A 55,059-nucleotide genomic window follows, 5' to 3' on the forward strand; every position below is an offset into this window, starting at 1 on the left:
CCCGGTGCAATACCGGACTCACTTTTATCAAGCTGCCTAATGAAATAACCGTGTCTAACTTTTAGGGGTCACTTCAATTTCGCAAAGCTTTTTTGTTTTACTTTTTAATTTTTACAAGTTGAGAAGCTTCTACACCGTTGTAGCCAGGGAATTCTTTACTAGGGTCTTTATCGAATTTTAATACCCCAACAGATTTTTCATCGCCTTTTACATTTACGTAAGTTGCATCATCAACAATCGCGAACATGTCGGCATATGCACGTCCACTTCCGATAATTGTATTGCCTTCGTATTTTAATTTTGCCCCATCAAGTGTAGAATTTTCTACTTTTTCTTTAGCAAATAATACACCTTGCTCTGCTGTTACAGCTGGTAATTTATTAAGTGGTTTCGTGTCGTCTTTTTCATCAACTTTGCTAAGTAACTCTTTCTTCACCAGTTCTTCACCAGTTTTCTTATCCATAACAAGAACTTTTTTACCCTCTAATGTAGTCATTTTCATTTTATAGAAGTCTTTTTCTTTCACTTCTTTTTTGTTTTTATCTGTAATTTGTTGAACTTGTTCTTCTGATCCGTACAGTACAAAACCGTTTGCTTTCTCTCCTAATAAAGAACAACCTGATAATGCTCCGAATGAAATTGCTGCTGCTAATCCGATGCCTACTAATTTTTTCATGATGATTTCTCCTTTTTATATGTTTTATTGTAAATACAGTTTTTGTATTAGTTCTGAAATGATGAGAAGCTTGTTCGTTGCTTCTGGTATTAGTGTATAAGAAATATTGCAACGTAACTATCGAGTTAGCTTACAGTAACATTACAATAATGTAATTTAGTGAAAGTGCATAAAAATAAGTCAATTCTGAAGAGGGTTAATGAGAATATATTAGGAATACAATGTTTTATATAGAATGTCATATTATATTGGCTGTATTTTGGAAATAACATGTAAGGACATATTAGTTTTGTTATAATAAACACGTAGGCTGTAAAAATGAATATTCTTTACTGTTAAGGGAGATTTTTCAGTTTTCCAAGTAGTGAATTTGAAATATGAGGTAAGTCATAGGAGGAATTAGAATGTCTGTATTTAAACGATTACGAGATTTAACAATGTCGAATGTATATTCATTAATTGAAAAAGCGGAAGATCCAGTTAAGATGACGGATCAATATTTACGTGATATGCAAGCGGATGTACAAGAAGCTGAGAAAAGTGTAGCAGCTCAAATTGCACTTGAGAAGAAATTCAAAATATTATTTGAAGAGCAAGAAGCACTTGTGAAAAAACGTGAAGAGCAAGCTCATATGGCTGTTCAAGCAAGCAATCTTGATCTTGCACGTCGTGCTCTTGAAGAAAAACAAAACGCAGAGCAAAAGATGAATGAGTATAAAGCAAGCTATGAGCAAAACAAAGCTGCTGCCGATAATCTTCGCCTGAAGCTAGAAGAAATGCGTAAGCAATTAACAGAGCTGAAAAATAAACGTGAAACACTTGTAGCACGTGTAAATGCGGCGAAAGCACAAAAGAATATTAATCAGGCGATGTCTGGATTTGATTCAAATTCAGCAAAAGCTGGTTTAAGTCGTATGGAAGAGAAAGCTCTTCAATTAGAGGCTGAAGCAGAAGCAAGTGGCGAAGTTTATAAAAAAGAAAAGTCATTAGATGATGAATTCGCAAGCTTAAACAAAAATTCTGCTGTTGACGATGAATTAGCTCGTATTATGAAGCAGTATGAGAAATAATATAGAATAGACAAAGAAACCGACATGTCTGAAGAGAATTCATGTCGGTTTTCTATTACTTTTTAGAGGAGGTTTTGCAATGACATGGACAAATGTGTTAGCCATGCTTGTATGGACTGGAGCAAGTGCAGTACTTTTATTTGCAATTATGTGGGTTGATTCAATTTTTACTAAATACAATGATTTAAAAGAAATAAAGAATGGGAATACAGCTGTAACAACGCGTTTCGTTATGAAATTATTCGCGCAAGGGTACATTTTATCTCAATCGATAACGAAAACAAATGACTTATGGCAAGCGCTACTTGCATCAGCAGTTTCTTTCGTTATTTTATTAGTGGTAGAAATGTTTATCGAATTTGTGTTAAAGAAAATGTCTGGCTTAGATTTAGAAGAAGGTACGAAAGAAGGCAGTGTTGCGCATGCGATGTTGGCCGGATCATTACATATCGTTGGTGCACTTATTTTAGGTGCTTGTTTATAAAGAGAGAAGGAGGGGGTAAATCATGAGTTTATTTAAACGAATTAAAAATATAATGAAGAGCCCAGAGCCACCGAAACCAGAGAAAAGTTTGTTAACGTTAGCTCCTGGCGATATGATTGAAGTTTCATTAGTTATGTATGAATTAACTGGGAAAACGAGTATGCATTCTCGTAAAGAAATTGTTTTAACGCTGCAAGACGGGAAAGATATTCGTTACTTAAAAATTGAAGACCGTGAAAATACGTATTACAAATTATATACACCAATTGATGGTCGCTTAGATTCGATTGATGAAATTCCGACGACAATTGAAATGGATGATACAGAGTACCATATGGAAGAGCAATATAACGGACGTGTTGTTGTGATGGGAAAAACACCATTCTCTGCTTCAGAAGAACAGCACGTATGGGAATTCCAATCAGATAATCGAAAATTATTACGTATTGAATGGCAAAATGGTCGCACAATGATGTATGAGGGAGAAGCAATTATTCCTGCTGATGTACAAATTATAAGAGCAACGTAAGGGGGCGTAATCATGTCAAACCGATTGTTTACCATGATTAAATCGTTCGTAATCCCTATACTTGCTATCGTTCTATTACTTGTTGTTGCTGGATATGCCTTATCAGGTTGTCAAGGCGGACAGACAAAGTCGATTCAAGACCGTTATCCACTAGAATCTGTCGCAAAAGAAGGTAAACAAGAATCTTACGTGTATAGGGCCGCCAATCGGTCAGTTCCTGAAGTCGCAAAGGAACTCATTAATGAAAGAGAACCGAAGCAAGCATCTAAAGAAGACGAAAATCAAATGTTCCTCGTTTATTCTGATAAGATTTATAACCTGCAAAAGGATAAAGAGAAACCTTCTGATACGTTAATTGAAATAAGTAATAAAGAATTTGTCCGTCAAAATTACCAACCATCCTTCCTGCAAGGATATATTATGGGAAGTATTTTAAACGATATATTCGGTTCACGAAAATCATCATACGGTGATTATCGCGGATATAATGACAGACAAAATCATAAACCGGTTATTCCAGAGAGACCGCCTACGAAAGAAGAAAAGAAAACCCCGCCTCCAATTACGAAGGAAGGGAAAGGATCTATCATTAAGCGAGGCGATAATGTAGATTCGAAACCTTCCGTAGGAGATACAGGAAGTATTACGAAAAAAGGAAGTAGTACGCCTCCGCCTTCTACTGGAAGCAAAGGAAAAATTACAAAAACACCAGGTGGCTCGAGCGGATCAGATGTGAAGCCGAAATCATCTATTAAAACGCCACCAAGGAATACATCTCCTCCGAAAACGAGGGTCGGTGGTTCAGGAAAAATTACGAAGAGAAGATAGGTATAGAGGCCGAAAAGGAGAAGTTGCTTTTCGGTCTTTTTATTATGGAAATTAATTCCTTGTAGCTGGTACAATTAAGTTATAAGGAGGAGATTAGTATGACTATATATAAAAGGTTTAGTTTGATTATGTTCCTCGTCTTATTCCTCAGTTTGTTTATTAGCACAACGATGAAATTTCACTTTGTAGTAGGTATTCTATGGATACTATGTACATGTACTCTTTTTCTATATGTTCCGCTGCGCTTTCAACATGAAGTGCCTGCCTTTCAAAAATATGTAGCATGGATTAAGAGAGGAAGAAGATGGGGAGAGTAAAATTATATCAGCGATTATTAGAATATATCGACCGTAACTCCAAATATATTAGCGATTATTGAAATATATCGACTTACCGACAACGACCGCAACTTCATAATAAGAAGAGGGTGTGCCAAATTGTTGGCACACCCTCTTTATTCATGATGATTAATGAATATCACGTTTCTTAAAGTTACCGCCTTTTACTTCTGCTACGTCATAAACTGTAATAAAGGCGTGTGGATCGATTTCATTAATAAGTTCTTTCATTTTACTTTCTTCTAAACGGTTAATTACACAAGAAATTTCTTTGAATTTCTCTCTTGAATAACCACCGTATACTTCGTTATATGTTGCACTTCGGCCTAAACGATCACGAATTGTTTCTACCATTAATTCAGGCTCTTTCGTAATGATTTTAAATGCTTTCGAACCACTTAAACCAACTTCAACGATATGAATCACTTTCGAAGCAATAAAGTAAGCAATTGCCGAAAGGATAGCTCCTTGAAGACCGAATACTGTTGATACGAAAATAAATACGAACATGTTTAAGAATAAAATAAGGTCACTTGTTCCAAAAGGTAACTTACGAGAAAGCAATACAGCTAGCATATCGATTCCATCTAATGCGCCGCCGTTACGTAATGCTAGTCCCATACCGAAACCGATAATAATACCACCAACAACTGTAACAAGTAGTGTATCGCCTTCAATAATAGCTGGTATTCCGTGCATAACAACAGTACCTACTGCTAATGAAGCAATCCCGATAATGGAATAAATAGCAAAGCTTTTACCGATTTGCTTATATCCTAACCAAACGAAAGGAATGTTAATAACTGCGATTAGAGCTCCTAATGGCAATCCAAATAATCTTGAACTAACGATACTTAAGCCAGTCACACCACCGTCTGATACGTTATTTGGAATTAATACTGCTTCTAATCCGTACGCTGTGATAAATGCCCCAATAATAATCATCAAAGCTTTTGAAGCAATTTTTAGCTTATTGGGCTTGTTTTTGATAATTTTCTCCATGTAATTTCCTCGTTTCAAACTAGTTTCTTATTTGTTACGTCATTCACACCTAACTTCCATTTTAACATTTAATTTGAAAAATTTCTCCTTTAATGGATGTATGCAGGGGATATTATGACCATACTCACTTTAAAATATTTTTGAAGTGAGTATAAGAAATCCCATCCTTTCAAAGGATGGGAGACTATTAAGAAATGATAAAACTAAGTACAGAAAGGAATAAAGAGAACCCTAAAATAGCTCCGCAAAACTTCATATGGCGTTTACGTCCCATCACAACAATTGCGACATATTCACGAATCATTGCATTAGGCCAGTAATAAAATGCAGTTTTTGATCCGATTCCTTGGCTATTAAGCCCTGCTTGTCTTGCATATATACCAGCGCGGAAAAGGTGGAAATTGTTCGTTGTAAAAATACTTCTATACTTACCTTCAGGCTTTAACGAATCCATAATTCCTTTAGAGAACGACATATTTTGATATGTGTTTACAGAGCGATTTTCTTGCACTGTATGTTCAATTGGAATTCCTTTTTCAACAGCGTATTTTTGCATCGCTTCTGCCTCTGGAAGGCCTTCATCTGGACCTTGTCCACCCGAGAAAATGATTGTTGGTGGTGTATTCACAGCGGCTTGTTTCCAGTAAAAGTCAATTGCTTTATTAATACGACTTGCAAGTAAAGGTGGTACTTTATCATTAATTAAGCCGCTACCAAGAACGATGATGAAATCTTGATTACGCCTTGGTCTATTGAATTGATATAGAAAATAAGCGCTTAAGAAGTTAGATAAGTGTATAAAGAAATATAAGGTTATAAGAGAAATTCCACCAAAAATAGGTTGCAAATGCGGTGAGAAGAAACTTGCTGGACTTATGAAAAAGAATAATATACAGAATAAAATACCTAAAGCAGCAATGAGTGTTAAACAGTTAGTGAACCGTCGTCCTTCTCGTTTCATTAAAATTCTCGCATTCAGAAATAGCCCAAACATTAAAGCAACAACACCGAAAGGAATCATAAGAATAAGTGCTAAAATAGGTAAAATTATACTATAGCGTAGGACACCAATACTTGAATTTACAGATATAATCACACAAAACAGAAGGAAAAAACAGAAAAAAACATTAAATAAAAAGCCGTTTATTATTTTTCGTGGATCCTTCAAATAAGAGATAAGAAAAATAATAAATAATATAAGAGGAATAATTCCGAAATACATAAATATAGTACACCTCAATTTGTATAGTAATTTGACATACCTTCTATATTACATGATTTTATAATTGAAAATGAAAGGAAAAATGATTTTGAATTTTCTCAATAAAATGTATGTAAGGTGATATATTAAAAGTAAAATGGTTGAAAAGGCACTCTATGGAGTGTCTTTTCTTTTTTCATGTAATTATGCATATTATATTTATTTTCAAGTGAAGAGGATTAAAATATAAGTGGTAGGCAGACTATATAAAGCAGAATTTCTTACAAACATTTCCCTCTACTTTTTGTATCTAACAATCGTATAACAATAAATAATTCTGTTTTATAGCGTCTGTTTATGAAAGGTGCCCTCTTTGAAGGCACCTTTTTATTGTTTCATGTAGATACTTTTCACTGTTGATATAGTGGAAAGTATCTATACTAAACATTAGCAATCTTCCGTATAAATATTATCAATTTACTATATATTCCAGTGGTGTTAACCTACATATGAAAGGCTTTCTTTTTCAAAATATTACCCCTAATAAATTTTTGAAGAAGTCAACTGTCTCCAAAATTGCCATTCATGCTTAGCAAAAAAGAATCCTTTTGGATTCTTTTTTGTGTTCGACATAATGTGACAAAATATATTTAAATAATTTGTTATATTGTTAAATGGTTATTATAGGAAAGAAAAGGAGACTTAAGTATGGGATTTAAAAAATTAATTTTAACAGGTGCAATTGTTGCAACTACAGCATTTACTTCAATTGGAACAGCGCAGGCAAGTGCAGATTTTAAAGATGTTCCAAACAATCATTGGTCTTATAAAGCGATTATGGATTTAGCAAATAAAAACGTTGTTGCTGGATACGGAAATGGGATTTTTGGATTTGGTGATGATGTAACACGTGAGCAAGTTACAGCTCTTATGTTCCGTCATTTAAAACCGACAGTAAAAGAACAGTATAACAATCCGTATAAAGATGTTACGGATCGTTCAACTATGTTTAAAAAAGAGATTCTTGCTTTAACAGAGATGGGTGTATTCGTTGGAGATAATACAGGAAAATTTAGACCGAAAGATTCATTAACTCGTGAAGAAATGGCACAAATTTTGACAAGGGGATTCCAATTGCAAATAAGAGGCGATCATAATTTCCCGGATGTAGATAGAAATGGATGGGCGAATCCTGCGATTACTGCAATTAAATCAAATTATATTACGGCTGGAACTGGTGATGGTAAATTCGCACCTAAAATGCATGTAAGTCGTGAGCAATACGTTCAGTTCTTATATAATGCAACGTTACCATTTGAAGAAAGACCAGGAGCAAAACAACCACAACCAGAAGTGAAGCCAGAAGTAAAACCAGAAGTGAAACCGGATCCGAAACGTTTTGCTAATTGTAAAGAAGCAAACGATGCTGGATATTATGACATTACAAGAGATAGTCCATATTATGGTAAGCATTTAGATCGTGATGGCGATGGAGTTGCTTGTGAGAAAAAGAAAAAAGGTAAATAAGAAAAAGCACTCAGTTTGAGTGCTTTTTCTTATGGAAACATGCTATTTTTTTAGGCGGTTCTCATAAAATAAAAGTAAGGAAATGAAAGTAGGTGACAAAATGCCGTCAGTTGTGGAAGGCGTTATTATTGAAAACTGTAACGGAACGATTAATTTAGGAGATAAATATAACGTGCAGCCGATTGAAAAAACGAAAGCTTATAATGGATCAGGATCATCGAATACAGGAAAAAAAGTACAAACATTTAGTGGTATTAGTACAGCGGATGTAAGGGATAGCGATGTGTATGATCAAGTCATTCAATCCACGTTATAATTTTTATCCCGTTTTAATGGGCAGTAAGACCCCCACCTCCAAATTCAGCGAAAGCAAAGAAGTTAGGCGGGGGATCAACTGCCCATAAAAGTCCGATTGGTTCAACTAATAATCAGTAGGGGATGAAGAAAACCCCACTGATTAAAGTTTCACTTTATATGCAAAATTGCATAAAGTAACATGTTTGTTGTGTGTTACACTTTAGCTGTGAGCTGTTAATGATTCTTCTTTATTATAGTTGTTAGATTAGAAATATAACATCTTATCGAAAATCATACGTACAAAAAAGACACTTCAAACGAAGTGTCTTTTTTTATTTTAGTGATACCCTTTAGCAGAGTCTTTATGAATTTTGTTTTTAAAGATACTGTAGCTCCAAAGTTGATATCCAATAACAATTGGTACCATAACCATTGCAACGAAGAACATAATTTTTAAGTTTAATTGACTACCAGCTGCGTTATATAGCGTTGTACTATAAGCATCGTTAATACGAGATGGTAACATTCTTGGGAACATACCTGCAAATCCAGTTGTCATAAACATTGCGATTGTTAAGCAAACGAATGTGAATGCAAGACCGATTTTATGTTTGTACACCATAATAAGTGCGAGTACACTCATTAACATTGCAAGTACTGGTAGAATGAATAGTACAGGATATTCTGTGAAGTTTTGGAATAAAGTTGTACGATTTGCAGTTGCTACATAGAAGATAGCTAAAATGATAGCAGCAGCCATTGAAAATGGTCTTGCAATTTTATAAGCACGATCAGATACTTCACCAGTCGTTTTAATCATAACCCAAAGGGCGCCAGATACGACGAATATAGCAGTGAAGAACAGACCACCTAAAATACCATAATGATTTAGTAAGCTTAGTAAATTTCCTTCATAGCCATTTTTTCCGATTTGTAGTCCATAATAAAGGTTAGCGAACGTAACACCGAATAAGAAGGCGATTAGGAAACTACCAATTGTAAATGCCCATTTACAAGTTTTTTGCCAAATTGGTGAATCGTCTTTATGCATAAATTCAAGTCCGGCAGCACGAGCAAACAGTGCGAGTAATACTAAAAATAGTGGTGTATATAGGTAACTAAACATATTTGCATATGTGACTGGGAAGGCAGCAAATGTTGCGCCACCAGCTGTAATTAACCATACTTCATTACCACCCCAGAATGGGCCGATTGCTTCTTGTAATTGATTTCGTTCTTGTCGGTCTTTCGCAACGAAAGGAAAAATCATTCCGTTACCAAGTGCATATCCATCAAGAATGAAGTAAACTGTCCAAATCACGCCCCATAAACCAAACCAGATAATTGCAAGCATGTCATGAGACATGAGCTGCACCTCCCTCAGTAGCAGGTTCTTCTAATGCTGCTGGTCCTTTTTTCGCGAACTTTAGCATTAAGTATACGTCTGCGATTAAAAGTAATGTGTAGAACAAGATTAAACTAATTAATGAGAACCAAATTTGTGGAACAGATATAGGTGATACAGATTCTGCTGTACGCATTAGTTTATAAACTGTCCATGGTTGACGACCTACTTCGGCAACAATCCAACCAGCGTTAATTGCGATATATGGTAGTAAGACAGACCATATTGTAATTTTTAAATAACGTTTTGAGTTTTCTAGTTTTCCTTTTCGGTTTAAGTAGAAACCGTACCAAGTTAATGCCATAAAGAACATACCAAGTGCAACCATTAAGCGGAAGCTATAGTACACGAGGTTAACATTTGGACGTTCATCTTTCGGGATATCTTTTAAACCAACAATTTCTCCATCAAATGAGTTTGTGTAGAAGAAACTTCCTAGTTTCGGAATCGTAAGGAATTCAAAGTTTTTTTCGTTTTTCACATCAGGAATTTGAACAATCGAGAAGCCTTGCCCTTTTCCAGTTTCCCAAACTGCTTCCATCGCAGCTCCTTTTGCTGGTTGATATTTAGCTGCTGATATACCAGACTGATGCCCCATAAACGGTGTAACAGTTGCGGCGAATAAGCCTAACAGTAAACCAAATTTGAATGATTTTTTGAAGAATTCCACTTCGTTTTTACGTAATAAATGATAGGCACTAATGGCCATAACGAAGAAAGCACCAACGATATAACACCCAATTACAGTATGGAAGAACATGTTCCAAGCATATGGATTTGTCACAAGTGCCCAGAAATCATTTAATTCAGCGCGGCCGTTACGTACGACGTAGCCAACAGGATTTTGCATAAAACCGTTTGCTGTAATAATCCAAAGGGCGGAAATATTTGTTCCAAGTGCAACCATCCACATACAGAAGGCACGGAACTTTGGTGAGATTTTGTCTTTACCGAATAACCATATTCCCATGAAAGTAGATTCTAAGAAGAAGGCAACGAGTGCTTCGATTGCGAGAGGTGATCCGAAAATATCTCCCATATATTTGGAGTACTCAGACCAGTTTGTTCCAAATTGGAATTCCATCGTAATCCCAGTTATAATCCCCATTACGAAGTTAATTGTAAATAATTTACCCCAGAAATTTGCCATTTTGCGGTATGTTGGATTCAATGTGCGGGCGTATTGAGTTTCCATACATGCTACTAAAATAACAAGTCCGATTGTCAAAGGTACAAATAAAAAGTGATAAAAAATAGTAATTGCAAATTGAAAACGACTCAGTAACAGAACGTCGGACATAATGAATATTCACTCCTTTTTTACATTATCTACAATCAGTTTATAGTGAAAATACGTTTTAAATAGGAGGGACTTGTTACAAAGGTGTGTGTATATTTTGAAAGAATTATGTCGGTTATCTGAAAATATCTTATTTTCACTATAAAGTAATATCCTTTTTGAGTTTTTTAAATTTTGGTACACTATATAAGTAATGTAAATGAGAGAAAAGAGGGTTCTTTACTATGAAGTCATTAGAAGAGATTTTACAATACAATGAAAAATTCGTTGAAGAAAAAAAATACGAAGAGTACGAAACAGGTAAATTTCCAAACAAAAAGATGGTAATTATCTCTTGTATGGATACTCGTCTTGTTGAATTATTACCGAAAGCGATGAATATGCGTAACGGTGATGTGAAAATTATTAAAGTAGCAGGCGCTGTTATTTCACATCCGTTTGGAAGTATTATGCGTAGTATTTTAGTTGCTGTATATGAACTTGGTGCTGATGAAGTTTGTGTAGTTGGTCACCACGATTGTGGTATGGCAAAAATTCAAGCAAGCAGTACAATTGAGAAGATGAAAGAGCGCGGTATAACAGAAGAGAAATTAGATACACTTCGTTATTCTGGAATCGATTTAGAAAGATTCCTACAAGGATTCTCTAGTGTAGAAGAAAGTGTAGAACATAGCGTATCAATACTTCGCAACCATCCATTACTTCCTGAAGAAGTACCTGTTCACGGTCTTGTTATAGATCCTGACACAGGAAAATTAGATTTAGTTGTGAATGGTTACGACAATTAAGAATTTACTTTGTCATCCTTTTTATCTGGGACAGGATCAAATCCTCCCGGGTGGAAAGGGTGACATTTTAATATACGCTTGCATGTAAGCCAAAACCCTTTCAGAGCACCATGTTTTTGAAATGCTTCTAATCCATAATGAGAGCAAGTTGGGTAAAAGCGGCACGTTGGTGGTGTCATTGGAGAAATGAATTTTTGATAAAAGCGTATAATCCCAATAAAAATCTGTTTCATAATGGTCTCCTCTTCAGCATAGTCTTAAAGTATTATAGCACGACTGTACATAATACTTTACTAATGTTGATTTCCGTTATATCATATTGGATATAACGGAATTAAATTAAAAGCGGGAGAGATGTTGTATGCCATCAGTAGAAAGCTTTGAATTAGATCATACGATTGTAAAGGCGCCTTATGTAAGACATTGCGGAGTTCACAACGTAGGTAGTGACGGTATTGTAAATAAATTCGATATTCGTTTTTGCCAACCGAATAAACAAGCAATGAAACCAGATGTTATTCATACGTTAGAACATTTATTAGCATTTAATTTACGTAAATATATTGATCGTTATCCGCATTTTGATATTATCGATATTTCACCAATGGGCTGCCAAACAGGATATTATCTTGTAGTAAGCGGAACACCAACGGTTCGAGAAATCATTGATTTATTAGAATTAACATTAAAAGATGCGGTTCAAATTACAGAAATTCCAGCTGCAAATGAAACACAGTGTGGCCAAGCGAAGCTTCACGACTTAGAAGGAGCACAACGCTTAATGAACTTCTGGTTAAGCCAAGATAAAGATGAACTTGAGAAAGTATTTGGATAAAAAGAAAAAACTGCCTGTGAAAGGGCAGTTTTTTTGTAACACGATGATAAATGAAATTATATCGACGATTTTTCGAATATATCGAACACAACTTGAAATATATCAACGATTTTTTTAATATATCGATGTTTCGAAACTGGATATCGACTTACCGACAAAAACTGCCAATAGTATGAATCAAATATAAAGAAGAGGCCGTCTAACATATGTGTTGGGCGGCCTCTTTTTTATGAAAGTATACTAGATACCCCAACATATAAAATAAAGGCAGAACCGAGAAAATAAACAAATGCTTTTGCTTTTTGCCGCTCTTTTATTTCATCGATTCCAAAAAGGATAAACATAATACTCAAAAGGATAAAAACGTATGGTAAAAGCGTAGAGAGGTTTGCGAAGAAGCTAAATAGGGCGAGAATAAGAGCGATAGTAGCTATTATAATTCGAATGTTTTTAAACATATAATTCTCCTTTAAAAGAACATTATAAATGGAATAACAAAAACAATCGTAAAAAGACTTAAACCGATGCTAATTAGCTCCAATTTGTTTTTGTTGTTTTTGAATCGTCTCAATTCCTACTAAACTTCCATATAAACTAAAGAGGAACAAAATGATAGGTGAAAAGATTTGAAAGTTCATTGTAAATGTGCTGTATAAACATAAGATCAAAGTAATAAAAACGATGGTTAGCTGTACTTTTCTTATATGCATTTTAACCTCCTAGTAGAAAAATAATTACCGAGAGACAAAAATTATAATAGCAACGATTAAAGTGAATACGCCAGAAAAGAAGGAGAGTGTACTATGTACTTTCTTTTGTTTCTGTTTTTCTTCTGCGCTCATGATGAAGGTCATAACAGATAAGGCGATGAGCATATAAGGCATTGTAACAAGTGCGTTTGTAAACATTCCGGATAAAGCGAGAGCGATGACGATAAGAGCCGATACAATTCGTAATGTTTTTAGCATACAAATCTCCACCTTTTAAATAGATTATTTACCGGAATATTTCTGAGAAGCCAAGCAGTAAAGCACCAGCTCCAGCCATGAAAGCAAGTATGCTGCTAGATTGTTTCTGTTTTTTTATTTCCTCTAAACCTATAGTGAAAGCCATAGCCCCTAAGAAAATGAACATGTAAGGCATAATGTCTCTGTTACCGCTAATAAATCCATAGATTGCTATAGATAAGGCGATAAGTGCAAAAGTAATTCGAACGCCTTTTAACATAAAAGCCCTCCTTCTAGTTTATGTAGGTAATGATGGGAACAATCTAAATGAAAGCACCTGCAACAATACAAATAAATCTAGTTCCTGAATCCTTTTTCCTGATTTGTTCAATGGTAATAAGAAGCAGTAAAACTCCTAATAGAGATTGTGAAAGTGGTAGAAAGTTATGTTGACCTGTCAATAAACTAATACTGAATATGATGTGGGCTAAAATAAGTGGTATATGAAGCGTATTATGAATTCTTCTTGCTGTTTTTTGTATAAGGGTTATCTTCTGGCTTATCAACAGAATGTTTATAAGCGTAGCCTTTATTAATCGTCATGACGGAGAGTACTAGTATGACTAGAACGATTATAATACCGATAATTAATATTTTGAACATGGAATCCCTCCTTTTCTTTATTTTACATAATTTTGTAATTGATGAAAACAATAGAAATTAAAAGGATGAAAGAAGGGTGTTACATGGAGACGAAAAAAACATATTATATATCAATAGGAAACGGTCAAATTTCACAAGTGAAGACGGCGGATACGTATAATTTTGAGATTTCCGCAAGTGATGAGGAAATTACGGAGTTAAGAGAGTACTTTGATCAAGCATATGTAGAGGATTTAGGTTCATTTGTACGTTCTCACGTTCCATTTGTTGAGTATCATCACGATTCGAATAATGACCGATATGATGAACAACTACAAAAAGCATATAAAATGATTTACGATTTAGGTAATCATGAGACGAAAGGATTAGTCGCGCAAATGGGAATAATCAATGGATTGTAATTGGATAATATTATGCAGAAAAGCGAGAATATGCTACAATTTGTGGTAGGAAAAACTTGTAACCATCAATAGGGGAGTAATGGCATGTACAAATTTAAAGATTATTACCACAATACTGTACAATTATCGTTTGAACGTTATCCATTTTCTCCTGAGCCAAAGCATGTTTGGGTTGTATGCCGGTACGGGGATCAATGGTTATTAACGCATCATTTACGTCGCGGTCTTGAATTTCCAGGTGGTAAAGTAGAATTAGGGGAAACACCGGAAGAAGCGGCAGTTCGAGAGGTTCATGAAGAAACCGGCGGCATAGTTTCTGATTTAACTTACTTAGGACAATATAAAGTATCTGGAAAAGACAAAATAATCATTAAAAACATTTATTTTGCAACAATTAGTGCGGTAGAAGAACATACGCATTACGAAGAAACGAAAGGATCTGTTTTATTAACAGACATTCCTGATAACATTAAAACGGATAGAAAATTTAGCTTTATAATGCGTGACGATGTACTGGCGCGCACGATGAAACATATAGAAGAAATCGGCTGTTTTACGAAGTAAAGTGGCCGGTTTCTTTTTTTGTGTGTAAGAATAAATGTAAATATATCTTTACATTATTTTGGGTATATTATACAATTTTGTAAAGATATATTTACATTTTAGGAGGGGGAAGATGGATAAAAGAAAAGAAACGACTGTTACTGTTTCGATGGGGAAATTAAATTTCTATTCATGTTGTATAGCATTTGCTCTGGCGATTGGAGTTAGTTTTTTACATTCACTTCTTTCAGGTGAGTTTCAAATTGAAATTACGTTACCAACCTTGTTTCTTTTTATTATCGCAATGATTGTTCTTGTTTGTATTCATGAAGCGATACATTTAATAGGGTTTCGCTATATCGGTGGTGTTCCGTGGAGTGAACTGAAATGGGGTGTTAATTGGAAATTAGGTGTTGCATATGCTCATTCTAAACAGGCGATTACAGTAAAGCAAATGAAGAAAGTGTTAATGCTGCCGTTTTTACCAACTGGAATTTTGCCAATTGTAATTGGGTTAACTACGAATGTGCAATCCATCTCACTTTTAGGGGTTTTACTAACAGCAGGTTGTATCGGTGACATTGCCCTATATCAAAAAGTTTCAAAGTTTCCAGATGGTGCGCAAGTTAAAGATCATCCGAGTAAACCGCAGTTTACAGTATATGAATAATAAAGGAAGGGGAGGCGTTTTTGAAAAACGGCCTCTTTTTTGTTTGTCAGCTTTTGTCGGTAAGTCGATATATTGTAAAAAATCGCCGATGTAATTTATTTACTATTATTTTGTTTTCATTTCTACCTCTAAAAACGAAAGCACCTCCAACAAATCGTTCACCATGCGTGAATGTTCAAAGTCACCCAAAAACGAATCTCTCTTCCACACACCAAGAATCCCTACTTGTTCAGAACCAAGCACGTCGTTTTCTGGATGATCTCCAACGTAAAGACATTCTATGGCCTTAACATCTAGCTTTTTTAAAGCCCGTTCGAAAATCTCAGGATGTGGTTTTTTAATTCCTTCCGCTTCTGAAACGAGAATTGTATTTGTATACGTATGTATGTTTAGTGCGCGAAGATTATTCATTTGAAAGTCAGTAAAGCCATTTGTAATAATACCAATTTTAATATTTTGTTCTGTTAAACGCTGAAGTAATTCATGCATATTTTGGAAAGGAATACAATGATGTTGAAAGTTTGTAATGTAGTCGTACAGCAGTTGCTCTGGTGTTAAAGTGGTAATGTTGTATTCGCAAAGGAGAGTAGCATATACTTTATCTTTCCACGTATAGCCATTATTATCGAGCTCAAGAAATCGAGAACAATACTCTGATTTTTCTATGTTCATTAAGTGAGAGGCAAAGCGATTATATTGATCATGAATAAACTGTTCTAGAGATTGGCGCCGATCTAATAGTGTTCCATCTAAGTCGAATAAGACTGCTTGAATCATGAGAAACCTCCTTATAGTTTGTATAATTAAGTATCGCACATTTGTTAGAAATTGCTTATGATATTTTTGTAGAATGGAACGACGGAGGTTTATATGAAGAGACTGTATGGTAAGTTAGTAGCGGTTGTCGTCGCAATTGGTTTAGTAGCAGGGTGTGATATTTCTATGAAGAGTGTGAAGGAAAAAGAAGTTTGTAAAACAGAAGAAGAATGCGTGGAAATAGGAGATAAGAAACTTCAAAAAGTATATGAAAAAATAGATGGATTATCTGAGCTTGAAGCAGTAGAAGATTATGATATAGAAGAGCATGAAAGTGCGGATATGAAAGGAGCAGAACAGAAAAAAGAAGAGGATGAAAATTACTTCTTTTTAGTTTCTTATTATATTGATGGTGATGAAATTGTAGATCCTTATTTTGAAAAAATAGAACGGAAACGTTTAAATAAAGTATTCGCTGAAGATAAAGAAGCGAAAGAAGAGGTGCTACAACAGCGTCAAGATAGAGGTTATCATGAAGAATTATGGGATATGTACCGCACGCTCATTCCAGCTAAATATCGCGGGAATATAACCGAATTTGATTTAATAACGGACGGTTATGACGGTGTTGTTGCTCACGTTATGCCTAGTATGGAGAATCCGAAAGATTGGACCCTAAGCTTAGATACACTTGATTCGGCGGTAAATATAGATGAAGTGATGAAAACATTAATTCATGAGACGGCTCACGTGTTGACGCTCGGGCATAAGCAAATACCAGTAGATGAAAACTATGTAAAGGATTTTGAAGAAGATAAAGATATTTCAACGTACCGAAATAACTGTGAAACTCTTTTCTTACAAGAGGGATGTGCGAGGGGAAAATCTTATATTAATCAATTTTATAACTCTTTCTGGAAGGACATTGAGCAGGAGTGGATAGAAAAGAAAGTAGAAGAAAGTGAAGAAACTCAAATTGAATTTTTTAAAGAAAAGCATGAGGAGTTTGTCTCACATTATGGAACGACAAACGTAGCGGAAGATATTGCAGATACGTTTACAGCATTTATTTTGCAAGATTTAAAAAAGGTGAAAGAAGGATCGGAGTTAAAGTATAAAAAAATTGCGTTCTTCTATCAGTTCCCTGAGCTTGTAAAAATGAGAGCGGAAGTGTTGACGGGATTATATGATGTTTCGAAAACGTTAGAACAACAAAGTGGACACTAATGCGAGTTATATATGTTAGCCAAGAAAACGTAAAGAATTTTAGTTCTTTGCGTTTTTCATGTTGATAAAATTGAAAATTCTGTCTTTTTATCAAAAAGAAGAAGGAGCTGAAGCTTTAAAAGAGAATTAGTATAAAAATGTCACAAATTAGACACAATTATAATGCGCATATTGTAGGGACTATAAGTTTACTCTCAAGGAGGTAATGAAACGTATGAAAACGATTCTTGCGGTTGCTGGTCTTATTTGGGTAATGTCTCACGGTTTTCCGATTTTTGAAGGAGAGCAAATTCGTAGTGCATTAAATAAAAAGTATGATGATTATCATGTAATAGATCGAAAAGAAAATGTCGTTACAGTACGTGTGAAAGATTGTTTCCATACAGTTACAGTTGCGGATGGAAACGTTACAAATGAAACAAAGATGTGTGATAAAAGGTAAAGAAAGAAGCTGACTATAGTTTATCGCCCTAAGTCAGCTTCTTTTTCGTTTTCCAATTAGAAGTTTTTCAAATGCCTCAACAAACACATGCATAAGTGTTGCGAGGACGCAGGTGAGTAGTACGCTCAGTAAGACGAGCGTGAAATTAAATACTTGGAATCCGTAGCTAATTAAGTAGCCAAGACCTTGTTTAGAGACGAGAAGTTCGCCGAATATAACACCGACCCATGATAAACCAACGTTCACTTTTAACGTTGAAATAATTGCTGGGAAGGATGCAGGGAGAACGACTTGCTTATAACATTGCCATTTATTTGCGCCAAACGTGTCCATCACTTTTATATAGTTAGAATCGACTTCTTGAAATGCGCTGTAAATAACGAGAATGGTAATGATGATGGAAATGATTACCCCCATTGCAATCGACGAAGAAATATTTGGACCGAAGATTACAATGATAATAGGTCCAAGTGCCACTTTTGGCATGGCGTTTAGGACGACGAGATAGGGGTCGAGCACGCGAGCGAGAAGTGGCATCCATCAAAGAAAAGTAGCGATAATAGCGCCGAGCACTGTTCCAAGAATGAAGCCTACTCCTGTTTCAAGTAATGTCGTCCATATGTGAACCCAAAGCGAACCGTCAATCCATTTACTAAGGAAGAGATCCCAAATGCTTGAAGGAGAGCTAAAGAGTAAAGGATCAATCCACTCTTTTTTGCTAGCTATTTCCCATAGTGAAAAGAAAAGAATGAGCAGTAAAAGCTGCAGTGAGCGTGCTAACCATGCACGCTTACGTTCTTTTTTCTGAAACTGTTCATGTAGTTGCTTTATATTATCCAAGTCGCTCCAGCTCCTTCCATATATCTTGGAAGAGGGATGGGAAGTCATGGTGGTGGCGTGATTCTAACGGTGATAAGGAACGGATGCTTTCTGGGACGATAAATGTTTTTGCAATTTTCCCGGGATTCGCTTGTAGTAAATAAATACGATCACTCATCGCAATTGCTTCTTCAATATCATGTGTTACGAGTAGTGACGTTTTCTTATATTTGCGTAGTAAGTTGAAAACGAGATCTTCTAGTTTCAATTTCGTTTGATAATCGAGTGCTGAGAATGGTTCATCTAGCAATAAAATTTTAGGATCGGTCGCTAACGTTCGAACGAGAGCGGCACGTTGACGCATACCGCCGGACAGTTCACGAGGGTATTGCTCTTCTACATCATGTAGACCGACTTGTTTTAAAAGCTGTAAAGTATGTTCTTTCGTCTGTTCATTGTAAATTTTTCGGGTGTGAAGTCCGAGCATAATATTTTCTTCAATTGTTTTCCAAGGGAACAAGTAATCTTGCTGCAGCATATATCCCATAGATGAAGTTTTCGTTGTAATAGGCTCACCATCTAAAAAGACGATACCTTCAATTGGATCAAGTAGCCCGGCAATAATGGAGAGGAGTGTCGTTTTGCCGCAACCACTTGGACCGAGTATAGAAATAAATTCGCCTTCTTCCACTTGTAAGCTCATATCTTCGAGAATTAGTTTGGCATTCTCTTTCGCGAAAAAGCAGTGAGAAACGTTACGTATTTGTAAAAAACTCATACACTTCGCCTCTATTTCTTAATAACGCTTTCGGCAATTTTTGTATTGACGAGCGCTTCATGTGGAACTTCTTTTTGTAATTCGCCAGCTTCTTTCATTATCGTTTGGAGCTGTTTCCATTCTTCAGCATCTAATAGCGGATTTGTTGCATAAGAGTGTTGTTTTTTATACCGTTCGATTACTTTTACTGTAATGTCTTTTGAAGTGTCTTTAAATAACGGAGAAACGGTGTCAGCAATCTCTTCTGGACTATGTGTATCAACCCATTGCTGCGCTTTATAGAGAGCACGTGTGAATTTTTCAGCAGCATCTTTATCTTTCTTTAAGAAGCTTTCTTTTGCCATGAACGTTGTATACGGAACAGTTCCAGATTCATTTCCGAACGAAGCGACGATCAACCCTTTTCCTTCTTTTTCGAATATACTTGCAGTCGGTTCAAAGAGCTGTACAAATTCCCCAGTACCAGATGCAAAGGCACTTGCAATGTTAGCAAATTCGATGTTTTGAATTAAGTTTGTATCTTTGCGAGGATCAATGCCATTTTTCTTTAAAACGTATTCTCCAACCATTTGCGGCATGCCGCCTTTACGCTGTCCTAAAAACGTAACACCTTTTACGTCATTCCAATTAAAAGAGTCTAATTTTTTACGCGAAACTAAAAATGTTCCGTCTGTTTGTGTAAGTTGTGCGAAGTTAATGATAGGGTCTTTTGCACCTTGTTGATGAACATAAATAGACGTTTCAGAACCGACGAGAGCAATATCAATTCCGCCAGATAATAGGGCGGTCATCGTTTTATCTCCGCCAGCTGTTGTTTGGAGGTCAATATTTAATCCTTCATCTTTAAAAAATCCTTTTTCAATCCCGACATATAAAGGGGCGTAGAAGAGAGAATGGGTAACTTCGCCGATGCGAATGTTTTGCGTTTGTTCTTTCGTACCTTCCTTTTTACTACTGCAAGCAGCAAATGTGAAAATAGATAGTAACATGATGCAAAAAACAGCTATAAATTTTTTCACTATATGACACCTCCTAGAAGTCACTCTACAAGCATGATATGTAGGTAAGTGCCCATATGTGAGTGTAGATAGCAGGAATTTTTTGGGTGATAAAGAAGTACAAATATAAGGGGTGATAAAATGGAGTACGAATATGATGATAGCGTACATTTACATCTTGACTATTTCGGAACAGAATGTGATATGGAATCGATTGCTTATAAGCGGAAGAATGAAGACGTGTGGGATGTGTATTTTAATTTTGGAACATATGGTCTTCAGAAAGATGAGATCGAGACAGGTAGATTTATGGACGAATATGCTGGTCATTACGTTTTTTCTGTACATGCTCGTGATCTTAGTTGGGAATTTGGAAGTGCTCAATTTGAAGAGTGGGTCTTGAAAAATCATATAGTAGAAAAATCGCTGCAAAAATAGGGAGGAATTTTGTGGTCGATTTTCTCATTTTCTTGTTCATTTTCGTAGTCGGTTTTTTTATTATGCAAGTACTCATTTACAGATTTGCAAAGAAAAACATTCAAAAATATACAAAAAGAAAATGGATTCATATGTGGCTAGAGATGAATATGAAAAAGGGCCCGAGATTAGATCTTTTTGATTTTGTAGTTATCTTACTTGTATGTATTATATGGAAAGTATGGATGTATTCTCTTATATAATACATATGCTCATGTCTGTTAGAATGAAGCAGAACCTGTCAGTGTTGATAGGTTCTTTTCTTATGGTAACAATTTTGTGAAGCGTAGTTCATTTATGCTGTTAGAATATAGAGCGAAGAAGGTTTATCCCGTTCAATCCTGAATGGTTCGGACTTATTAAAGTTTCACTGTATTTTTAAGGGGAAATTAAGGATACATGTGTATTATTACAAGCACATAGGGAGACTAGCTGCATACAAATATGGTATTTTGTATATGACAATATGTTTGTTGATGCGAGACGAAGGGGTAAAGGAAAGAGGGAATAAATTGCGCTTTAATGTTTTTACACAGCGACGAAGAAGAGATGAATTTCATTTTAGTTTCTCGGCTCAGCAACCGAGAAAGAATCTATTAATTTCTATCATTCTTAGTGGAATGTGGGCGATCTGTTTAGAAACGCTATTCTTTGTTATGTTAAGGTCTTTCGAATTTGAGAGAACGAAAGATTTTTTTAATGGGGAAATACCGCTAAGTATACTCATTATTGTTTTGTGGAGTGTACTACTATATATCATTCATTTGAATAAAGGCATCAGTCATAAGCTTAGGCCGGCTATTCGAGTGTATGTCGTATTATTTTTAATTGCTCATACAATGAATTGGATGTATATCATAGTGCAGGAGGACATGAACCTTATAGTAGTAAATACATGGGTGTATTTACAATATGGACAGTATATATTAAGCCTGTTATTTATTTATATGGTATACGTTTTTGCATATAATTTGCTTGGAAGAGTTTTCTTAAGTACAACGATAACTAGCTTAGTCTTACTTATTTTTGTGCTGCTGAACCATTTTAAACTCATTTTTAGAGGAGAGCCATTCTACCCGTCTGATTTTACACAGATTGGTCATATGAATTCCGTTATACCGATGGTCATGGAGTATTTTAGTTTTTGGAATATGTTCCTGACAATCGTTGGCATTGTGTTGATTGTATTTGTAGTTACGTATATACGAAAGTATATTCCAGTTATAAAATCACATATGATTATGAGGATTATTTTAATATGTGGCTCTGGGTTTATGTTGTATGGATATAGTAACTATCCTACTACCTTTATGAATGATTTATTTATAAAAGGTGGAGTAGACATCCGTGCATGGAATCAAGCTGCAAATTATAAAGCGAATGGTTTTATTATTGGATTTTTAAGTAACTTAGATACGACAGTTATTAAAGAGCCAGAGGAATATTCAAAAGAAAATATGCAGCAAATTGCAAAGGATATAGAAAAACAATATAGCGGCAAAGTAAAAGCACAAAAAAAAGTAGAGAAGCCGAACATTATATTTATTATGAGTGAAGCATTTTGGGATCCAACAAAATTAACGAATCTTTCATTTAGCGAAGATCCAGTGCCGAATTTACATCATTATACAGAGAATTTTCCAGGTGGACAAACGATAGCTCCTACATTTGGAGGGAATACAGCGAATACAGAATTTGAAGCCTTAACGAGTTATTCGATGAGTCTTTTAATGCCAGGTTCTATACCATATCAACAAGCTGTTCCAAGCCAAAAAGAGATTCCATCGATTGCAAGTGAGTTGAAAAAACAAGGGTATTATGCAAGTGCAATTCATGCGTTTAATCGATCGTTTTATAAACGTGAAGATGTATATAAAACATTGGGATTCGATAATTTTAATGCAGAAGATACGATGAAAAATAAAGAAGTAGTGGGAGACAATATTGGTGATTTATCTATGAGTAAAGAAATCATAGATGAATTAAATAAGAGAAAAGAACCTACATTTATTCATGCGGTGACGATGCAAAATCATTTTCCGTATACGCCAAATATGTTTGGAGAAAATAAAATAGAAATTAGTGGATTAACAGAAGAGGAATCGAAAGCGGAATTAGAAGCATATACAGAAGGTGTAAGACTGTCTGATGAAGCTCTGCAATATTTAATTGAGCAGCTTAACGATTTAGACAGACCTACTTTATTAGTCTTCTTTGGAGATCATTTACCTATGTTAGGAACTAATAAATCTATTTATAAAGAAGCAGGATATATAGAAAATGAAGAGACGGTAAGAGAAAGATTAATTATGTCAGAAACACCATTGTTAATGTATGCAAATTTTGATTTGCCAAATGACAATTTAGGTTTAGTAAGTCCAATTTATTTTTCTAATCTTGTTTTTGATTATGCAGGACTAAATCAATCACCGTTTTATCAATTTTTATCGGAAATGCATAAAGAAATACCGGTTCTTAGAGATGAGTTAAAGGTTAATAAAGATGGGGAAGAGATAACAGATTTAACAAAGAAACAAAAAGAAATGTTAGAGCAATATAAAATGATCCAATATGATTTACTTGCTGGAAAGCAGTATAGTAAAGATATACTTTTTAAATAGAACAAACAAAAAGAACTTGTATAACGATACAAGTTCTTTTTTTTATAGTATTTAACGGGGTAACCAGACAAGCTGGGTTTAGGGAGTATTACCTGTACATTTAGTATAAATGAAAATGTAATCGTTTTATTGATTGATTTGTGAGAAATATGTGAATTTTAATCTTTTCAAAAAATGCGTTCCAATTGAAGCGATTTGGTATAGATTTTTATGAATGCAAAAACTTTATAAGTTCTGCATTTAATTCATCCGCTTGATCAATTGGAGAGCCGTGACCGCTATTTGTAAGAGGATGTAACTGAGAATTTTTAATCCGCTTTTGCGTGAGTTCAGCGCTTTTGTAAGGGATAAGTTGATCGTGAACACCGTGGAATATTTTTGTTGGGACGTTAATTTCACTTAAATCTTTCGTTACATCTTCATTTGCGGCTGCTTGCAATATTTTGATGAGAGCGTAGGAAGCAGACTGCATACCGAGATAAGAAAACCATTCTAACGTAGCAGATCCTAAGTTTCTATTAAAAAATGATAAAGATACATCATTTAAAAATTTTGGCATATTGGCATACATTTGATTAATGAGGGTATCTGCTTGTTCTTTTGGGACACCATAGGGCGATTCTTGATTTTTAACGAAAGAGGGGGAAACAGCATCGACTAATACAAGTTTAGAAATACGATGGCCATTATAGCGGGACATGTACCGAATAGAAAGAGCACCACCTACTGAAAAACCGACTAATGTAGCATTTTCTACTTGAAGTGCTTCGAGAACAATGGCGATATCGTCTGCTAAACGATCGTATGTGTAACCAGTCCATGGTTTATCAGATTGCCCGTTTCCGCGTATATCCATAGCGATGCAGCGGAAACCATGCTGTGGTAACACATTGAGTTGATATTGGTACATTTGATGATTTAAAGGCCAGCCATGAACGAAAAACACGGTTTTACTACCGGGTCCAGGATTAACGTCTTGCACAAAAATATGCACATCTTTCTCGACGGTAACAAACATAAATTATCCCCCTAACCTATTCATATGCTCTATCCCAAAAGCGTTGTTTCGTCATGGCTTTAATAAATTTATTTGCAAGTTGCGTAGGGTTTTGTTCTATTAGGACGCCAGGCTTTCCTTCAATATTTAAAGATTGAATAACGGTAGATCCATTTTGAAAGGCACCAATTGGCTTAAAGTGATTATATGATTCTACGACAAATGAACTCGCTTTATTAAGAAACAGTTCATCAAGGTTTCCTCCAATAAGAAGTAGCCCGTCATAAAGAAGTGAAGATCCCGTTAAGAAAGTGTCATTCACGTCCCAATGTACATTTTGCGTTCCTTGCACAATACCTAATCGCTCGGAAACAATTACTGGCTGCAACCCAACTTGTTTGAATTGATTTAGTATATATTGCGCGTTTTGTCCGTCATATCCATTTGCAACAATGACACCTACTCGTAATGTATTAGGACTAAATGTCGTATTTGCCATACTGAGTGCTGGCGATGATTTCGTAACGCCCGATTCTTGAATATTTGGGACTTTTGCTCCGATCGCTTCAGCGACTAACGTAGCTAATTCAGTACTAATATGCCCAATCATAGTTACGACTTGTTGGCGGACCGATTTACTTTTTACTTTTCCTAATTCAAAGGAGAAGGCTTGCATAATATGAACCTTTTCGACGTTACTCATACTATTCCAAAATAAACGTGCTTGAGAGAAATGATCTTTGAAACTAGCGGCTGTTTCTCTCGTTTTATGCCCTGATACAGTAGAAGGATATGTAACGAACCCACCCTTTGTACCGGGGACAGTGTAAGGAGTGTTATTTGCTAAGGAATTATTATGGTAAGCAATTTTTCCTTTGTCGATTATATATTTAGATGCACCATCTCTTTGATTGTTGTGAAATGGGCATATCGGACGGTTAATCGGTAATTCTTGATAATTTGTACCGACGCGTGCCAATTGAGTGTCTGTATAAGAAAAGAGCCTACCTTGTAAGAGCGGATCATTTGTAAAATCAATACCACGGACGATACTTCCCGGATGAAGCGCGACTTGTTCCGTTTCAGCGAATACATTCTCGACGTTGCGATTTAATGTCATTTTCCCGATGATTTTAACGGGGAAATCTTCTTCAGGCCAAATTTTCGTCGCATCTAATATATCGAAATCGTATTTAAATTCATCCTCTTCTTCTAAAATTTGAATGCCAAGTTCGTACTCAGGATAGTTTCCAGCATTAATATTTTCCCATAAATCACGGCGATGGTAATCTGGATCAGCACCACCTAATTTTTGCGCTTCATCCCAAATTAATGAGTGAATGCCGAGCTTCGGCTTCCAGTGAAATTTTACGAATCGTGACTTTCCATTTTTATTCACTAAGCGAAATGTATGAACGCCAAACCCTTGCATCATTCGAAAACTTCTTGGAATGGCACGATCAGACATAATCCACATCATCATCGCAGCCGATTCTTGGTTATTGGCGATGAAGTCCCAAAATGTATCATGTGCTGTTTGTCCCTGTGGAATCTCATTATGCGGTTCAGGTTTAAGGGCGTGAATAAGATCAGGGAATTTAATGCCATCTTGAATGAAAAAAATAGGAATATTGTTTCCTACTAAATCAAAATTTCCTTCTTCTGTATAAAATTTAACGGCGAACCCTCGTACATCTCGATTTGTTTCATTCGCTCCTTTTGATCCAGCTACTTCAGAGAAGCGAACGAAAAGGGGTGTTTTTTTTGAAGGGTCTTGTAAAAAGTGGGCCATTGTTAGCTCTTCTAAAGATTCATATAGCTCGAATATACCATGTGCACCGTATCCACGTGCGTGAACGACTCTTTCAGGAATTCGTTCACGGTCAAAATGAGCAAGCTTTTCTCGCATTAGGAAATCTTCTAGAAGGGTAGGACCACGATCACCAGCGGTTAAAGTATTTTCATCATTTGAAATGGTAACACCTGTATTTGTCGTCATTTTCTTTCCTTCATTCTCACGCGTGAAGGGTTCCAGTTGTTCTGTTTTTTTATTTTTTTTGCCGTCCACATAAAACACCTCCCATAATATACGTATTATTGTTTATAGCTTTTATGCTTATATAGCCTGAAGATACTTTGCTTTATTGGGATGATTTTCCTCAAATGTTCGATTTATCTTTGTTTGTCTATGAAAATCATTTATTATAATAAATGGTATTCTTCGAGATATTATTTTGAAGGGGTGTTGAAGTGAAAGGAAGTTTTCTATCATATAAAGAAGAAGAAAGGAATGCAAAAATTTTTTTATGGGTGCTATATGTCATTGTTGTTTCATACCAAATTTTCTATGCAATCGTATTAGAAAATAAATCATTAACGGATATGGGGCATAGCATACTATGGCAAGTTATTTGCGGAACTGCAATACTCGGTGTGAATGTATATTTAATAAAAAAAGAGAAAGCGAACCTTGTTAAATATGCATGTGTATTTGCATACATAGGAATAGAAATCGTTAATATACTTTCGTATATGCTTTATAATGAGGCGGCATTTGATGGAGTAAATATAATAGAAATTATTTTCATCTTCTTTGTACCTATATTTTTAACTAAAAAATATTTTGTGTTTGTACTTTCGACAATTGTAGGGAAATATGTTATTTATTTATTCGTATTAAAGGAAGTAAAAGGATTTATGTTCCTCATTATGTATACACTCGTATTAATAGCGGCATACATCATTTTAAATCGATTTATACAATACTTTTCAGCGGTAAAGGAAAGTATTAAGATTGCTAGTGAATCACAAAAATTAGCAGTAATCGGAAAAATGGCAGCGACAGTGGGACATGAAATTAAAAATCCACTTGCTTCATTAAAAGGGTTTACGCAATTACAACGAGAGAAGCATGAGGAGGACCCTATTTACGAACAGATGATTTTTGAAATAGAAAATATGAATAATATGATAAGTGAGTTAATGGAAGTTGCTACATGTAAACCTTCTGTTTATAAGAAACATAATATAGGTGAAATTGCATTACAAGCAGTAAAAATTGTTCGCGAAAAAATGAATGAATCTAGCGTCCAGTTTATTTCTAATGTGGAAGAAAAGACGATAGAAGTTGAATGTGATGAGCGGAAAATAAGAGGAGTCTTTCTATATGTCATAAAAAATGCTCTGGAGGCAATGGAGCAAGGTGGCACATTAGAGTTACGGTTAGAAAACAAAGGACAAGATTATGTAATGCTAAGTGTAATTGATAATGGTTACGGTATTAAGAAAGAAAATTTAGCTCGTGTTAAAGAGGCCTTTTATACAACGAAACAAGATAAAATTGGCCTAGGACTTACTGTAGCGAATCGGCTTGTTACTGAGCAGCATCTTGGTGAATTACATATTTCAAGTGAAAGAGATATTGGAACTAGAATAGATATTATGCTCCCGAAGCAACGTGGAAATAATGAAATCCAAGAGGGAGAAAAGCTAGGAGTTACGATATGAATAAAGACAATATATTTAAAAATGAAGAAATGAAGGCACTGAAAATATTTTTAAGTTTATTTTTCATTATATTTTTTGTATACGATCTTGCCTACGAATTTATTGTACCTTTAATAGGAGGAGAGCAAGAAGGAGTAGGACAATTTGAAGATGGTTTAGGTTTATGGCTTTATTTTCTAATGGTGATTTTGTTTTGTATTGGAGTATACTTCATGAAATGGAAGAATCCATTTGCAGTGAAATATATTATTCTAATTGGATATAACCTATTAGATTTTATCCATAATTTTATGATTTACTACGGTAGTGATGCTGAGTTTGATGGTGGGAATATAGTAGAAGGATTTTTTATTTTATTTGCCCCACTCTTTGTGAACAAAAGGTATTTTTGGTTAGTTACTGGTATACTTGTTGGGAAATACGCTCTTATAGGAATCATTATTCACTCGTCACTCGTTTTAATCCCGATGGCATTATATAGCGTATTTACTATCATATGTTGGATTATGTTTTTAAGGTTTCAATCTTACGTTCGTACGCTTGAGATGATGGATAAAGAAATACAACAAACAGAAAAGCTAGCAACTGTTGGGAAAATGGCTACAGTTATTGGTTACAAAATTAGAAGACCTCTAGCTAATTTAGATAAATTTGTTAATAAGCAAGCAAATAAATATCCTGAGGATAAAATATATAGTGATATTATGAAACAAGAAGTAGAGCGAATTCATACAATCGCTACAGAACTTAGTGGATTTGAGAAATCTAAATCACTAGAATCAGAAGTTCATAATATAGAAGAAATTATCGCTTATGTTATTCGAGTTATGGGAAAGCCTGCTTTAAAGCAAGGAGTGCACATACAAGGTATTTATAGTAAAGACATACCATCGATTACATGCGATGAAAAACGATTAAAGCAAGTATTTTTTAATTTAATTAAAAATGCGATTGAAGCAATGTCAGTTGGCGGAACGATTACGATTAAAGTGACTGTAGAAGATGCAATCATTGTTCAAGTTAAGGATGAAGGTTGCGGTATTCCAAAAGACAAAATTCCGAAGTTAAATGAAGCTTTTTACACAACGAAAGAAACGGGAACAGGTTTAGGTTTAGTAGTTACAGAAAAAATTATTAAAGACCACAACGGTAAAATGAGTTTTGAAAGTGAAGTTGGGGTTGGAACGACTGTGAAGATTGTATTGCCAATGTAATGAAAAAATTTTAAAAAGGGAGATTACTTATTTGAGAGTGATCTCCTTTTTTTGTTAAATAAATTACTGTTAAGAAGGAACTAAATATTAGTGATTAGAAAAATAGAATATACAGCACTGGCAGTAATTCCAGGGTTAATATAAAGAGATATAGCATCCCCTCTTGAAACAGGGTTTCCAGTTGTAATGCTAGTCCAAGTTACAGTAGCCGGACCTACGGCTGGAGTAGGATTAAATACTTGAATTTGTCCTGATCCAGTATCCGTCGGTTTAATGGAAAATACTATAGTTCCGGTAATTTTGTCCGTGGTAGTTAAGGTAATAGTAGTTAAAATGTAACTGGAAGTAGGGGCAGTGAGGTTTGTTGGGACATTCCTGCAAATATCAATCGTATAAACAGCAGCAGGTAAGTTATTTACATTTATAGATGCAGCAAAGCCAACTACACTACCGTCTCCAGCAGTGACATATGGAATAACATTGGAGTCAATGCCAGGAGAACCCGCTATACGTTGAAAACCAGCATTTGTTCCTTGAAAAATAATACTTTTTGCTGAGGCACTACCTGCAGTTCCAGTAGGTCCGGTAATGCCAGTAGGTCCGGTACTACCAGTAGAACCAGTAAATCCAGTAGGCCCGGTAAATCCAGTAGATCCAGTATTCCCCGTAGGCCCAGTACTGCCAGAAGGTCCAGTATTCCCCGTAGGCCCAGTACTGCCAGTAAATCCAGTATTCCCCGTAGGTCCAGTACTGCCAGTAGATCCAGTATTCCCCGTAGGTCCAGTGATGCCGGAAGGTCCGGTACCGCCAGAAGGTCCAGTACTGCCAGTGTTTCCAGTAGGTCCACTTTCTACTAATACGATATAATCTGGAGATACATTCGGAAATCCTTGAGGTGCATCTTTTTTTACAACATAGCCGCTGCTCGTATAAGTGACAACTTGTCCTTTTTTATAGGTGGGGGCGGCTGCTAGACTAAAGGCGGTAGTACTTTGGAAACCAGCTCCGGAAGGCCCGGCAGAGCCAGTAGGTCCAGTACTACCAGTGGGTCCGGTGTTCCCGGAAGGTCCAGTGATGCCGGCAGAGCCAGTGTTTCCAGTAGGTCCGGTGCTACCAGTGGGCCCGGTGTTTCCGTTAGAACTACTATTGCGTCTGCCGTCGCAACTAAAACAATTACGTGGGTACATGTATGTTCTCCTTTCTATATTTTGAAAAACTAGTTTTAAAAATAGAACCACTATATACATATTATGAATTCTATATTTTTGTGTGTTCAATCGTATTGTGTATAGATTTTAAAATAGAGAGGAGAGTTGAATCGTTATAGAGCCAACGTTTCTCTTGTGGGCCGAAAGTAACACCCAAGTCAAAATTAAGCTGCAAATAAATCTTAAAGCGCTTCTTATTTTTTCATAGCAAAATAAGAAGCGGTTAGGAAACAAATAAAGCCTAAAATCCAACCAATAGAAGGAGAATAAGGAAGTATATGTTGTAATAGCATTCCGCTAGAAATAAAAAAGCTACCGAGTAGGCCTAAGAAGATGGGATATCGCAGTAATTTGAACATGAGTGATACAACCTCCTTTATTACATATATTGTATATTAGTCTTAATTTTCTGTATATAAATTTAAGAGAAAATGGTGGTACAATGTATGAAGGATATGAGAAGAGAGGATGAAGATTAACATATGTACGTTACTGTAACAGAAGCAGCATATAAAAAGATTATGGATACGATTCCAAATGAAGCGAAATATATAAAGTTATTTTACGATAATGAAGGTTGCGGTTGTGTAATGAGCGGAATTATCGATTTAGTAGCTGTAGCAGAAAAAGATGAGCGCGATGTGGATATCGAATCTAGCGCAATGAATTTTATCGCAGATCGTACAAAGCTTGTATTTATGGATGATAAGTTAACAGTTGATTGGCATGAAGTTGGAGGAACTTTTCAGCTGAAGAGCCCAAGCCAATTTTATAATCCAAATATGAAGTTACACGTTCGAGTGTAAGAAAGAAAAGATGGTCCAAAATATTTTTGGACCATCTTTTTATTATATAAGGTACTATTATTTTCGTTTTTTATTGATAAGTCGATATATTCGAAAAATCGTCGATATAAGTTTATGTACCAAACAAAGCAAACCTCTCCATACAATACAAAGATTTTTTCACATAATGAAATGTACATGTGATTGAATTTTCTGTATAATCTTATTTGCGGAGGGGATATGCATGAGAAGATGGGGGATTGAGTTATTAATTTTAGCAGTCGTTATTATTTGGGGGATTAATTTTACGATTGCTAAATATGGACTTTTAGAATTTACAGCAATTGAGTTTACTGCACTTCGGATGATATCAGCGGCACCGCTTATGTTACTCCTTACATTTTTTATTGAAAAGTCGGTTTATATGGAACGAAAGGATATACCTAGATTAATCATCGTTAGTGTTGTAGGTATTGTACTGTATCAAACGTTATTTATGGAAACTGTCAAATATACGTCCGCTACAAATGCCTCTTTACTCATTTCTATTTCACCTATTTTTACAACTGTATTTGCTATTTTTTTGAAACAAGAAAAGTTTTCTTCTCGAAAGCTCATCGGTTCTATAATTGCCTTTGGTGGTGCTGCATTAGTTTTATTAGCAGGGCATTCGCTTGCTAGTTCTTTTTATGGTAACGGAATTGGACTTATTACATCAATATGCTGGGGGCTTTATCCTGTTTTAGCAGGTCCATTAATTAAAAAATATTCAGCACTACGTGTTACCGCATGGTCAGCATTAGTTGGCGCGATTCCGCTTTTATTGTTAAGTGGACCACATGTATTTATAATGCCATTTCACATTACACATGGAATGACACTATTCGCTTTACTATATTCCATTTTCTTTGTAACAGTATTTGGTTTAGTGATGTGGTATGTTGGTATTCAAAAAATTGGCGCGTCACATACGATGGTATATATGTATATAACGCCACTTGTAGCTGTTTTATTTGCAGCTATATGGGCAAATGAATATGTATCATTTCAACAAATAATCGGTGGAATTATTATTTTCTTCGGTCTATGGTTTGTGAAATCGGAGAAAGTAAAAATTCATTCTACTGCGGGGGAACCTATATCAAAATAGGAAAACAGATCATCTATGATCTGCTTTCCTATTTTTTTATTTTTGGTAAGAAGACGAGAAATAAGATAGCAGTAATAAGTGGAATTAAGTTTAAAAATGGAATACGGAAGAGTGTGATAAGAATAATACCTGGAAGAAGAACACCGAGGACAGCGTAGAAAATACTATGATTTTTCGTGTACCAATACAATGAAAGTCCAATAAGTGCAGGGATAATGAGGTGAATGAGAGCCATTAAAAAATAAATCATTAGACGCCCCCTTTATTTGTGTACTTATTACATCATATCCGTATGTTCATAGATTGATATCACTTTTTTCATAAATGGACGAAAAATGTTTGGAAAAACGTCACAAATTATGAGAATATGATGTTTGAAATCTTGTATAATATTATTTCCTGAAAACATTAAAAACAACATAAACATACTGTTTATGTTGTTTTTAATTTGAGTGAAATGAATTTTAAGTAGTATGAACTCGAAAGAAATGAGTTATACAGCTTTTGTTGGATAGATAAAAATTACTGAAGAGGAGAACAGCATGATTAGTATGTCATTAAGATCATTTAAAATTCAATCGTATTATTTACTAGGTTTTCTTTTGCTAGGATGGATGTTAACACCGTTTTCAGCTCATTTTCTAGGTGCTGGAATTGGACTTATCGTAAGTATGTATTGTGTTTGGCTTTTAGGGAGACGAATTGAGAAGCTTGGAGATAGTATCGTAAAGAAAACGAAAGCACCGACGCTCGGTATGTTTAATCGTTTTGCAGCTGCCATTTTGGGCGCTGTTATTATGTACGAAATTGAGCACCACATGGTTATGTGGGCATTTGCAGTAGGGATTCTGGGTGGTTATTTCTTAATCGTTGTGAATTTAGGCTACTATAGTATGAAAGATGAGGAAGAATTAACAAAGGGCTAAAAAGATAAAAAGCCTCTTTTTAGATGGAATAGAGGGTCCGGCGAGGGGTAGTTACAATAGGAAGCATAATTTTGCATAAAATACAGGTTTCTGCTTCCTATAAGCTAACATGAAATCACGTATTAGTATGACTCTTATGTTCTTTAAAAAAGGTGGATATAATACAACAAATTATTCCGGTAATTAGAATAATATATTTTATCGTTTCACTTGTATGCTCAAATAAATTAACATTAAGCATCACAAGTCCCCAAAACATTTGGATCGCTCCATAACTGAATAAAATTTTTCCTGTACGAGAAAAATTTTTCAAAGGCCTCATCCTTTCCTGCATATGTAAATTGTATCATAAAAAAATAATAATGAATGATTATAAAATGAATTTTCTGTAAAATTTGGATGTTGGTATGTAATTTTACGAACTAAGTCATAGATGAAGAGATAAGATATAGAAAGAAGCTTACGTTAAAAACGTAAGCTTCTTTTTTATGTAAGTGTGTATAACCGTAAAGCCGCATTGGGTTTTGTCGGTGAGTACGCGGAACTTTACGGTTACACGGCACTTATTCATATGAGTAAAAGGGGTATTCCAACAGAAAGTTTGTACTTAAGCGATTGGACCGCCTAAGTTAATAATATCTTCAGAAACGCTGTCGAACTTTTTGAAGTTCTCTTTGAATTCGCTCGCAAGCTCGATTGCTTTCTCTTTATAAGCAGCTTTATCAGCCCAAGTTTGTTCAGGCATTAACACTTCGTCAGGTACACCTGGTACGTGAAGTGGAACTTCAAGACCGAAGATGTCATGTTTAGCTGTTTCAGTTTTCGCAAGTTCGCCGCTTAATGCAGCTTGAATCATTGCACGAGTGTAACCTAAGTTCATACGTTTACCAATGCCGTATTCGCCACCAGTCCAGCCAGTGTTTACTAAGAATACTTTCGCATCGTGTTTCTCGATTTTTTCACCAAGCATTTCAGCATAGCGAGATGCATCAAGTGGTAAGAATGGTGAACCGAAGCAAGTTGAGAATGTTGCTTGCGGAGATGTAACGCCGCGCTCTGTTCCTGCTAGTTTACTAGTGTAACCACTTAAGAAATGATACATAGCTTGTTCTTTTGATAACTTACTGATTGGAGGCAATACGCCAGATGCATCAGCAGTTAAGAAAATGATTGTATTTGGGTGTCCAGCAACACTTGGCAGTACGATATTGTCAATCGCATGCATAGGGTATGCAGCACGAGTATTTTCTGTTAAAGTAGTATCGTTATAGTCTGCGATACGCGTTTGGTTATTAATGATAACGTTTTCTAAAACAGATCCAAATTTGATTGCATCGAAAATTTGTGGTTCTTTCTCGTGAGAAAGGTTTACACATTTTGCGTAGCAACCGCCTTCAATATTGAATACACCGTTATCAGACCAACCATGCTCATCATCACCGATTAATTTACGGTGTGGATCAGCAGATAATGTTGTTTTACCTGTTCCAGATAAACCGAAGAATAGTGCTACGTCACCTTCTTCACCTACGTTTGCAGAGCAGTGCATAGAAAGAATATCTTGTTCAGGTAGTAAGAAGTTCATAATAGAGAAGATTGATTTTTTCATTTCTCCAGCGTATTCTGTACCACCAATTAGTACGATACGTTTTTCGAATGAAACCATAATGAATGCTTCAGAGTTTGTACCGTCAACAGCTGGATCAGCTTTGAAATTCGGTGCAGAAACAATTGTGAACTCTGATTCATGAGTTGTTAATTCTTCTTCAGTTGGACGAATGAATAATTGATGTACAAATAAATTGTGCCATGCATATTCGTTAATAACTTGAATTGGTAGGCGGTAATTGCGGTCAGCGCCTGCAAATCCATTGAAGATGAATAACTCTTCTTTTTCTTTTAAGTATTCTAAAACTTTAGTGTATAATTTATTAAAATGTTCTTCAGAAATCGGTTGATTCACTGCTCCCCAAGCAATTTTGTCAGCAACCGATGCTTCTTTCACAATAAATTTATCTTTAGGAGAACGTCCTGTATATTTTCCTGTTGAAGCAGAAACGGCACCAGTAGAAGTTAATTTCCCTTCATTTCGCATTAATACTTTTTCCACTAATTGCGGAACACTTAGTTGAATCTGTGCATTGCTTCCGTTCAATAATTCGTGTAAACCAATTTGGACATTCACAGTACTCATATTTATATACCATCCTTTTCATTTAATGAAATATTTCTCGTAATCCCCAACAAGAGTATAACACAATTATATAAATAATGTATACTATTTATTTCTTTTTGTTTGTGTGAATGTATTATTTCCTTATTAATATTTCATTCCAGGCGTATTGAGAAAAACTTTCAGGAAAATGTGAATATTAATTGACAAATGAATATCATTTCTTTAGTATAGGTTGGGACGGATACTCTCTTATCCCGAGCTGGCGGAGGGACAGGCCCGATGAAGCCCAGCAACCTCACTTGTAGTGGTAAATACAGGTGAATAGGTGCTAAAACCTGTGCGAGGCTAACGGTCTCGAACGATAAGAGCAAAGGGCAAAAAGCAGTATGCAAGTAGCAAATTAAACCTTTCCTCTATGTAAAGTAGGAAAGGTTTTTCTGTATGCTTGTGTGGGAGAATAAATGTATGTCGCAGTTTGTGGCAAATTAAGGATGAGTTCCGTACAATATATACAATTACTGTAGGGAGGTTTACCACATGACAAAAAAACGTCATCTGTTCACATCTGAGTCTGTAACTGAAGGACATCCAGATAAAATTTGTGACCAAATTTCTGATTCAATTTTAGATGCGATCTTATCAAAGGACGCAAATGCACGTGTAGCTTGTGAAACAACTGTAACAACTGGTTTAGTATTGGTAGCGGGGGAAATTACGACTTCTACTTACGTAGATATTCCAAAAATCGTTCGTGAAACAATTCAAGGCATTGGTTACACACGCGCAAAATACGGATTCGATGCAGAAACTTGTGCAGTTTTAACATCTATCGATGAGCAATCTGCTGACATCGCTATGGGTGTTGACCAAGCGCTAGAAGCACGCGAAGGTCTAATGACTGACGCTGAGATTGAGGCAATTGGTGCGGGAGACCAAGGTTTAATGTTTGGCTTCGCATGTAATGAAACACAAGAATTAATGCCACTTCCAATCTCGCTTGCTCACAAATTAGCTCGCCGTTTAACTGAAGTACGTAAAGATGACACATTATCATACTTACGTCCGGATGGAAAAACGCAAGTTACAGTTGAGTATGATGAAAATGGTAAACCTGTACGTGTAGATACAATCGTAATTTCTACACAGCATCATCCAGATGTTACATGGGAAGAAATCGATCGCGATTTAAAAGAGCATGTAATTAAAGCTGTAGTTCCAGCAGAATTAATGGATGGAGAAACGAAATTCTTCATTAACCCAACTGGCCGCTTCGTAATTGGTGGACCACAAGGTGATGCTGGTTTAACAGGACGTAAAATCATCGTTGATACTTATGGTGGATACGCTCGCCACGGTGGCGGTGCATTCTCTGGTAAAGATGCAACGAAAGTTGACCGTTCTGCAGCATATGCAGCTCGTTATGTTGCGAAAAACATCGTAGCAGCTGGTCTTGCTGACAAAGCAGAAGTACAACTTGCATACGCAATTGGTGTAGCACAACCAGTATCAATTTCAGTTGATACATTCGGGACTGGTAAAGTATCTGAAGACGTACTAGTAGAACTAGTTCGTAACAACTTCGATCTTCGCCCAGCTGGTATTATTAAAATGCTAGACTTACGTCGCCCAATTTATAAACAAACAGCAGCTTACGGCCACTTCGGACGTACTGATGTAGACCTAACATGGGAACGTACAGACAAAGCTGCAGCTTTAAAAGAGCAAGCTGGTCTATAATATATGAAAAAAAGCTTTGCGCCGTGAGCGCAAAGCTTTTTTTATTTTGTTTTACTTCCAATTTGAATACATGAGCTACAATACACTTCGCCGTATAGCTCAATATACTTTTTCATATTCGTCATACTATTTGCTGGAAAGGGCATATGAATCCATGCTTTTTCATACGTTTGTATTTCTTTTTTACATGATTTACAAAGGATTGGTTTCTTCTGGAACATATGTAATCAACCTTTCATTTGACGTGCTTTACCCGCGCAAAAGGCACTGCATAGTAAAAATAGTGTTGCGAATATAATGCTTACTAATGTAGCGTATGGAATTGCGCCTTTTAGAGAAAAGCCGACAGTAATGGAAGCGACGAATAAGAGGATGAATGTTGTTGTTAGTTTTTTATAAAGTTCCATAATATGTAGACCTCCTTATTTAGAGATAGAACGTTTAAAAATAAAATCTATTATATAGGCAAGTACGAGAGGAATTAATGTGCTAGTCAAATAGTAACGAATACCACCATCAGGCAAAAGTACATACAATTTTAAAAAGTTAATATCGAACCCGTAAGCGATACATTGAAAAAGGGATAATATAATTAGGAATGGTATAATGGGTACGGATCGTTTCATATTTTGAATCATGTAAAGCTCCTTTATATGGATAAACATACTTATATTGTATCATGTTGAATTCTTTGCTTCATACATAATTTTACAATAAAATGAAAGGGAAGATGAAAAATGAGTGTAACTGAACATAAAAAACAAGCTCCAAAAGAAGTGCGTTGTAAGATCGTGACGATTTCCGATACACGTACGGAAGAGACAGATAAGAGCGGACAACTATTACATGAATTGTTAAAAGAAGCGGGACATAAAGTAACTTCTTATGAAATTGTAAAAGATGATAAAGAAAGTATTCAGCAAGCGGTGTTAGCTGGTTATCATAAGGAAGATGTAGATGTTGTATTAACAAATGGCGGTACTGGTATTACGAAACGCGATGTCACAATTGAAGCAGTATCAGCGTTATTACATAAAGAAATTGTCGGATTTGGTGAGCTGTTCCGTATGATTAGTTATTTAGAAGATATCGGAAGCAGCGCAATGTTAAGTAGAGCGATTGGTGGTACAATTGGGCGCAAAGTAGTTTTCTCGATGCCAGGATCGAGCGGAGCAGTTCGCCTTGCGATGAATAAATTAATTTTACCGGAATTAGGTCATATTACATTTGAGCTGCATCGCCAATGAGTAAGTATGCTGGAATTGTATTAGCAGGCGGTATGTCGAGTCGATTCGGTGAGCCGAAAGCGTTAGCAATTTGGAAGGGAACTACTTTTGTTGAGCATATTGTGAAAGTGATGGGAAATACTTTGCAAGACATTGTAGTAATTAGCCATACTGATATAAAAGAGCGAGTAGAGCAACTCGTACAAGTTCCTGTTATAGAAGATATTCCGCATTATAAAGGAAATGGACCGCTTGCCGGCATTGTATCAGGTATGGAATATATAGAAGCAGATTGGTACGCTATTATGCCTTGCGATGCACCAAACGTTTCGCCAGAGTGGTTTACCATTTTACTAGAGCAAACGAGTAATGAATATGATGCGGTTGTACCTATTATTAATGGAAGAAAACAACCGTTACTTGCAGCGTATCATAACCGTGTGAAAGAAAAGATGTATGCTTTGCTTCAGGAAGAAAAAAGAAGTGTGGGCCAGCTTTTATCACAATGTAATGTAAAGTATGTTGCTGGAGAAGATGTACAAGCGCATGCGGATTGGTTTATAAATGTGAATACGAAAGAAGAATATGTGCAGGCTCAAAAAAACCTTTCAAATGAATGAAAGGTTTTTTGGTATACAGAAATTGGGGAACAATTACTGTATAAAGGTATGTGAGTAAGTTGATTTTAAGGGGAATTCTTAAAATCAATATACAGTTAAAATACTGTATAACCATATATTAATTTTTATGGGTTTTTATTACAAGTCTGTTTAGTTATGTTTATTTTTGATATAATGAATATAGAAATAAAACAATGTTTAACCTTATGTATCATTTATGAAACTAAAATTTATAACTGTGTAATAAACTCCCTTCGTCTAGTTGAAGGGAGCTCTTCTGTTTAAGCGAGTAATTCTGATGTGGTGTTCTGAAGGACGGTTTCATATTGGTCAAGTAACCCACGGAAAATCTCATCCCAGCTTTTTGTTTTAGCATAAGATGAAGCCGCTATGCTCATTTGCATAAGTTGCTCTTCATTTCGCAATAAAGAATGGATGGATGATAGAAATGAATCCGCATGTTTGGGCGGGCAAAGAACTCCTGTCTGTCCATCCGTAATAATATTTTTAACCCCGCCACTATTTGCACCGATGACAGGTGTACCGCATGCAAGTGATTCGAGTACGACATTTCCGAACGTTTCAGTAGCGGATGGAAATACCATGATGTTAGAACAAGCATATGCTTCAGCTAAATCCTTACCTTGTAAATATCCAGTAAAAGTGACATTTGTATTCGGAACAGCTTCACGTAAATTTATTGCTAGAGGACCGTCTCCTGCAATGAGCCAATGAATATCGTTTCGAGTATGCGCTGTTTTCGCAATAAGGTGTTGTAACGTATCAATATCTTTTTCAGGGGCAAGCCGTCCAACATAGGAAAGGACATACTTCGCTGTAATATTATATTTTTTTCGGAATAGGTCTGTATTGTAAGATGGATGAAAGAGTGTGCAATCTACACCACGTCCCCATATGGAGAGGGAATGAAAGCCTTTATTTTTTAGTTGGTGTAACGTTTCAAAGGAAGGAACGAAATTTTTTTGCATATGGCTATGAAACCATTTTAAATAGTTCCAAAGCATGTTAGAGAGAAATTCGATTTTGTAATAGCGTAAATAAGCATCGAAATCAGTATGATAAGAACCGACAACTGGGATGTTTAACTTTTTTGCATAATACAATCCACAAAGTCCCATGTTGAAAGGTGTAGCAATGTGAATAATGTCAGGTTTAAAGGAAAGAAGTTCTCGTTTAATGCGCGGAGTAGGAAAAGAAAAGCGGCATTCTGGATATAATATTGTTAACGGGATACTTCTCATCTTGTTCACATTAGCTACGAAATTATCTTCAGCTGTATGCTGAGGGGCGAAAACAGAATAGGCGATCTTTTCTTTCTGAAAGTAACGTGTTAATCGTTCTAATGTTTTCGCAACTCCGTTAACTTGTGGCGTAAAAGTATCGGTAAAAATGGCGACTCTCATCATATCACTCCTTTATGTGAAAAGTGGGATGAATTGATAAAAAGAGATGATGCCAGAGCAAGTGCCGAGGCACATACCGACGAATACATCAGACGGATAGTGAAGCCCTAAATAAATGCGAGAAATGCCAACGCATAATGCTAACGGTAATAGAAAAGCAAATATGCTTGGATTATAGCAAATAAATGGAATAAGGACAGAGAAAACGGCTGTTGTATGACCAGACGGGAAAGAGTGGTCTTTTAATGGATGGACTGGATATTTCGCATCCTGAATTGTTAAATAAGGGCGTTTTCGCGGATACCATCTTTTTAATATTTGTACAGGAATATGGCTAATTGCTAAAGAAATAGCAGTTGCGATTGCAGCTTGATGCAAAGTCCCTTTTGCAAAAATTAAAAAGAAAAGTGTGAGTGCGATTGAGAAAGTAGCACCACCGATATGAGTAATATTGCTGAAAAAGATATTTAATGTTTTTTGATCAAAGTATCGGTTAATTCCTTTGAAAATGTAACATTCTATTTTATACAGTCCACTGACCTTCATGAAAATTCTCCTCCCTCGTTTACATATATATGGAGATATTAGCTTTTATTTTAATAAGATTTTATTGAGGGAGTAATAATGTTTTGTAAAGAAAAAGTTAGTTTTTATCCCGCTTTAATGGGCAGTAAGACCCCCACCTCAAAATTCAGCGAAAGCAAAGAAGTTAGGTGGGGGATCAACTGCCCATAAAAGTCCGATTGGTTCAACTAATAATCAGTGGGGGATGAAGAAAAACCCCACTGATTAAAGTTTCACTTTATATAAAAAGCTGCCACTTTAATGGCAGCTGGAAAAGTTACTTCTGTAATGATTTATAATACTGGCCTTTTTCAACATATTGTGTGCGAATTCGCTCCATGTCTTTACGGTCTTCTTCTGTTAATTCACGAACGACTTTAGCTGGTCGACCGAATGCTAATGTGTTTGGCGGGATTTTCTTTCCTTGTGAAACGAGGCTTCCAGCACCGATAAAGGCTCCTTCACCAATTTCAGCACCATCTAATATAATAGATCCCATTCCAATTAAAGCATCTTTTTTAATATGACAGCTATGTAAAATAACTTGATGCCCAATGGTCACGTCGTCTTCTAAAATAAGAGGATACTGTGGGCTTTGGTGAAGTGTACATTGGTCTTGTACATTTACCCGGTTTCCAATGATTGTTGGTGAAACATCACCGCGTATGACTGTATTAAACCAAATACTTGATTCTTCACCAATGGAAACGTCGCCTGTAATCGTAACATAATCAGCGACAAAAGTACTACTCGCAATTTTCGGATTTTTTTCTTTGTAAGGATATATCATGTAAAGTCTTCCTTTCCTAGAGACTAGTTTCAGTGTATCAAATTATGAGAAAGAGTGAAATGGAGGAGGTCCGTATGTGGAATTATGAAACAGAGGAAGCGAAAGCTGTCGTTGTTATCGTGCACGGCGCAATGGAATATCACGGACGTTATGAAGCCGTTGCGGAAATGTGGAATCATATCGGCTATCACGTCGTGATGGGGGACCTTCCGTCACACGGAACGACTTCAAGAAATAGAGGACATATTGATTCATTTGATGAATACATAGAGGAAGTTAAATTATGGGTGAAAGAGGCAAGAAAGTATAGGTTACCTATTTTTATATTTGGTCATAGTATGGGTGGTCTTATTGTCATTCGTATGATGCAAGAAACGAAGAGAGAAGATGTAGACGGCATTATTTTAAGTTCGCCATGTTTAGGCTTAGTAGCTGGACCTTCAGCACCACTTCAAGCTGCCTCAAAAATATTAAATATTATCGCTCCAAAATTGCAATTTGCAACGAATCTTACAGTGGAAATGTCCACTCGTAATCATGAAGTTAGGGACGCGATGGAGAATGATTCATTGTTCTTGCGCAAAGTATCAGTACGTTGGTATAGTGAATTGATTAAGTCTATCGAAATTGCTCATAAAAAAATAGATGATTTTCCAGATGTTCCGCTCTTGCTAATGCAAGCTTGTGAGGATAAACTTGTAGATAAAATACGTGTCCGCACTTGGTTTGATAATGTTAAAATAAGTGATAAGGCTTTTAAAGAATGGCCGAATTGTTATCACGAGTTATTAAATGAGTATGAGCGTGATGAAATTTTGAATTATATTCAGTCATTTACTGAAATACGCATCAATAACATAATAGAAACAAACAAATAAGTAAATTATTTGTACATCGAATAGAGGAGATGAAGGAAGAAGTGAACGTACCGAGTAATCCCATAACGCTCATGGCGAAAGTATACCGTGATGTGTTTCCGGTAGTACACCATGAGCTAGCGGTGTGGAAAGAGCGTGCCTACCATATTCCGAATGATGAGCTTCATAGTCAGGCAATCGCGAGTATTGAGAATAAAACGTTTCATTGCGAAGGCGGTGGTATTTTAGCACTGTTAGCAAATGAGCACCGAGAGGAATGCATTCGTTTTATCGTAGCGTATCAAACAATCAGCGATTATTTAGATAATTTATGTGACCGCAGTACATCACTTGATCCGAATGATTTTGCTGCACTGCATGAATCTATGTTAATGGCATTATCACCTGAAGTAGAAGGTGGCGGTAATTATTATCGCTATCGTGATGATCAAGACGATGGTGGTTATTTAGATGAACTTGTTGAAACATGCCAAGATGTTTTAAAGAAAACGAAGCACTATGACAAAATTGCTCCTGTTCTTCATGAACTTGCTTGTTATTATTGTGATTTGCAAATTCATAAACACGTGAAGTTAGAAGAAAGAGAACCACGCTTACAAAAATGGTTTGAAGCACATAAAGAAAATTTACCTGAAATGAGCTGGTTTGAATTTTCAGCATGTGCCGGTTCTACACTTGGAATCTTCTGTCTTGTAGCATATGCATTTCATGATGAATTACATGATGAAGATATTGCGAAAATTAGACAAGGATACTTCCCATACGTACAAGGACTTCACATTTTACTTGATTATTTCATCGATCAAGAAGAAGACCGCGCCGGCGGGGATTTGAATTTCTGTAGTTATTATGAAAACGAGCAAGCGATATTAGATCGTATGAAACATTTTGTAGAAGAAGCAGAGAAGAGTATTGGTGATTTACCTCATGCGAAGTTTCATCGTCTCATAAGCCGAGGGTTACTTGGTATTTATTTATCAGATCAAAAAGTATCAGCACAAAAGAATATGAACAAAATGGCACGGCGCATTGTAAAATACGGAGGGCTTACTTCACGATTCTTCTATTGGAACGGGAAGATGTACCGAAAGAAAATGGCGCAGTGATGAAAAAAACCACTCATGTAGAGTGGTTTTTTGTTATAATATGGTAAATTCTGGTGGTGGAAATGAAGCGATTGTTTCAAAAGCTATATGAAAATATTGAAGTAACGTTACTCATGCTACTTTCCATTTCATTTGTAACTGGAATGTATATGATGATGAATAGGCCAAGTGGTCCTACTATGATGGATTATGTGCCGCAAGTAATAATTGGCACAATTATTATTGTAGATATCGTGTTCTTAATGAATAGTAGAAAAAAACAAACGAATAGTAAATAAAAAAGCATTTGTACACGAGAGTACAAATGCTTTTTTATTTATGATCGTATTTTTGAAAATACATATATGAGAAGTTCAATTGCGAAAATAACTAAAACAGATAGTCCGAATAAAGGCATGACAGCGCCTAGTATAACCATCATGATAAAGAAAACGATTATGCTTTTTTTATCTCTTTGTTTTGGCGGTGCTGCTAATTTTCCTTTCGGCTTTCTTGCAAACCACATTTTTACTCCGTAATAAATAAGAAGTAATAAAGATAATGTCGTTAGTAAGCATAATATTTTATTTGGCCATCCGAATAAATGACCTTCGTGAAGCGGGATACCGTAAGTGAACCATTGTGCAAATAAGCCATAATCACGATAGTCCGTTTTTGAAATGAGTTTTCCGCTATATTGATCAAAGTAAGCTGTTATTTCTTCATTTGGTGCCACATCCATGCCCGTAATACCAGAACCGCTCGATTTCGAAACGGTGAATACACCTTTCGGATCAGTTGGTAGTGAGATAACGTATGGCTTTTTTATTTCAATTCCTTTTTGTAATTCATCGACAGAAATTGTTTTTGGCTCATTTGAATTCGATTCAGGAGGGGCTTCTTTTCTTGTTGCCCACGGCAATTCTTTTACCTTTGATTCAGGCGGTGCCATATACAACTTGGGATATCCAATCGATTCATTCGACGATGCGATTTTATAAATTTGGTTACCCATAAATCCTGACCATGGCAATCCAGATGCGACTAACAAAACGAGTGGAATTGTAAATATAATACCGATAATAGAATGACGTCGTTTTGCTTTTTCTCGCTTAGTGGATGCCGGTGTGTTTTTGAATTGGCGTATACTCATATACAATCCAGTCACAATTAAAAAGATTGTCCAGCATGCCGCAAGCTCTACAGTATAGTTGACGACAGTGCCACCAACTAAAAGAGAACTATGTAATTCCCGCATTATATTGGCAAACGTTTCACTTGCATTTTGATCTCCAATAATTTGATTATTGCTATCTAAATACACATATTTTTGTTGCCCTGTATATTCATTTGCAATAGTAAGCCTCGTATTATAATCCCCATTAAACTCACTAATTTTCGCCACACTATAATGTGGATATTTTTTCTCTGTTAAGGAAATAGAATCAGACATCGAAATAGATTCCGTTTGGGCGCTCTTCCCAAAATATAAATCTTTATAGATGAAATCTTCAACTTCTTCCCGAAATAAATACCCAATTCCGCTCAGTGACAACGTAATAAGAAGCGGTGTAATAAAAAGCCCAGCATAAAAATGCCAACGCCAAAAAATGTAATGAAGCGAACGATTTACTTTCATACTTTCAGTTCCCCTAACCTTCCCTATATGAATAAATTCCTCATTTTAATATAGCGAGATTAAGTGTGGATATTTTGAAGGAATTGTGAAAAATGTTAAAAGTTTTGGGGGAGGTTTTCTATGTTTATGAAGATTTCTTTGTATTTGATAGATACATCCTAACAACCGCCTCAGCAAGACATTGAGAGGAATCAACAAAATCCTCATCCGCCACAACATTTAAATCGGTACATGCGATAATTGCGGTATCTACTTCATTTCTCAATTGTAAAACGAGCGTATGCCACAATTCGCGGGCTTTTTCAATTTCTCCGCCTTTAATACAAGAAATAGTTTGATTAATCATTTCTTGCCATTTTCCATGATGAATGTATTCTATATTCCGTTTTGCAATACCGTCTTGATAAATACCAGCTTGAATTGTCGCTTCTGTTGCGAGAAGCGCGACTCTTTTTGTACTTTCAGGAATTGCTTGTAACGTCTCATTGACTATATTTAAAATCGGGATAGAAAGAGAATGCTGTAATTCTTCAAAATAAAGATGCGCTGTATTGCAGGGCATAGCGATAAAGTCTACGCCAATACTTTCAAGTTTTTGTGCCCCTTCAATAATTGCTTTTTTCATCGCCTCATAATCAATAGGCCGATCCATATAAAACGGTGTTGGACAAGAATAAATCATCATATGAGGAAAGTCCATATCATGCTTTGCTCCGTATATAGTTTGGCACCCTGCTACAACTGTATCAACGAATGGCCCAGTTGATTTTGGTCCCATTCCTGCTAGTATTCCGATCATTGGTTTGTCTCCTTTAATATGTAATTAAAAACGTTTTTTACGAACGACAAAAAGAAATAAAGTAAGTAATAAAAATGAATATACGATAGCCCAAGCTGTGAGCCATAGCGTGTGAGTAAGTATATTAAATTTGTATTGTCCAAGCATTAGAAAGCTTTCGACAGGTGGTAAAAACCATAGTAACTCTTTTTTAAACCGGATGGAGGCGATTGTTATAAGTAATATAAATGTCAGGCTAAGCCAAGCGGTGCTTGTTTTTTGAATCATATTTCTAGTAAATAAAGTTGCAATTGAAATTCCTATTATAGAGAAAGATATATGAGCGAGAAATCCGACTAGGAATAAAGAAACTGTCATTTTTTCATTAAACATTTGCAAAATCATTGGATAGATTACGGATATAAAAGATAGCACAGTACAAATGAGAAGAGCGGTAATATATTTACCCACATATAGTGCGGAAATATTATTTGTGTGAGAAATAGTAATTTGTTCTTGTACAGGATCTTCCGTATGAAAAATTGTGATTGTAATCCAGGCAGATAATAAATAAAGGGCGAGAGCTGTTTCTAAGTATGTCGGTACAATAGGAGTCGGCTTATATGTATATACAAAAAGTAAGCTCACAAAGTACATCGCAATAGGAGGGACGTACTTATACGATTTTGTATAGTCGAGAAAATGGTAACGAATAAGGGCAAACATAATAAACCTTCTTTCGATTTAAAAGTTAGGTTGTAGCAGTGTGATAGATGCTTTTTTATGTAATAAAAACTGAAGCATTTCGTTTGTATATTCTTTTTCGATTTGTAATTGAATAAGGTTTTGATTTGAATTGTGTGCAACGTGTATAAAGCCTAATTGTTTCCGTAGTTCTATCGCTGAAAATGTTTCATGAACGATTGCTTCAATATAGACTTGTTCTGCTCCTTTTTGCACAGAGATATCTTCTGTGATTGTATGATTTGCTAACGTCACAATTCTATCGGCGAAGTTTTCTAGTAGTTGTTTTTCGTGACATGTGAAGAGTATAGATATGCCTTGTTGTTTTAATGAGAGTAAAATATGTTCTAATTCTTGCTGAGAGTTAGGATCAAGTCCAGAAAGAGGTTCATCTAAAATTAATAAATGGACGTCTGTAAGCAATGCTTGCATAATGCCAGTTTTTTGTTTCATACCTTTTGAAAAGTTTCGTAAAACGGAATGCCTTGCATGATGTAAATGAAAAGATTCAAGAAGCATCGGAATTTTATCTTTTAAATATTTTGTTGATAAGCCGTGGATGTGGCCGAGATGATATAAATAATCCTCTAATGTAAAACGAATCCCTTCAGGAAAATGTTCAGGTACATAGCCAATTTGTATATGTTCTTTTCTTTGAAGTGTCCCTGTTGTAGGTGAAATAAATCCTGCAATTATTTTGAGTAGAGTACTTTTTCCAGTCCCGTTCCCGCCAATAATAGCGAGTGCCTCTCCTTCTGGAATGGATAAATCGATGTTGTCTAGTATAAGTGATTTGCCGTACTTCTTTTGAATTCCCCTTAGTTCTACTAGCAAAGTTCTATCCTTCTTTCTTCAAATAGTGTATATATCCATTATATAGGAGAATAAGAAAAAGACGTGCAATGAGTGCACGTCTTTTTTTGTTATGTTTTGTCGAATCGTCGATATATCGAAAAAATCGTTGATATATTTTATCGCTTCTCAATCGCCACAATAAATGGTGGGTTATTTTGCTGGTTAATGAAGCCGTATCGTAGTACGTGAGCTTGTTTTTGGTCGAGTTCTTCTGCAAATTTGAGAACAGCGTCGCGTTCTACTTGTCCTTCTGGGTGTCCGTGGTAAATGACAAGGACGATGATTCCTTCAGGTGCCATTACTTCTAGTAATTGTTCAATTGCCGAAAGTGTTGAGTTCGGTTTTGTAACGATATGCTTGTCACCACCAGGAAGGTAACCTAAGTTGAAGATAGCGCCTGTTACTTTTCCTTTTGCATCTTCTGGTAGTACGGATAGAAGCGTATCGTGACTATCGTGAACTAAAACAGTACGTTCAAAAAGCTCTTTTTCTTTTAGACGGATAGTAGAGCTTTCAATTGCTTCTTTTTGAATATCAAATCCAAATACTTTTCCGTTATCTCCAACGATTTCAGCTAGGAAGCATGTGTCATGTCCATTGCCGAGCGTTGCATCTACAGCGTAATCGCCTTCTTTTACTGCCGTTTGCAGTAGTGTGCGAGCAAACGGTAATACACGTTCTAATTTCATTGTTGTTTCTCCTCATTTGCATATTTTCCTTGCCAGCTTCCGCGGCGTACAAATTCTGCATCGATGGAATTTAATACTTCCCATTTATTTAAGCTCCACATTGGACCAATCATTAAGTCAGGCGGACCGTCACCTGTGATACGGTGCACAATTACGTCTTCTGGAATCATTTCAAGTTGGTCAACAACGAGACTTACGTAATCTTCAAGAGAAAGGAATTCTAGTTGTCCTTTTTCATATTGCTTCACCATTGGCGTTCCTTTTAATAAATGAAGTAAATGAATTTTAATTCCTTGTACATCAAGCTTCGCTACTTCACGAGCTGTTTCCATCATCATGTCGTAATCTTCAAGTGGAAGACCGTTAATAATATGAGAGCAAACTCTAATGCCATGCTTACGTAATTTATTTACACCTTCCACGTAAGATGGGTAATCATGAGCGCGATTAATAAGGTTTGCAGTTCGTTCGTGAACAGTTTGTAAACCGAGTTCAACCCAAAGGTATGTGCGTTTATTTAAGTCCGCTAAATATTCAACGACATCGTCCGGTAAGCAATCTGGACGAGTGGCGATAGAAAGACCGACAACGTCTTTTTCTGCTAGAAGCGGTTCGAATTTTTCTTTTAACACTTCAAGTGGTGCATGTGTATTTGTGTACGCTTGGAAATAAGCGATACATTTTCCGTCTTTCCACTTTGAGCGCATTTTTTCTTTCATTTCATGATATTGCGTTATAACATCATCGCGGCGATCACCAGCGAAGTCACCAGATCCGGCAGCACTACAAAATGTACAACCACCGTAAGCAACTGTACCGTCACGGTTCGGGCAATCGAAGCCAGCATCTAATGAAACTTTAAAGATTTTTTCACCAAATTCATTTCGTAAATGGTAATTCCATGTATGATAACGTTTATTGTCGTTTGTATATGGAAAAGGGTTTTGAACCTTCATTACTTTCCCTCCTAAGCCGAGTCAAAATGAAACAAAATCCATTATAACATACTCATAAGGTAGAGATGGAAGGGACACACTAAAGGGGAATTGAAGCAAGGAGGGACAATTATGGCAGAGCGTCAATCACTTGAATCGTATATTACACAAGCGGAACAAGCGGTGGAATATGCGAAAGAACAATTAGACCAAGGTATGAGACAAGAGCATTATAATACGATGGAGTATTCAGATGCACAGTTACAATTAGAACAAGCATATAACGATTTACAAACGATGCAGCAACATGCGAATGATGAGCAACGTGAGCAGTTAAATAGAGCACGCATGACAATTCGCCAACTGCAACATCAAATGATTATTACACCGCACTAATAAGGAGTGAATGTAATGGCGAAACGTTCCGATCAAAATAATCCAGAGCAAAAAACGCAAAATGGACATAACGCTGAGTTTTCAAATGAACTTGATCCAGTTGTTCAAGTGAAACAGCGCAACAGTAAAAAAGGACAACCTCAAAGATCAAAGCAATCAGAGTAAACCAGGTCGCAATATGACCTGGTTTTATTTTGCTATATGACAATAATGTAAGATTTCTGTAAGGTTTGCCGATAGTTGTAAGCTTACTTTTCCAGTAGAGTAAGGGAGGATTAAATTTTGGACAAGGAGTTGCTTTATGGGGAACAACATTACAAACAAACGAATTGATGAGTTAGATTACATTCGTGGCTTCGCATTACTGGGGATTATTTTAGTAAATATTCTAGCGCTACTGAATATTAAAGTGCCAGATCCTAATACAGTAGATGCTAGTTATCAAAGGTTTCTATACTTATTTGTAGAAGGTCGTTTCTTCTCGATTTTCTCATTCTTATTTGGAGTAGGATTCTACATCTTTATTACAAGAGCAATTGCGAAAGGGAAGAATGGGTACGTTCTATTTCTACGCCGCGTAGTTGCACTATTTATTTTTGGTTTAATTCATCAAATGTTTCAGCCTGGAGAAGCACTAGCGTTATACGCAATTTGTGGATTAGTCGTTTTACCGTTTTATAAAGCGAAAAAAGAAGTGAATGTAGTACTCGGTCTTATTCTTACGATAGCTTTTAGTATTATGGCAGCTAAGGAATTATTACCATTAGGTTTAATTTTATTAGGTCTTGCTGCAGGGCAGTATAAAGTGTTTGAAAACCTTTCAGCAAAAATCAAACAAGTCGCTATTTTTACAGGCATTATGTTTGTTTTAAGTGTTGCAGCGTTATGGTATCAATATGGGCACGTTCCTGCTAATCCATTTGTAAATATGATAATTATGAATGAAGATGGAACAATGGACGCTGCAGGTCAATTCTTAAAAATTGGTGTTACAGTTGGACCAATTATTTCAGCTTTCTATGTAGGAGCATTAATTTTATTACTTCAGTTAAAACCAGTTCAAACATTGTTAGCACCATTGAAATACTACGGTCGTATGGCTTTAACGAATTATATCGGACAAACTGCAATGATTTTAATTGCTGGTAGTGTATGTAACTTTGCAGGAAACTTAACATACATGCAGACGTTATATGTATGTATCGCAATTTATGCTATTCAAATTGTGTTTAGTGTAATTTGGATGAAAATCTTTAAAATGGGTCCACTAGAATGGATTTGGCGTGTTATTACGTATTGGACGGTAACACCTTTAAAGAAATAGGAAGAGAAGTGGGCTGTTCCTTTTGTGGAACAGTCTATTTTTATTGTCATCTTTTTTCGGTAAGTCGATATTCCTTTGAGAATCGCTGATAAAATTGCATTTACCAATGAGGTTGATCCAAAAGAAAACGAACCTTACACGCGCGCCTTTTTTATATTACAAAAGTGTAAGGTAATTGTAATGTTAACAAATAGCAGTTCTCTTCTAAAAGGCGCAAAATAGGTAATGGAAAAACAAGCGTAGGAGGATATATATGACGAAACCAGTTGTAGACGTGAAAAACGTTCAAAAAGTGTACGGTAAAAAAGGTGAGAACCAATCACACGCGTTAAAAGGTGTTTCATTCTCCATTCAAGAGGGTGAGTTTGTTGGAATTATGGGACCATCTGGTTCTGGTAAAACGACATTATTAAATGTAATTTCAACGCTTGATAAAGCAACGGGCGGCGTTGTTGAAATTGCGGGTACGGATATTACGAAAATGAAGCAAGGTGAGCTTTCTGATTTCCGTTCACAAAAATTAGGATTTATCTTCCAAGACTTTAACTTATTAGAGAACTTATCTATTTATGAAAACATCGCACTTCCACTTTCCCTTCAAGGTGTTTCATCACGTAATATTGGACCGAAAGTAGAAAAAGTAGCGGATATGCTAGGGATTACAGAAATTCTTCAAAAGTATCCATCTGAAGTATCTGGTGGACAAAAGCAGCGTTCAGCAGCAGCGCGTGCACTTGTGCATGAGCCAGCAATTATTTTAGGGGACGAGCCAACAGGAGCTCTTGATTCTAAAAATGCAACGAGTTTACTTGATGCGATGACAAATTTAAATAAAGATCAAGGTGTATCGATTATGATGGTTACACATGATCCGTATAGTGCAAGTTACTGTCAGCGTATTTTATTCATTCAAGATGGTGAGCTATATAAAGAAATTCATCGCGGTGGTACGCGTGAAGAGTTCTACAAAGAAATTTTAGATGTACTTGCAGATTTAGGTACACAAAAAGCGTAAGAAAGGAGGTTCCAGTATGTTATTTAAACTTTCCATGTCGGGGCTGAAGAGTAAGCTGAAAGATTATATCGTCTTACTTGTTGGTCTTGTCATGTCTATCTCAATTTTTTATATGTTCCAAACGTTAGCGCTTAATAAAGCGTTTATTGAATCTAACTCAGTTATTCAATCAATTGGATTCGTATTCCAGGCAGGTTCATTTTTACTAGCCATTATAACGTTCTTCTATATTTTATATGCGAACTCTTTCTTATTATCTCTTCGTCAAAAAGAGTTTGGTATGTACATGATGTTAGGAGCAAAAAAACATAAAGTTACATTGCTTATGTTTATTGAAACGATTGTATTAGGTGCTGCGTCTCTTGCGATTGGTATTACAGTTGGTGTAGGACTTGCAGAAGGTATCGGACAGTTATTAATGAAACAATTAGAATTTGCTGGTGAAGGCTATAAAGCATTTTATCTTCCATCTATGACTGTTACTTGCATTTTCTTCTTTGCACTATTTGTATTATCAGCAATTATGAACAGTATTAAGTTATCACGTATTTCTGTACTGCAACTTGTACATGCAGATGCACAAACAGAGCGTGTTGCAGTAAAGGGAAAAATGACAGGTGTCGTTGCAATCCTTGCTGTTATTTTATTAGGAATTGGCTATGCATCAATGATCTATATGGCAAAACTAAGAGAAATGGGAATCCTTATTGCATTAATTACAACAACAACTGGTACTTACATGCTATTTGGATCACTTCTCCCAGTTATCATTAGAAAGTTAAAGAGTAATAAAAAACGTAGTGAAAAAGGAATTAATGCTTTTACGTTTGCACAATTAAATTTCCGTATTAATAGCTTAACGAAAGTACTTGCAACGGTAGCGATGTTAGTTGCTCTTGGAGCGGGTGCAATTTCAGGTGGTATGGCGTTTAAAAATAACGTTATAAAAATGGTTGATGGTTTAGTAATATATGATTCAGTTATTCATAACCCAACAGCTGAAGAAAAGAATATTTTAGATGGTATTACATTTAAAGAGAAAAATGAATATCGTTACAAAGTTGATAATAAATACGTTTATTATGTAAAAGAAGATTTAGAGAAAAATCCTCCTTTCGTACAAGATACAAAACAGATGGAAAGTATGAAGGATTTAGGAAAAATAAAGAAAGTTTCAGAGGAACTGCCAGTAGGTGCAGTTTCTAGAGAAATGAATGAAAAAGATGCGAGTGCTAAAGAACTTCCAGAAGAATGGAACGAGGCTTTCAGAACAATTCAGCCATTTTATCTATATGAAGATCATGCAATTAAAATTGTAGATCAGAAAATGTACGATACTGTAAATGGTAAAGAAGGAATCGTAGTTACTGGAAAAACAGACGATTTTGTAGCATACACAAAAGAATGGAAAAAACTTGACGAGTTGCAGCTAGTTAAATATAAAAATGTAAAAGCTGAAAGATTAGATAGTAAATATCAATCTTACAATGGATTCTACGGCGTTGCGAGTGGAACAGTATTTATGGGATTCTTCCTTGGAATTGCGTTCTTAGCAATGATGGCAAGTTGTTTAATGTTTAAAATTCTTTCTGGTGCATCAAAAGATATTACGCGTTATCAAATGCTTCGTAAAATCGGTGTGCGCCGTGAGTTATTAACGAAATCGATTTATAAAGAATTATTCTTAGTATTCTTATTCCCGGCAATTGTGGGTATCGCTCACGTATTAGTTGGTATGAATATTTTCGGATTTATTTTAATGGATCCTTACTTCCGTATTTGGGTACCGATCGTAATTTTCGTAGTTATTTATGCGATTTATTACTTCATTACAGTTCAATTGTATAAAGGAATTGTTCTTCCAAAAGAAGATTAATAGGTAAAAAGCCGAGTGAAAGTGCTCGGCTTTTTGTATTTTCAGAAAAAACACTTTAATGTTACTGAAATATATAATATAATGTAAATAAGTAACATAATATAAAAGTATCAGCAACCGAAAAATGAAAGGAGGAATCCGATCTGTAGAAAGAAGCTGAACTTGTACTCCCCCTATTTTTTCTACCCACACCGTATTTGTACAATCATAAATTTCCAAATGAAAAATTGTCGTAAGAGTATATTGTGAAAATAATGGATAATACATGGAAATCTCATAGCATGATAAGGTAAAATGGACAGGATAATGAGAAAATTACCGTTCATAAGATGAGGAGATACATGTATGGAAGTTGTAGAGGCATTAAAAGATATAAGCCAAATTGAGGCTATGAAAAAGTATTTAAAAGAGCATTCGCAGCGAGATTATCTTTTATTTGTTATTGGAATTAACACTGGATTAAAGATCACTGAACTACTTAGTATGAAATTTGAAGAGGTATTGAATGAAGATGGAACTGTTAAAGAGTTCTATTCTCTTCCTGTGAAAGATGAAAAATTCAAACAAGATATTTATTTAAATACAAAAGTAAAAGAAGCCCTTTTAGAGTACGCACAATCTATTGATGCTCAAAGAGAAAACTACGTATTTCAATCTAATAAAACGAAAAATTCAATCTCACGCCAACAAGCATATCGTGTTATCCATAGCGCAGCTGAAGCGGTTGGGATTGTTGGAAAGATTGGAACGAATTCAATGCGAAAAACATTTGGATTTCATGCGTACAAAAGAGGAATAGCGATTGCGCTATTGCAAAAGCATTTTCATCACACAACTCCATCAGAAACGCTCAAGTATTTAGGAATCTCAAAAGATGAGAAGTTTAAAACAGAGATTGA

The 55,059-nt window shown here is 35.7% G+C and carries 67 protein-coding genes, 2 pseudogenes and 1 riboswitch (1 of these 70 only partly in view); of the genes and pseudogenes, 34 read left to right on the top strand and 35 right to left on the bottom strand.

Features of this window, described 5'->3' with window-relative positions:
* Positions 1 to 97: 97 nt before the first annotated feature.
* Positions 98 to 676, bottom strand: a complete 579-nt coding sequence (locus JDS99_RS17160; RefSeq protein WP_199695415.1) for a lipoprotein BA_5634 family protein — start codon at positions 674 to 676, stop codon at positions 98 to 100.
* Positions 677 to 1,080: 404 nt separating this feature from the next.
* Between JDS99_RS17160 and JDS99_RS17165 the strand changes: the two genes are divergently transcribed.
* The 5 genes from JDS99_RS17165 to JDS99_RS17185 all read left to right on the top strand — a co-directional run bounded on the left by JDS99_RS17165 (position 1,081) and on the right by JDS99_RS17185 (position 3,904).
* Positions 1,081 to 1,746, top strand: coding sequence for a PspA/IM30 family protein (locus tag JDS99_RS17165; protein WP_000110287.1), 666 nt, complete (start codon positions 1,081 to 1,083; stop codon positions 1,744 to 1,746).
* A gap of 79 nt (positions 1,747 to 1,825) precedes the next feature.
* Positions 1,826 to 2,230: a DUF350 domain-containing protein gene (locus JDS99_RS17170; protein WP_199695416.1), complete on the top strand. Its 405-nt coding sequence runs from the start codon at positions 1,826 to 1,828 to the stop codon at positions 2,228 to 2,230.
* A 22-nt stretch (positions 2,231 to 2,252) separates the two neighbouring features.
* The gene (locus JDS99_RS17175) at positions 2,253 to 2,759 is read left to right on the top strand and encodes a DUF4178 domain-containing protein (protein WP_000051749.1); all 507 of its coding nucleotides are present in this window, start codon (positions 2,253 to 2,255) and stop codon (positions 2,757 to 2,759) included.
* Between the two features lie 12 nt (positions 2,760 to 2,771).
* Complete coding sequence (locus JDS99_RS17180) at positions 2,772 to 3,587, top strand: DUF4247 domain-containing protein (protein WP_000071201.1); 816 nt, start codon at positions 2,772 to 2,774, stop codon at positions 3,585 to 3,587.
* A gap of 98 nt (positions 3,588 to 3,685) precedes the next feature.
* Positions 3,686 to 3,904: a hypothetical protein gene (locus JDS99_RS17185; RefSeq protein WP_088064650.1), complete on the top strand. Its 219-nt coding sequence runs from the start codon at positions 3,686 to 3,688 to the stop codon at positions 3,902 to 3,904.
* Between the two features lie 150 nt (positions 3,905 to 4,054).
* Here JDS99_RS17185 and JDS99_RS17190 read toward each other — a convergent pair whose 3' ends face one another.
* A complete protein-coding gene (locus tag JDS99_RS17190; RefSeq protein WP_000411244.1) occupies positions 4,055 to 4,927 on the bottom strand; it encodes a YitT family protein in 873 nt (290 codons plus the stop codon).
* 187 nt (positions 4,928 to 5,114) lie between these two features.
* Positions 5,115 to 6,149, bottom strand: a complete 1,035-nt coding sequence (locus JDS99_RS17195) for a YdcF family protein (RefSeq protein ID WP_199695417.1) — start codon at positions 6,147 to 6,149, stop codon at positions 5,115 to 5,117.
* A gap of 687 nt (positions 6,150 to 6,836) precedes the next feature.
* Here JDS99_RS17195 and JDS99_RS17200 point away from each other — a divergent pair.
* Positions 6,837 to 7,655, top strand: a complete 819-nt coding sequence (locus JDS99_RS17200; RefSeq protein WP_199695418.1) for an S-layer homology domain-containing protein — start codon at positions 6,837 to 6,839, stop codon at positions 7,653 to 7,655.
* A gap of 82 nt (positions 7,656 to 7,737) precedes the next feature.
* Positions 7,738 to 7,971 (top strand): spore germination protein, encoded by a 234-nt coding sequence (locus tag JDS99_RS17205; protein WP_097906939.1) that lies wholly within the window; start codon positions 7,738 to 7,740, stop codon positions 7,969 to 7,971.
* Positions 7,972 to 8,289: 318 nt separating this feature from the next.
* Here the strand turns inward: JDS99_RS17205 and cydB are convergent, their stop codons facing one another.
* On the bottom strand, positions 8,290 to 9,318 hold the full coding sequence (gene cydB / locus JDS99_RS17210) for a cytochrome d ubiquinol oxidase subunit II (RefSeq protein ID WP_088609445.1): 1,029 nt from the start codon (positions 9,316 to 9,318) through the stop codon (positions 8,290 to 8,292).
* Positions 9,308 to 10,657 carry a cytochrome ubiquinol oxidase subunit I gene (gene cydA, locus JDS99_RS17215; protein ID WP_199695419.1) on the bottom strand — a complete coding sequence of 450 codons (1,350 nt, stop codon included), beginning with the start codon at positions 10,655 to 10,657 and terminating at the stop codon, positions 9,308 to 9,310. Before cydA ends, cydB begins: the two co-directional genes overlap by 11 nt.
* 224 nt (positions 10,658 to 10,881) lie before the next feature.
* Between cydA and JDS99_RS17220 the strand changes: the two genes are divergently transcribed.
* Positions 10,882 to 11,445: a beta-class carbonic anhydrase gene (locus tag JDS99_RS17220; protein WP_000838167.1), complete on the top strand. Its 564-nt coding sequence runs from the start codon at positions 10,882 to 10,884 to the stop codon at positions 11,443 to 11,445.
* Here JDS99_RS17220 and yidD read toward each other — a convergent pair.
* On the bottom strand, positions 11,442 to 11,678 hold the full coding sequence (gene yidD / locus JDS99_RS17225; protein ID WP_000809334.1) for a membrane protein insertion efficiency factor YidD: 237 nt from the start codon (positions 11,676 to 11,678) through the stop codon (positions 11,442 to 11,444). The two genes, JDS99_RS17220 and yidD, sit on opposite strands and share 4 nt — an antisense overlap.
* 128 nt (positions 11,679 to 11,806) lie before the next feature.
* On the opposite strand from yidD, the gene luxS reads away from it, so the two are divergent.
* Positions 11,807 to 12,280 carry an S-ribosylhomocysteine lyase LuxS gene (luxS, locus tag JDS99_RS17230; protein ID WP_001141371.1) on the top strand — a complete coding sequence of 158 codons (474 nt, stop codon included), beginning with the start codon at positions 11,807 to 11,809 and terminating at the stop codon, positions 12,278 to 12,280.
* A gap of 227 nt (positions 12,281 to 12,507) precedes the next feature.
* Here the strand turns inward: luxS and JDS99_RS17235 are convergent, their stop codons facing one another.
* From JDS99_RS17235 to ytzI, 6 genes and pseudogenes are all read right to left on the bottom strand, one after another.
* Complete coding sequence (locus tag JDS99_RS17235; protein WP_098230337.1) at positions 12,508 to 12,738, bottom strand: YczI family protein; 231 nt, start codon at positions 12,736 to 12,738, stop codon at positions 12,508 to 12,510.
* A gap of 11 nt (positions 12,739 to 12,749) precedes the next feature.
* Positions 12,750 to 12,990: pseudogene (locus JDS99_RS17240) on the bottom strand (hypothetical protein).
* 24 nt (positions 12,991 to 13,014) lie between these two features.
* Positions 13,015 to 13,248 (bottom strand): DUF3953 domain-containing protein, encoded by a 234-nt coding sequence (locus tag JDS99_RS17245; protein WP_088064644.1) that lies wholly within the window; start codon positions 13,246 to 13,248, stop codon positions 13,015 to 13,017.
* 28 nt (positions 13,249 to 13,276) lie between these two features.
* Positions 13,277 to 13,507: a YczI family protein gene (locus tag JDS99_RS17250; protein WP_088064643.1), complete on the bottom strand. Its 231-nt coding sequence runs from the start codon at positions 13,505 to 13,507 to the stop codon at positions 13,277 to 13,279.
* A gap of 43 nt (positions 13,508 to 13,550) precedes the next feature.
* Complete coding sequence (locus JDS99_RS32035; protein ID WP_088609457.1) at positions 13,551 to 13,748, bottom strand: DUF3953 domain-containing protein; 198 nt, start codon at positions 13,746 to 13,748, stop codon at positions 13,551 to 13,553.
* The gene (gene ytzI / locus JDS99_RS17260) at positions 13,741 to 13,890 is read right to left on the bottom strand and encodes a YtzI protein (protein WP_000472802.1); all 150 of its coding nucleotides are present in this window, start codon (positions 13,888 to 13,890) and stop codon (positions 13,741 to 13,743) included. Before ytzI ends, JDS99_RS32035 begins: the two co-directional genes overlap by 8 nt.
* 83 nt (positions 13,891 to 13,973) lie before the next feature.
* On the opposite strand from ytzI, the gene JDS99_RS17265 reads away from it, so the two are divergent.
* The 3 genes from JDS99_RS17265 to JDS99_RS17275 all read left to right on the top strand — a co-directional run bounded on the left by JDS99_RS17265 (position 13,974) and on the right by JDS99_RS17275 (position 15,504).
* On the top strand, positions 13,974 to 14,291 hold the full coding sequence (locus JDS99_RS17265; RefSeq protein ID WP_071743631.1) for a hydrolase: 318 nt from the start codon (positions 13,974 to 13,976) through the stop codon (positions 14,289 to 14,291).
* Between the two features lie 84 nt (positions 14,292 to 14,375).
* The gene (gene mutTA / locus JDS99_RS17270; protein WP_000276386.1) at positions 14,376 to 14,855 is read left to right on the top strand and encodes an antimutator 8-oxo-(dGTP/GTP)ase; all 480 of its coding nucleotides are present in this window, start codon (positions 14,376 to 14,378) and stop codon (positions 14,853 to 14,855) included.
* A 112-nt stretch (positions 14,856 to 14,967) separates the two neighbouring features.
* Positions 14,968 to 15,504, top strand: coding sequence for a DUF3267 domain-containing protein (locus tag JDS99_RS17275; protein ID WP_098230339.1), 537 nt, complete (start codon positions 14,968 to 14,970; stop codon positions 15,502 to 15,504).
* 105 nt (positions 15,505 to 15,609) lie between these two features.
* Here the strand turns inward: JDS99_RS17275 and JDS99_RS17280 are convergent, their stop codons facing one another.
* Complete coding sequence (locus tag JDS99_RS17280) at positions 15,610 to 16,281, bottom strand: HAD family hydrolase (RefSeq protein ID WP_199695420.1); 672 nt, start codon at positions 16,279 to 16,281, stop codon at positions 15,610 to 15,612.
* A 93-nt stretch (positions 16,282 to 16,374) separates the two neighbouring features.
* On the opposite strand from JDS99_RS17280, the gene JDS99_RS17285 reads away from it, so the two are divergent.
* Together JDS99_RS17285 and JDS99_RS17290 are read left to right on the top strand one after the other, a co-directional pair.
* Complete coding sequence (locus tag JDS99_RS17285) at positions 16,375 to 17,487, top strand: recombinase family protein (RefSeq protein WP_199695421.1); 1,113 nt, start codon at positions 16,375 to 16,377, stop codon at positions 17,485 to 17,487.
* A 214-nt stretch (positions 17,488 to 17,701) separates the two neighbouring features.
* A complete protein-coding gene (locus tag JDS99_RS17290; protein ID WP_000849118.1) occupies positions 17,702 to 17,929 on the top strand; it encodes a hypothetical protein in 228 nt (75 codons plus the stop codon).
* Positions 17,930 to 17,962: 33 nt separating this feature from the next.
* Here JDS99_RS17290 and JDS99_RS17295 read toward each other — a convergent pair.
* The 3 genes and pseudogenes from JDS99_RS17295 to JDS99_RS17305 form a co-directional block, all read right to left on the bottom strand.
* A pseudogene (locus tag JDS99_RS17295) lies at positions 17,963 to 18,769 on the bottom strand (ABC transporter permease).
* A complete protein-coding gene (locus JDS99_RS17300) occupies positions 18,762 to 19,526 on the bottom strand; it encodes an ABC transporter ATP-binding protein (protein WP_088064639.1) in 765 nt (254 codons plus the stop codon). The pseudogene JDS99_RS17295 and the gene JDS99_RS17300 overlap by 8 nt, the downstream one beginning before the upstream one ends.
* An 11-nt stretch (positions 19,527 to 19,537) precedes the next feature.
* Entirely contained in the window at positions 19,538 to 20,545 is a 1,008-nt protein-coding gene (locus JDS99_RS17305) for an ABC transporter substrate-binding protein (protein WP_199695422.1), read from the bottom strand.
* Between the two features lie 120 nt (positions 20,546 to 20,665).
* Between JDS99_RS17305 and JDS99_RS17310 the strand changes: the two genes are divergently transcribed.
* The 3 genes from JDS99_RS17310 to JDS99_RS17320 all read left to right on the top strand — a co-directional run bounded on the left by JDS99_RS17310 (position 20,666) and on the right by JDS99_RS17320 (position 23,622).
* The gene (locus tag JDS99_RS17310) at positions 20,666 to 20,962 is read left to right on the top strand and encodes a DUF3986 family protein (protein ID WP_088064638.1); all 297 of its coding nucleotides are present in this window, start codon (positions 20,666 to 20,668) and stop codon (positions 20,960 to 20,962) included.
* 11 nt (positions 20,963 to 20,973) lie between these two features.
* Positions 20,974 to 21,204, top strand: a complete 231-nt coding sequence (locus JDS99_RS17315; protein WP_087984884.1) for a hypothetical protein — start codon at positions 20,974 to 20,976, stop codon at positions 21,202 to 21,204.
* Between the two features lie 273 nt (positions 21,205 to 21,477).
* On the top strand, positions 21,478 to 23,622 hold the full coding sequence (locus JDS99_RS17320) for an LTA synthase family protein (protein WP_199695439.1): 2,145 nt from the start codon (positions 21,478 to 21,480) through the stop codon (positions 23,620 to 23,622).
* A 208-nt stretch (positions 23,623 to 23,830) separates the two neighbouring features.
* Here the strand turns inward: JDS99_RS17320 and JDS99_RS17325 are convergent, their stop codons facing one another.
* The gene (locus JDS99_RS17325; RefSeq protein ID WP_088064636.1) at positions 23,831 to 24,640 is read right to left on the bottom strand and encodes an alpha/beta fold hydrolase; all 810 of its coding nucleotides are present in this window, start codon (positions 24,638 to 24,640) and stop codon (positions 23,831 to 23,833) included.
* Between the two features lie 16 nt (positions 24,641 to 24,656).
* Complete coding sequence (locus JDS99_RS17330) at positions 24,657 to 26,687, bottom strand: catalase (RefSeq protein WP_199695423.1); 2,031 nt, start codon at positions 26,685 to 26,687, stop codon at positions 24,657 to 24,659.
* Between the two features lie 182 nt (positions 26,688 to 26,869).
* On the opposite strand from JDS99_RS17330, the gene JDS99_RS17335 reads away from it, so the two are divergent.
* Both JDS99_RS17335 and JDS99_RS17340 read left to right on the top strand, forming a co-directional pair.
* A complete protein-coding gene (locus JDS99_RS17335; RefSeq protein WP_199695424.1) occupies positions 26,870 to 28,126 on the top strand; it encodes an ATP-binding protein in 1,257 nt (418 codons plus the stop codon).
* A complete protein-coding gene (locus JDS99_RS17340) occupies positions 28,123 to 29,340 on the top strand; it encodes an ATP-binding protein (protein ID WP_097889164.1) in 1,218 nt (405 codons plus the stop codon). Before JDS99_RS17335 ends, JDS99_RS17340 begins: the two co-directional genes overlap by 4 nt.
* 80 nt (positions 29,341 to 29,420) lie before the next feature.
* Here JDS99_RS17340 and JDS99_RS17345 read toward each other — a convergent pair whose 3' ends face one another.
* On the bottom strand, positions 29,421 to 30,527 hold the full coding sequence (locus JDS99_RS17345) for a collagen-like domain-containing protein (RefSeq protein WP_199695425.1): 1,107 nt from the start codon (positions 30,525 to 30,527) through the stop codon (positions 29,421 to 29,423).
* Between the two features lie 215 nt (positions 30,528 to 30,742).
* Positions 30,743 to 30,907, bottom strand: a complete 165-nt coding sequence (locus JDS99_RS17350) for a hypothetical protein (RefSeq protein ID WP_087984879.1) — start codon at positions 30,905 to 30,907, stop codon at positions 30,743 to 30,745.
* Positions 30,908 to 31,030: 123 nt separating this feature from the next.
* Between JDS99_RS17350 and JDS99_RS17355 the strand changes: the two genes are divergently transcribed.
* Positions 31,031 to 31,354: an iron-sulfur cluster biosynthesis family protein gene (locus tag JDS99_RS17355; protein ID WP_048540845.1), complete on the top strand. Its 324-nt coding sequence runs from the start codon at positions 31,031 to 31,033 to the stop codon at positions 31,352 to 31,354.
* Between the two features lie 223 nt (positions 31,355 to 31,577).
* Positions 31,578 to 32,483 carry a DMT family transporter gene (locus JDS99_RS17360; RefSeq protein WP_088064632.1) on the top strand — a complete coding sequence of 302 codons (906 nt, stop codon included), beginning with the start codon at positions 31,578 to 31,580 and terminating at the stop codon, positions 32,481 to 32,483.
* A 28-nt stretch (positions 32,484 to 32,511) separates the two neighbouring features.
* On the opposite strand, the gene JDS99_RS17365 is transcribed toward JDS99_RS17360, so the two are convergent.
* Positions 32,512 to 32,733: a hypothetical protein gene (locus JDS99_RS17365; protein ID WP_000639043.1), complete on the bottom strand. Its 222-nt coding sequence runs from the start codon at positions 32,731 to 32,733 to the stop codon at positions 32,512 to 32,514.
* Positions 32,734 to 33,025: 292 nt separating this feature from the next.
* On the opposite strand from JDS99_RS17365, the gene JDS99_RS17370 reads away from it, so the two are divergent.
* The gene (locus tag JDS99_RS17370) at positions 33,026 to 33,409 is read left to right on the top strand and encodes an ATP synthase subunit I (RefSeq protein WP_060486665.1); all 384 of its coding nucleotides are present in this window, start codon (positions 33,026 to 33,028) and stop codon (positions 33,407 to 33,409) included.
* A gap of 115 nt (positions 33,410 to 33,524) precedes the next feature.
* Here JDS99_RS17370 and JDS99_RS17375 read toward each other — a convergent pair whose 3' ends face one another.
* Together JDS99_RS17375 and pckA are read right to left on the bottom strand one after the other, a co-directional pair.
* Complete coding sequence (locus tag JDS99_RS17375) at positions 33,525 to 33,722, bottom strand: hypothetical protein (protein WP_088064631.1); 198 nt, start codon at positions 33,720 to 33,722, stop codon at positions 33,525 to 33,527.
* 294 nt (positions 33,723 to 34,016) lie between these two features.
* Positions 34,017 to 35,603 carry a phosphoenolpyruvate carboxykinase (ATP) gene (gene pckA, locus JDS99_RS17380; RefSeq protein WP_048540837.1) on the bottom strand — a complete coding sequence of 529 codons (1,587 nt, stop codon included), beginning with the start codon at positions 35,601 to 35,603 and terminating at the stop codon, positions 34,017 to 34,019.
* 228 nt (positions 35,604 to 35,831) lie between these two features.
* Positions 35,832 to 35,953, top strand: a riboswitch (SAM riboswitch).
* Between the two features lie 169 nt (positions 35,954 to 36,122).
* Here pckA and metK point away from each other — a divergent pair.
* Positions 36,123 to 37,322: a methionine adenosyltransferase gene (gene metK, locus JDS99_RS17385; RefSeq protein ID WP_000163113.1), complete on the top strand. Its 1,200-nt coding sequence runs from the start codon at positions 36,123 to 36,125 to the stop codon at positions 37,320 to 37,322.
* Positions 37,323 to 37,363: 41 nt separating this feature from the next.
* Here the strand turns inward: metK and JDS99_RS17390 are convergent, their stop codons facing one another.
* From JDS99_RS17390 to JDS99_RS17400, 3 genes are read right to left on the bottom strand one after another with little or no spacing between them, the layout of a single operon-like run.
* Entirely contained in the window at positions 37,364 to 37,543 is a 180-nt protein-coding gene (locus JDS99_RS17390; RefSeq protein ID WP_088064630.1) for a hypothetical protein, read from the bottom strand.
* A gap of 6 nt (positions 37,544 to 37,549) precedes the next feature.
* Positions 37,550 to 37,729, bottom strand: coding sequence for a hypothetical protein (locus JDS99_RS17395; RefSeq protein WP_088064629.1), 180 nt, complete (start codon positions 37,727 to 37,729; stop codon positions 37,550 to 37,552).
* Positions 37,730 to 37,744: 15 nt separating this feature from the next.
* Positions 37,745 to 37,960 (bottom strand): hypothetical protein, encoded by a 216-nt coding sequence (locus JDS99_RS17400; RefSeq protein WP_088064628.1) that lies wholly within the window; start codon positions 37,958 to 37,960, stop codon positions 37,745 to 37,747.
* Positions 37,961 to 38,059: 99 nt separating this feature from the next.
* On the opposite strand from JDS99_RS17400, the gene JDS99_RS17405 reads away from it, so the two are divergent.
* Positions 38,060 to 38,569 (top strand): MogA/MoaB family molybdenum cofactor biosynthesis protein, encoded by a 510-nt coding sequence (locus JDS99_RS17405; protein ID WP_000117127.1) that lies wholly within the window; start codon positions 38,060 to 38,062, stop codon positions 38,567 to 38,569.
* A complete protein-coding gene (locus tag JDS99_RS17410; RefSeq protein WP_088064627.1) occupies positions 38,566 to 39,168 on the top strand; it encodes a molybdenum cofactor guanylyltransferase in 603 nt (200 codons plus the stop codon). Before JDS99_RS17405 ends, JDS99_RS17410 begins: the two co-directional genes overlap by 4 nt.
* A gap of 281 nt (positions 39,169 to 39,449) precedes the next feature.
* Here JDS99_RS17410 and JDS99_RS17415 read toward each other — a convergent pair whose 3' ends face one another.
* The 3 genes from JDS99_RS17415 to JDS99_RS17425 all read right to left on the bottom strand — a co-directional run bounded on the left by JDS99_RS17415 (position 39,450) and on the right by JDS99_RS17425 (position 41,946).
* Complete coding sequence (locus JDS99_RS17415; protein WP_199695426.1) at positions 39,450 to 40,592, bottom strand: glycosyltransferase family 4 protein; 1,143 nt, start codon at positions 40,590 to 40,592, stop codon at positions 39,450 to 39,452.
* A 12-nt stretch (positions 40,593 to 40,604) separates the two neighbouring features.
* On the bottom strand, positions 40,605 to 41,138 hold the full coding sequence (locus JDS99_RS17420; protein WP_000868583.1) for a phosphatase PAP2 family protein: 534 nt from the start codon (positions 41,136 to 41,138) through the stop codon (positions 40,605 to 40,607).
* Between the two features lie 295 nt (positions 41,139 to 41,433).
* Positions 41,434 to 41,946 (bottom strand): gamma carbonic anhydrase, encoded by a 513-nt coding sequence (locus tag JDS99_RS17425; RefSeq protein ID WP_199695427.1) that lies wholly within the window; start codon positions 41,944 to 41,946, stop codon positions 41,434 to 41,436.
* A 74-nt stretch (positions 41,947 to 42,020) separates the two neighbouring features.
* On the opposite strand from JDS99_RS17425, the gene JDS99_RS17430 reads away from it, so the two are divergent.
* From JDS99_RS17430 to JDS99_RS17440, 3 genes are all read left to right on the top strand, one after another.
* Positions 42,021 to 42,824, top strand: a complete 804-nt coding sequence (locus JDS99_RS17430; RefSeq protein ID WP_000267444.1) for an alpha/beta hydrolase — start codon at positions 42,021 to 42,023, stop codon at positions 42,822 to 42,824.
* 41 nt (positions 42,825 to 42,865) lie between these two features.
* Positions 42,866 to 43,930 (top strand): tetraprenyl-beta-curcumene synthase family protein, encoded by a 1,065-nt coding sequence (locus JDS99_RS17435; protein WP_142291822.1) that lies wholly within the window; start codon positions 42,866 to 42,868, stop codon positions 43,928 to 43,930.
* A gap of 62 nt (positions 43,931 to 43,992) precedes the next feature.
* Positions 43,993 to 44,208 (top strand): hypothetical protein, encoded by a 216-nt coding sequence (locus tag JDS99_RS17440; protein WP_088123562.1) that lies wholly within the window; start codon positions 43,993 to 43,995, stop codon positions 44,206 to 44,208.
* Positions 44,209 to 44,246: 38 nt separating this feature from the next.
* On the opposite strand, the gene JDS99_RS17445 is transcribed toward JDS99_RS17440, so the two are convergent.
* From JDS99_RS17445 to mnmL, 6 genes are all read right to left on the bottom strand, one after another.
* Complete coding sequence (locus JDS99_RS17445) at positions 44,247 to 45,548, bottom strand: PepSY-associated TM helix domain-containing protein (RefSeq protein WP_149213717.1); 1,302 nt, start codon at positions 45,546 to 45,548, stop codon at positions 44,247 to 44,249.
* A gap of 124 nt (positions 45,549 to 45,672) precedes the next feature.
* Positions 45,673 to 46,347 carry an aspartate/glutamate racemase family protein gene (locus JDS99_RS17450; RefSeq protein ID WP_199695428.1) on the bottom strand — a complete coding sequence of 225 codons (675 nt, stop codon included), beginning with the start codon at positions 46,345 to 46,347 and terminating at the stop codon, positions 45,673 to 45,675.
* 24 nt (positions 46,348 to 46,371) lie between these two features.
* On the bottom strand, positions 46,372 to 47,052 hold the full coding sequence (locus JDS99_RS17455; protein ID WP_097889172.1) for an ABC transporter permease: 681 nt from the start codon (positions 47,050 to 47,052) through the stop codon (positions 46,372 to 46,374).
* Between the two features lie 18 nt (positions 47,053 to 47,070).
* A complete protein-coding gene (locus tag JDS99_RS17460) occupies positions 47,071 to 47,904 on the bottom strand; it encodes an ABC transporter ATP-binding protein (protein ID WP_097889173.1) in 834 nt (277 codons plus the stop codon).
* A gap of 137 nt (positions 47,905 to 48,041) precedes the next feature.
* Entirely contained in the window at positions 48,042 to 48,614 is a 573-nt protein-coding gene (gene mnmM / locus JDS99_RS17465; protein ID WP_088064619.1) for a tRNA 5-(aminomethyl)-2-thiouridylate-methyltransferase MnmM, read from the bottom strand.
* Positions 48,611 to 49,570: a tRNA modification radical SAM protein MnmL/YtqA gene (gene mnmL / locus JDS99_RS17470; protein ID WP_029440192.1), complete on the bottom strand. Its 960-nt coding sequence runs from the start codon at positions 49,568 to 49,570 to the stop codon at positions 48,611 to 48,613. Before mnmL ends, mnmM begins: the two co-directional genes overlap by 4 nt.
* Positions 49,571 to 49,681: 111 nt before the next feature.
* Here mnmL and JDS99_RS17475 point away from each other — a divergent pair, with 111 nt between their 5' ends.
* From JDS99_RS17475 to JDS99_RS17500, 6 genes are all read left to right on the top strand, one after another.
* Positions 49,682 to 49,945, top strand: a complete 264-nt coding sequence (locus tag JDS99_RS17475; RefSeq protein WP_199695429.1) for a YtzC family protein — start codon at positions 49,682 to 49,684, stop codon at positions 49,943 to 49,945.
* A 15-nt stretch (positions 49,946 to 49,960) separates the two neighbouring features.
* Entirely contained in the window at positions 49,961 to 50,110 is a 150-nt protein-coding gene (locus JDS99_RS17480) for a hypothetical protein (RefSeq protein ID WP_001129345.1), read from the top strand.
* Between the two features lie 136 nt (positions 50,111 to 50,246).
* The gene (locus tag JDS99_RS17485) at positions 50,247 to 51,269 is read left to right on the top strand and encodes a DUF418 domain-containing protein (RefSeq protein ID WP_088064618.1); all 1,023 of its coding nucleotides are present in this window, start codon (positions 50,247 to 50,249) and stop codon (positions 51,267 to 51,269) included.
* A 253-nt stretch (positions 51,270 to 51,522) separates the two neighbouring features.
* On the top strand, positions 51,523 to 52,284 hold the full coding sequence (locus JDS99_RS17490) for an ABC transporter ATP-binding protein (RefSeq protein ID WP_046198226.1): 762 nt from the start codon (positions 51,523 to 51,525) through the stop codon (positions 52,282 to 52,284).
* Between the two features lie 16 nt (positions 52,285 to 52,300).
* Positions 52,301 to 54,160: an FtsX-like permease family protein gene (locus tag JDS99_RS17495; RefSeq protein ID WP_199695430.1), complete on the top strand. Its 1,860-nt coding sequence runs from the start codon at positions 52,301 to 52,303 to the stop codon at positions 54,158 to 54,160.
* Positions 54,161 to 54,505: 345 nt separating this feature from the next.
* On the top strand, positions 54,506 to 55,059 hold the 5' portion of the coding sequence (locus JDS99_RS17500) for a tyrosine-type recombinase/integrase (protein WP_199695431.1). Its footprint extends 13 nt past the window's final position; 554 of the gene's 567 nt are visible here — the first part of the coding sequence; the start codon lies at positions 54,506 to 54,508; its stop codon lies off the right edge, out of view.

The sequence above is a fragment of the Bacillus cereus group sp. N6 genome, from assembly GCF_016483705.1.
Classification (GTDB): Bacteria; Bacillota; Bacilli; order Bacillales; family Bacillaceae_G; genus Bacillus_A; species Bacillus_A wiedmannii.

What these genes read in the sequence shown, in the direction of transcription:
- pckA (WP_048540837.1), bottom strand. Translation starts at nt 35,603, where the DNA reads ATGAGTACTGTGAATGTCCAAATTGGTTTACACGAATTATTGAACGGA.
- JDS99_RS17495 (WP_199695430.1), top strand. Translation starts at nt 52,301, where the DNA reads ATGTTATTTAAACTTTCCATGTCGGGGCTGAAGAGTAAGCTGAAAGAT.
- JDS99_RS17195 (WP_199695417.1), bottom strand. Translation starts at nt 6,149, where the DNA reads ATGTATTTCGGAATTATTCCTCTTATATTATTTATTATTTTTCTTATC.
- JDS99_RS17340 (WP_097889164.1), top strand. Translation starts at nt 28,123, where the DNA reads ATGAATAAAGACAATATATTTAAAAATGAAGAAATGAAGGCACTGAAA.
- JDS99_RS17405 (WP_000117127.1), top strand. Translation starts at nt 38,060, where the DNA reads ATGAGTGTAACTGAACATAAAAAACAAGCTCCAAAAGAAGTGCGTTGT.
- JDS99_RS17395 (WP_088064629.1), bottom strand. Translation starts at nt 37,729, where the DNA reads ATGGAACTTTATAAAAAACTAACAACAACATTCATCCTCTTATTCGTC.
- cydB (WP_088609445.1), bottom strand. Translation starts at nt 9,318, where the DNA reads ATGTCTCATGACATGCTTGCAATTATCTGGTTTGGTTTATGGGGCGTG.
- JDS99_RS17290 (WP_000849118.1), top strand. Translation starts at nt 17,702, where the DNA reads ATGAAAACGATTCTTGCGGTTGCTGGTCTTATTTGGGTAATGTCTCAC.
- JDS99_RS17415 (WP_199695426.1), bottom strand. Translation starts at nt 40,592, where the DNA reads ATGAGAGTCGCCATTTTTACCGATACTTTTACGCCACAAGTTAACGGA.
- JDS99_RS17325 (WP_088064636.1), bottom strand. Translation starts at nt 24,640, where the DNA reads ATGTTTGTTACCGTCGAGAAAGATGTGCATATTTTTGTGCAAGACGTT.
- mnmM (WP_088064619.1), bottom strand. Translation starts at nt 48,614, where the DNA reads ATGAAATTAGAACGTGTATTACCGTTTGCTCGCACACTACTGCAAACG.
- mutTA (WP_000276386.1), top strand. Translation starts at nt 14,376, where the DNA reads ATGTACAAATTTAAAGATTATTACCACAATACTGTACAATTATCGTTT.
- JDS99_RS17370 (WP_060486665.1), top strand. Translation starts at nt 33,026, where the DNA reads ATGATTAGTATGTCATTAAGATCATTTAAAATTCAATCGTATTATTTA.
- JDS99_RS17450 (WP_199695428.1), bottom strand. Translation starts at nt 46,347, where the DNA reads ATGATCGGAATACTAGCAGGAATGGGACCAAAATCAACTGGGCCATTC.
- JDS99_RS17455 (WP_097889172.1), bottom strand. Translation starts at nt 47,052, where the DNA reads ATGTTTGCCCTTATTCGTTACCATTTTCTCGACTATACAAAATCGTAT.
- JDS99_RS17390 (WP_088064630.1), bottom strand. Translation starts at nt 37,543, where the DNA reads ATGTTCCAGAAGAAACCAATCCTTTGTAAATCATGTAAAAAAGAAATA.
- mnmL (WP_029440192.1), bottom strand. Translation starts at nt 49,570, where the DNA reads ATGAAGGTTCAAAACCCTTTTCCATATACAAACGACAATAAACGTTAT.
- yidD (WP_000809334.1), bottom strand. Translation starts at nt 11,678, where the DNA reads ATGAAACAGATTTTTATTGGGATTATACGCTTTTATCAAAAATTCATT.
- JDS99_RS17220 (WP_000838167.1), top strand. Translation starts at nt 10,882, where the DNA reads ATGAAGTCATTAGAAGAGATTTTACAATACAATGAAAAATTCGTTGAA.
- JDS99_RS17190 (WP_000411244.1), bottom strand. Translation starts at nt 4,927, where the DNA reads ATGGAGAAAATTATCAAAAACAAGCCCAATAAGCTAAAAATTGCTTCA.
- JDS99_RS17445 (WP_149213717.1), bottom strand. Translation starts at nt 45,548, where the DNA reads ATGAAAGTAAATCGTTCGCTTCATTACATTTTTTGGCGTTGGCATTTT.
- JDS99_RS17430 (WP_000267444.1), top strand. Translation starts at nt 42,021, where the DNA reads ATGTGGAATTATGAAACAGAGGAAGCGAAAGCTGTCGTTGTTATCGTG.
- JDS99_RS17300 (WP_088064639.1), bottom strand. Translation starts at nt 19,526, where the DNA reads ATGAGTTTTTTACAAATACGTAACGTTTCTCACTGCTTTTTCGCGAAA.
- JDS99_RS17355 (WP_048540845.1), top strand. Translation starts at nt 31,031, where the DNA reads ATGTACGTTACTGTAACAGAAGCAGCATATAAAAAGATTATGGATACG.
- JDS99_RS17175 (WP_000051749.1), top strand. Translation starts at nt 2,253, where the DNA reads ATGAGTTTATTTAAACGAATTAAAAATATAATGAAGAGCCCAGAGCCA.
- metK (WP_000163113.1), top strand. Translation starts at nt 36,123, where the DNA reads ATGACAAAAAAACGTCATCTGTTCACATCTGAGTCTGTAACTGAAGGA.
- JDS99_RS17280 (WP_199695420.1), bottom strand. Translation starts at nt 16,281, where the DNA reads ATGATTCAAGCAGTCTTATTCGACTTAGATGGAACACTATTAGATCGG.
- JDS99_RS17245 (WP_088064644.1), bottom strand. Translation starts at nt 13,248, where the DNA reads ATGCTAAAAACATTACGAATTGTATCGGCTCTTATCGTCATCGCTCTC.
- JDS99_RS17420 (WP_000868583.1), bottom strand. Translation starts at nt 41,138, where the DNA reads ATGAAGGTCAGTGGACTGTATAAAATAGAATGTTACATTTTCAAAGGA.
- JDS99_RS17480 (WP_001129345.1), top strand. Translation starts at nt 49,961, where the DNA reads ATGGCGAAACGTTCCGATCAAAATAATCCAGAGCAAAAAACGCAAAAT.
- JDS99_RS17265 (WP_071743631.1), top strand. Translation starts at nt 13,974, where the DNA reads ATGGAGACGAAAAAAACATATTATATATCAATAGGAAACGGTCAAATT.
- JDS99_RS17365 (WP_000639043.1), bottom strand. Translation starts at nt 32,733, where the DNA reads ATGATTTATTTTTTAATGGCTCTCATTCACCTCATTATCCCTGCACTT.
- cydA (WP_199695419.1), bottom strand. Translation starts at nt 10,657, where the DNA reads ATGTCCGACGTTCTGTTACTGAGTCGTTTTCAATTTGCAATTACTATT.
- luxS (WP_001141371.1), top strand. Translation starts at nt 11,807, where the DNA reads ATGCCATCAGTAGAAAGCTTTGAATTAGATCATACGATTGTAAAGGCG.
- JDS99_RS17440 (WP_088123562.1), top strand. Translation starts at nt 43,993, where the DNA reads ATGAAGCGATTGTTTCAAAAGCTATATGAAAATATTGAAGTAACGTTA.
- JDS99_RS17160 (WP_199695415.1), bottom strand. Translation starts at nt 676, where the DNA reads ATGAAAAAATTAGTAGGCATCGGATTAGCAGCAGCAATTTCATTCGGA.
- JDS99_RS17180 (WP_000071201.1), top strand. Translation starts at nt 2,772, where the DNA reads ATGTCAAACCGATTGTTTACCATGATTAAATCGTTCGTAATCCCTATA.
- JDS99_RS17345 (WP_199695425.1), bottom strand. Translation starts at nt 30,527, where the DNA reads ATGTACCCACGTAATTGTTTTAGTTGCGACGGCAGACGCAATAGTAGT.
- JDS99_RS17490 (WP_046198226.1), top strand. Translation starts at nt 51,523, where the DNA reads ATGACGAAACCAGTTGTAGACGTGAAAAACGTTCAAAAAGTGTACGGT.
- JDS99_RS17320 (WP_199695439.1), top strand. Translation starts at nt 21,478, where the DNA reads ATGCGAGACGAAGGGGTAAAGGAAAGAGGGAATAAATTGCGCTTTAAT.
- JDS99_RS17425 (WP_199695427.1), bottom strand. Translation starts at nt 41,946, where the DNA reads ATGATATATCCTTACAAAGAAAAAAATCCGAAAATTGCGAGTAGTACT.
- ytzI (WP_000472802.1), bottom strand. Translation starts at nt 13,890, where the DNA reads ATGTTCAAAATATTAATTATCGGTATTATAATCGTTCTAGTCATACTA.
- JDS99_RS17205 (WP_097906939.1), top strand. Translation starts at nt 7,738, where the DNA reads ATGAAAGTAGGTGACAAAATGCCGTCAGTTGTGGAAGGCGTTATTATT.
- JDS99_RS17475 (WP_199695429.1), top strand. Translation starts at nt 49,682, where the DNA reads ATGGCAGAGCGTCAATCACTTGAATCGTATATTACACAAGCGGAACAA.
- JDS99_RS17285 (WP_199695421.1), top strand. Translation starts at nt 16,375, where the DNA reads ATGAAGAGACTGTATGGTAAGTTAGTAGCGGTTGTCGTCGCAATTGGT.
- JDS99_RS17165 (WP_000110287.1), top strand. Translation starts at nt 1,081, where the DNA reads ATGTCTGTATTTAAACGATTACGAGATTTAACAATGTCGAATGTATAT.
- JDS99_RS17360 (WP_088064632.1), top strand. Translation starts at nt 31,578, where the DNA reads ATGAGAAGATGGGGGATTGAGTTATTAATTTTAGCAGTCGTTATTATT.
- JDS99_RS17170 (WP_199695416.1), top strand. Translation starts at nt 1,826, where the DNA reads ATGACATGGACAAATGTGTTAGCCATGCTTGTATGGACTGGAGCAAGT.
- JDS99_RS17350 (WP_087984879.1), bottom strand. Translation starts at nt 30,907, where the DNA reads ATGTTCAAATTACTGCGATATCCCATCTTCTTAGGCCTACTCGGTAGC.
- JDS99_RS17235 (WP_098230337.1), bottom strand. Translation starts at nt 12,738, where the DNA reads ATGTTTAAAAACATTCGAATTATAATAGCTACTATCGCTCTTATTCTC.
- JDS99_RS17250 (WP_088064643.1), bottom strand. Translation starts at nt 13,507, where the DNA reads ATGTTAAAAGGCGTTCGAATTACTTTTGCACTTATCGCCTTATCTATA.
- JDS99_RS17485 (WP_088064618.1), top strand. Translation starts at nt 50,247, where the DNA reads ATGGGGAACAACATTACAAACAAACGAATTGATGAGTTAGATTACATT.
- JDS99_RS17275 (WP_098230339.1), top strand. Translation starts at nt 14,968, where the DNA reads ATGGATAAAAGAAAAGAAACGACTGTTACTGTTTCGATGGGGAAATTA.
- JDS99_RS17185 (WP_088064650.1), top strand. Translation starts at nt 3,686, where the DNA reads ATGACTATATATAAAAGGTTTAGTTTGATTATGTTCCTCGTCTTATTC.
- JDS99_RS17200 (WP_199695418.1), top strand. Translation starts at nt 6,837, where the DNA reads ATGGGATTTAAAAAATTAATTTTAACAGGTGCAATTGTTGCAACTACA.
- JDS99_RS17400 (WP_088064628.1), bottom strand. Translation starts at nt 37,960, where the DNA reads ATGATTCAAAATATGAAACGATCCGTACCCATTATACCATTCCTAATT.
- JDS99_RS17310 (WP_088064638.1), top strand. Translation starts at nt 20,666, where the DNA reads ATGGAGTACGAATATGATGATAGCGTACATTTACATCTTGACTATTTC.
- JDS99_RS17410 (WP_088064627.1), top strand. Translation starts at nt 38,566, where the DNA reads ATGAGTAAGTATGCTGGAATTGTATTAGCAGGCGGTATGTCGAGTCGA.